This is a genomic window from Rhizobium sp. 01T444, assembly GCF_056398305.1.
Map to the genome: position 1 here is coordinate 113,077 of NZ_JBFTPD010000002.1, position 57,671 is coordinate 170,747.

General features: G+C 61.1%; 51 protein-coding genes (2 of these 51 only partly in view). 28 read left to right on the forward strand and 23 right to left on the reverse strand.

What is annotated here, in order from left to right; all coding sequences use genetic code 11:
- The 9 genes from AC1DTN_RS03305 to AC1DTN_RS03345 form a co-directional block, all read left to right on the forward strand.
- On the forward strand, positions 1–929 hold the 3' portion of the coding sequence (locus tag AC1DTN_RS03305; protein ID WP_113319528.1) for an NAD-dependent succinate-semialdehyde dehydrogenase. It extends 517 nt beyond the left edge of the window; the window shows 929 of its 1,446 coding nt (coding positions 518–1,446); its start codon lies beyond the left edge, outside the window; the stop codon is at positions 927–929.
- Entirely contained in the window at positions 929–1,939 is a 1,011-nt protein-coding gene (locus tag AC1DTN_RS03310; protein ID WP_477919967.1) for a LysR family transcriptional regulator, read from the forward strand. The genes AC1DTN_RS03305 and AC1DTN_RS03310 overlap by 1 nt, the downstream gene beginning before the upstream one ends.
- A 36-nt stretch (positions 1,940–1,975) precedes the next feature.
- Positions 1,976–3,601 (forward strand): ABC transporter substrate-binding protein, encoded by a 1,626-nt coding sequence (locus tag AC1DTN_RS03315; protein ID WP_439016370.1) that lies wholly within the window; start codon positions 1,976–1,978, stop codon positions 3,599–3,601.
- Positions 3,602–3,654: 53 nt separating this feature from the next.
- On the forward strand, positions 3,655–4,614 hold the full coding sequence (locus tag AC1DTN_RS03320; RefSeq protein ID WP_439016369.1) for an ABC transporter permease: 960 nt from the start codon (positions 3,655–3,657) through the stop codon (positions 4,612–4,614).
- Between the two features lie 7 nt (positions 4,615–4,621).
- Positions 4,622–5,467 carry an ABC transporter permease gene (locus AC1DTN_RS03325; protein ID WP_439016368.1) on the forward strand — a complete coding sequence of 282 codons (846 nt, stop codon included), beginning with the start codon at positions 4,622–4,624 and terminating at the stop codon, positions 5,465–5,467.
- Entirely contained in the window at positions 5,464–7,053 is a 1,590-nt protein-coding gene (locus AC1DTN_RS03330) for a dipeptide ABC transporter ATP-binding protein (protein ID WP_442206913.1), read from the forward strand. Before AC1DTN_RS03325 ends, AC1DTN_RS03330 begins: the two co-directional genes overlap by 4 nt.
- A gap of 96 nt (positions 7,054–7,149) precedes the next feature.
- On the forward strand, positions 7,150–8,568 hold the full coding sequence (locus AC1DTN_RS03335; RefSeq protein WP_442206912.1) for an aldehyde dehydrogenase family protein: 1,419 nt from the start codon (positions 7,150–7,152) through the stop codon (positions 8,566–8,568).
- 11 nt (positions 8,569–8,579) lie between these two features.
- The gene (locus tag AC1DTN_RS03340; RefSeq protein ID WP_442206911.1) at positions 8,580–9,797 is read left to right on the forward strand and encodes a mandelate racemase/muconate lactonizing enzyme family protein; all 1,218 of its coding nucleotides are present in this window, start codon (positions 8,580–8,582) and stop codon (positions 9,795–9,797) included.
- Between the two features lie 8 nt (positions 9,798–9,805).
- A complete protein-coding gene (locus tag AC1DTN_RS03345) occupies positions 9,806–11,419 on the forward strand; it encodes a GMC family oxidoreductase (RefSeq protein WP_477919971.1) in 1,614 nt (537 codons plus the stop codon).
- Between the two features lie 3 nt (positions 11,420–11,422).
- Here AC1DTN_RS03345 and AC1DTN_RS03350 read toward each other — a convergent pair whose 3' ends face one another.
- Together AC1DTN_RS03350 and AC1DTN_RS03355 are read right to left on the reverse strand one after the other, a co-directional pair.
- Positions 11,423–11,893: a cupin domain-containing protein gene (locus tag AC1DTN_RS03350; protein ID WP_025668423.1), complete on the reverse strand. Its 471-nt coding sequence runs from the start codon at positions 11,891–11,893 to the stop codon at positions 11,423–11,425.
- A gap of 74 nt (positions 11,894–11,967) precedes the next feature.
- Positions 11,968–13,326, reverse strand: coding sequence for a M24 family metallopeptidase (locus AC1DTN_RS03355; RefSeq protein ID WP_113319535.1), 1,359 nt, complete (start codon positions 13,324–13,326; stop codon positions 11,968–11,970).
- 148 nt (positions 13,327–13,474) lie between these two features.
- Between AC1DTN_RS03355 and AC1DTN_RS03360 the strand changes: the two genes are divergently transcribed.
- Complete coding sequence (locus AC1DTN_RS03360; RefSeq protein WP_113319536.1) at positions 13,475–14,476, forward strand: LacI family DNA-binding transcriptional regulator; 1,002 nt, start codon at positions 13,475–13,477, stop codon at positions 14,474–14,476.
- 40 nt (positions 14,477–14,516) lie between these two features.
- On the opposite strand, the gene AC1DTN_RS03365 is transcribed toward AC1DTN_RS03360, so the two are convergent.
- From AC1DTN_RS03365 to AC1DTN_RS03385, 5 genes are read right to left on the reverse strand one after another with little or no spacing between them, the layout of a single operon-like run.
- Positions 14,517–15,308 carry a transporter substrate-binding domain-containing protein gene (locus tag AC1DTN_RS03365; protein WP_442206909.1) on the reverse strand — a complete coding sequence of 264 codons (792 nt, stop codon included), beginning with the start codon at positions 15,306–15,308 and terminating at the stop codon, positions 14,517–14,519.
- A 22-nt stretch (positions 15,309–15,330) separates the two neighbouring features.
- The gene (locus tag AC1DTN_RS03370; protein ID WP_113319538.1) at positions 15,331–16,248 is read right to left on the reverse strand and encodes an isoaspartyl peptidase/L-asparaginase; all 918 of its coding nucleotides are present in this window, start codon (positions 16,246–16,248) and stop codon (positions 15,331–15,333) included.
- An 8-nt stretch (positions 16,249–16,256) separates the two neighbouring features.
- Positions 16,257–16,991, reverse strand: coding sequence for an amino acid ABC transporter ATP-binding protein (locus tag AC1DTN_RS03375; protein ID WP_442206908.1), 735 nt, complete (start codon positions 16,989–16,991; stop codon positions 16,257–16,259).
- 1 nt (position 16,992) lies between these two features.
- On the reverse strand, positions 16,993–17,664 hold the full coding sequence (locus AC1DTN_RS03380) for an amino acid ABC transporter permease (RefSeq protein WP_113319540.1): 672 nt from the start codon (positions 17,662–17,664) through the stop codon (positions 16,993–16,995).
- Positions 17,664–18,335 (reverse strand): amino acid ABC transporter permease, encoded by a 672-nt coding sequence (locus AC1DTN_RS03385; protein ID WP_113319579.1) that lies wholly within the window; start codon positions 18,333–18,335, stop codon positions 17,664–17,666. The genes AC1DTN_RS03380 and AC1DTN_RS03385 overlap by 1 nt, the downstream gene beginning before the upstream one ends.
- A gap of 230 nt (positions 18,336–18,565) precedes the next feature.
- Between AC1DTN_RS03385 and AC1DTN_RS03390 the strand changes: the two genes are divergently transcribed.
- From AC1DTN_RS03390 to AC1DTN_RS03415, 6 genes are read left to right on the forward strand one after another with little or no spacing between them, the layout of a single operon-like run.
- Entirely contained in the window at positions 18,566–19,096 is a 531-nt protein-coding gene (locus AC1DTN_RS03390) for a carboxymuconolactone decarboxylase family protein (RefSeq protein ID WP_037104406.1), read from the forward strand.
- 28 nt (positions 19,097–19,124) lie between these two features.
- Positions 19,125–20,711 (forward strand): ABC transporter substrate-binding protein, encoded by a 1,587-nt coding sequence (locus AC1DTN_RS03395; RefSeq protein ID WP_477919974.1) that lies wholly within the window; start codon positions 19,125–19,127, stop codon positions 20,709–20,711.
- Positions 20,712–21,794: an ABC transporter permease gene (locus AC1DTN_RS03400; protein WP_113319542.1), complete on the forward strand. Its 1,083-nt coding sequence runs from the start codon at positions 20,712–20,714 to the stop codon at positions 21,792–21,794.
- Positions 21,791–22,648 carry an ABC transporter permease gene (locus AC1DTN_RS03405; protein ID WP_477919975.1) on the forward strand — a complete coding sequence of 286 codons (858 nt, stop codon included), beginning with the start codon at positions 21,791–21,793 and terminating at the stop codon, positions 22,646–22,648. The genes AC1DTN_RS03400 and AC1DTN_RS03405 overlap by 4 nt, the downstream gene beginning before the upstream one ends.
- Positions 22,641–23,465: an ATP-binding cassette domain-containing protein gene (locus tag AC1DTN_RS03410; protein WP_113319544.1), complete on the forward strand. Its 825-nt coding sequence runs from the start codon at positions 22,641–22,643 to the stop codon at positions 23,463–23,465. Before AC1DTN_RS03405 ends, AC1DTN_RS03410 begins: the two co-directional genes overlap by 8 nt.
- Positions 23,462–24,190 carry an ABC transporter ATP-binding protein gene (locus AC1DTN_RS03415; protein WP_113319545.1) on the forward strand — a complete coding sequence of 243 codons (729 nt, stop codon included), beginning with the start codon at positions 23,462–23,464 and terminating at the stop codon, positions 24,188–24,190. Before AC1DTN_RS03410 ends, AC1DTN_RS03415 begins: the two co-directional genes overlap by 4 nt.
- On the opposite strand, the gene AC1DTN_RS03420 is transcribed toward AC1DTN_RS03415, so the two are convergent.
- The 8 genes from AC1DTN_RS03420 to AC1DTN_RS03455 form a co-directional block, all read right to left on the reverse strand.
- A complete protein-coding gene (locus tag AC1DTN_RS03420) occupies positions 24,191–26,293 on the reverse strand; it encodes a beta-galactosidase (protein WP_477919978.1) in 2,103 nt (700 codons plus the stop codon). It lies immediately after the preceding gene.
- 108 nt (positions 26,294–26,401) lie between these two features.
- On the reverse strand, positions 26,402–27,277 hold the full coding sequence (locus AC1DTN_RS03425; protein WP_113319547.1) for a 2-hydroxy-3-oxopropionate reductase: 876 nt from the start codon (positions 27,275–27,277) through the stop codon (positions 26,402–26,404).
- A 7-nt stretch (positions 27,278–27,284) separates the two neighbouring features.
- Positions 27,285–28,064 carry a 2-oxo-tetronate isomerase gene (gene otnI, locus AC1DTN_RS03430; RefSeq protein ID WP_113319548.1) on the reverse strand — a complete coding sequence of 260 codons (780 nt, stop codon included), beginning with the start codon at positions 28,062–28,064 and terminating at the stop codon, positions 27,285–27,287.
- 10 nt (positions 28,065–28,074) lie between these two features.
- The gene (locus AC1DTN_RS03435) at positions 28,075–29,784 is read right to left on the reverse strand and encodes an ABC transporter ATP-binding protein (protein WP_113319549.1); all 1,710 of its coding nucleotides are present in this window, start codon (positions 29,782–29,784) and stop codon (positions 28,075–28,077) included.
- A gap of 10 nt (positions 29,785–29,794) precedes the next feature.
- Positions 29,795–30,982, reverse strand: coding sequence for an ABC transporter permease (locus AC1DTN_RS03440; RefSeq protein WP_477919980.1), 1,188 nt, complete (start codon positions 30,980–30,982; stop codon positions 29,795–29,797).
- Positions 30,983–30,992: 10 nt separating this feature from the next.
- Complete coding sequence (locus tag AC1DTN_RS03445) at positions 30,993–31,979, reverse strand: ABC transporter permease (protein ID WP_007815090.1); 987 nt, start codon at positions 31,977–31,979, stop codon at positions 30,993–30,995.
- Positions 31,980–32,086: 107 nt separating this feature from the next.
- Positions 32,087–34,195: a family 10 glycosylhydrolase gene (locus AC1DTN_RS03450; protein ID WP_477919981.1), complete on the reverse strand. Its 2,109-nt coding sequence runs from the start codon at positions 34,193–34,195 to the stop codon at positions 32,087–32,089.
- 86 nt (positions 34,196–34,281) lie between these two features.
- On the reverse strand, positions 34,282–36,207 hold the full coding sequence (locus AC1DTN_RS03455) for an ABC transporter substrate-binding protein (protein WP_310385926.1): 1,926 nt from the start codon (positions 36,205–36,207) through the stop codon (positions 34,282–34,284).
- 186 nt (positions 36,208–36,393) lie between these two features.
- On the opposite strand from AC1DTN_RS03455, the gene AC1DTN_RS03460 reads away from it, so the two are divergent.
- Positions 36,394–37,449: a LacI family DNA-binding transcriptional regulator gene (locus AC1DTN_RS03460; RefSeq protein WP_310385924.1), complete on the forward strand. Its 1,056-nt coding sequence runs from the start codon at positions 36,394–36,396 to the stop codon at positions 37,447–37,449.
- Positions 37,450–37,487: 38 nt separating this feature from the next.
- On the opposite strand, the gene AC1DTN_RS03465 is transcribed toward AC1DTN_RS03460, so the two are convergent.
- Positions 37,488–38,255: a TIM barrel protein gene (locus tag AC1DTN_RS03465; protein WP_477919982.1), complete on the reverse strand. Its 768-nt coding sequence runs from the start codon at positions 38,253–38,255 to the stop codon at positions 37,488–37,490.
- Positions 38,256–38,418: 163 nt separating this feature from the next.
- Between AC1DTN_RS03465 and AC1DTN_RS03470 the strand changes: the two genes are divergently transcribed.
- Positions 38,419–39,207, forward strand: a complete 789-nt coding sequence (locus tag AC1DTN_RS03470) for an SDR family NAD(P)-dependent oxidoreductase (RefSeq protein WP_310385920.1) — start codon at positions 38,419–38,421, stop codon at positions 39,205–39,207.
- Positions 39,208–39,414: 207 nt separating this feature from the next.
- Positions 39,415–39,876, forward strand: coding sequence for an RrF2 family transcriptional regulator (locus AC1DTN_RS03475; RefSeq protein WP_113319555.1), 462 nt, complete (start codon positions 39,415–39,417; stop codon positions 39,874–39,876).
- A gap of 65 nt (positions 39,877–39,941) precedes the next feature.
- Here the strand turns inward: AC1DTN_RS03475 and AC1DTN_RS03480 are convergent, their stop codons facing one another.
- Complete coding sequence (locus AC1DTN_RS03480; RefSeq protein ID WP_113319556.1) at positions 39,942–41,066, reverse strand: acyl-CoA dehydrogenase family protein; 1,125 nt, start codon at positions 41,064–41,066, stop codon at positions 39,942–39,944.
- Positions 41,067–41,228: 162 nt separating this feature from the next.
- On the opposite strand from AC1DTN_RS03480, the gene AC1DTN_RS03485 reads away from it, so the two are divergent.
- Complete coding sequence (locus tag AC1DTN_RS03485) at positions 41,229–42,005, forward strand: metallophosphoesterase (protein WP_477919984.1); 777 nt, start codon at positions 41,229–41,231, stop codon at positions 42,003–42,005.
- 7 nt (positions 42,006–42,012) lie between these two features.
- Here the strand turns inward: AC1DTN_RS03485 and AC1DTN_RS03490 are convergent, their stop codons facing one another.
- Together AC1DTN_RS03490 and AC1DTN_RS03495 are read right to left on the reverse strand one after the other, a co-directional pair.
- A complete protein-coding gene (locus AC1DTN_RS03490) occupies positions 42,013–45,192 on the reverse strand; it encodes an efflux RND transporter permease subunit (RefSeq protein ID WP_477919985.1) in 3,180 nt (1,059 codons plus the stop codon).
- On the reverse strand, positions 45,189–46,364 hold the full coding sequence (locus AC1DTN_RS03495; protein ID WP_477919986.1) for an efflux RND transporter periplasmic adaptor subunit: 1,176 nt from the start codon (positions 46,362–46,364) through the stop codon (positions 45,189–45,191). Before AC1DTN_RS03495 ends, AC1DTN_RS03490 begins: the two co-directional genes overlap by 4 nt.
- A gap of 497 nt (positions 46,365–46,861) precedes the next feature.
- Here AC1DTN_RS03495 and AC1DTN_RS03500 point away from each other — a divergent pair, with 497 nt between their 5' ends.
- The 3 genes from AC1DTN_RS03500 to AC1DTN_RS03510 are packed head-to-tail and all read left to right on the forward strand — an operon-like array spanning position 46,862 to position 50,089.
- A complete protein-coding gene (locus AC1DTN_RS03500; protein WP_037070867.1) occupies positions 46,862–47,326 on the forward strand; it encodes a MarR family winged helix-turn-helix transcriptional regulator in 465 nt (154 codons plus the stop codon).
- Positions 47,319–48,542, forward strand: a complete 1,224-nt coding sequence (locus AC1DTN_RS03505) for an HlyD family secretion protein (RefSeq protein WP_477919987.1) — start codon at positions 47,319–47,321, stop codon at positions 48,540–48,542. Before AC1DTN_RS03500 ends, AC1DTN_RS03505 begins: the two co-directional genes overlap by 8 nt.
- Positions 48,543–48,547: 5 nt before the next feature.
- On the forward strand, positions 48,548–50,089 hold the full coding sequence (locus AC1DTN_RS03510) for a DHA2 family efflux MFS transporter permease subunit (protein WP_477919989.1): 1,542 nt from the start codon (positions 48,548–48,550) through the stop codon (positions 50,087–50,089).
- 16 nt (positions 50,090–50,105) lie between these two features.
- Here AC1DTN_RS03510 and AC1DTN_RS03515 read toward each other — a convergent pair whose 3' ends face one another.
- The 3 genes from AC1DTN_RS03515 to AC1DTN_RS03525 form a co-directional block, all read right to left on the reverse strand.
- Positions 50,106–50,720 (reverse strand): DNA-3-methyladenine glycosylase, encoded by a 615-nt coding sequence (locus AC1DTN_RS03515; protein WP_113319562.1) that lies wholly within the window; start codon positions 50,718–50,720, stop codon positions 50,106–50,108.
- An 80-nt stretch (positions 50,721–50,800) separates the two neighbouring features.
- Positions 50,801–51,115 carry a hypothetical protein gene (locus tag AC1DTN_RS03520; protein WP_113319563.1) on the reverse strand — a complete coding sequence of 105 codons (315 nt, stop codon included), beginning with the start codon at positions 51,113–51,115 and terminating at the stop codon, positions 50,801–50,803.
- Positions 51,116–51,134: 19 nt separating this feature from the next.
- Positions 51,135–52,049, reverse strand: coding sequence for a LysR family transcriptional regulator (locus tag AC1DTN_RS03525; protein WP_477919990.1), 915 nt, complete (start codon positions 52,047–52,049; stop codon positions 51,135–51,137).
- A gap of 119 nt (positions 52,050–52,168) precedes the next feature.
- Here AC1DTN_RS03525 and AC1DTN_RS03530 point away from each other — a divergent pair, with 119 nt between their 5' ends.
- Positions 52,169–52,909: an SDR family oxidoreductase gene (locus AC1DTN_RS03530; protein ID WP_477919991.1), complete on the forward strand. Its 741-nt coding sequence runs from the start codon at positions 52,169–52,171 to the stop codon at positions 52,907–52,909.
- A gap of 53 nt (positions 52,910–52,962) precedes the next feature.
- Positions 52,963–53,865: an SDR family oxidoreductase gene (locus tag AC1DTN_RS03535; protein WP_113319566.1), complete on the forward strand. Its 903-nt coding sequence runs from the start codon at positions 52,963–52,965 to the stop codon at positions 53,863–53,865.
- Positions 53,866–54,106: 241 nt separating this feature from the next.
- On the opposite strand, the gene AC1DTN_RS03540 is transcribed toward AC1DTN_RS03535, so the two are convergent.
- Positions 54,107–55,018, reverse strand: a complete 912-nt coding sequence (locus AC1DTN_RS03540; protein ID WP_113319567.1) for a LysR family transcriptional regulator — start codon at positions 55,016–55,018, stop codon at positions 54,107–54,109.
- A 165-nt stretch (positions 55,019–55,183) separates the two neighbouring features.
- Here AC1DTN_RS03540 and AC1DTN_RS03545 point away from each other — a divergent pair, with 165 nt between their 5' ends.
- From AC1DTN_RS03545 to AC1DTN_RS03555, 3 genes are all read left to right on the forward strand, one after another.
- A complete protein-coding gene (locus AC1DTN_RS03545; RefSeq protein WP_113319568.1) occupies positions 55,184–55,996 on the forward strand; it encodes an alpha/beta hydrolase in 813 nt (270 codons plus the stop codon).
- Between the two features lie 47 nt (positions 55,997–56,043).
- Positions 56,044–57,234, forward strand: a complete 1,191-nt coding sequence (locus AC1DTN_RS03550) for an efflux RND transporter periplasmic adaptor subunit (protein WP_439016335.1) — start codon at positions 56,044–56,046, stop codon at positions 57,232–57,234.
- Positions 57,235–57,355: 121 nt separating this feature from the next.
- Positions 57,356–57,671: the 5' portion of an efflux RND transporter permease subunit gene (locus AC1DTN_RS03555; RefSeq protein ID WP_439016334.1), read on the forward strand. The gene runs 2,882 nt beyond the window's last position; only the first 316 of its 3,198 coding nucleotides appear in the window; the start codon lies at positions 57,356–57,358; its stop codon lies beyond the right edge, outside the window.

Here is a 57,671-nt window from a genome sequence, read left to right on the forward strand (position 1 = left end):
TCATCAAGCCGGCGGAAGATACGCCGCTTTCGGCTCTGGCGCTTGCCCGTCTCGGCGAACAGGCCGGCGTTCCCGCTGGTGTGGTCAGCGTGGTGACGACGAAGTCGCCGGCCGATGTCGTCGTCGTCTGGATGAAGAGCCCCGTCGTGCGCAAGTTCTCGTTCACGGGATCGACGGCGACCGGCAAGCTGCTCATGCGCCAGAGCGCCGATACGGTGAAGCGCATCAGCCTTGAACTCGGCGGGAATGCGCCGCTGATCGTCTTCGACGATGCCGATATCGATCAGGCGGTGCGCGGCACGATCGCCTCCAAATTCCGCAATACGGGACAGACCTGCGTCTGCGCGAACCGTATCCTCGTCGAGGACGGCATTTATGACCGCTACGCCGAGGCGCTTGCCAAGGCCGTCGCGGCCATGAAGGTCGCGCCCGGCGTCGAGGATGGCGTGGCTCAGGGTCCGCTCATCAATGCGCCGGCGCTGATGAAGGTCGAGCGGCATGTGACCGACGCCGTCGAAAAGGGCGCCAAGGTGCTGACAGGCGGCAAGCAGCACGAGCGCGGCGGCCTGTTCTACGCGCCGACCGTGCTCACCGGCATGACGAAGGATATGGCGCTTGCGACCGAAGAGACCTTCGGCCCGGTCGCTGGTCTCTTCCGCTTCAAGGGTGAGGAAGAGGCGATCGCCCTCGCCAATGATACGGAAACCGGCCTCTCGGCCTATTTCTTCACCCAGAATCTCGGCCGCGCATGGCGTGTCGCCGAAGCGCTGGAAGCGGGCATGGTTGGCATCAACGAGGGTGTGATCTCGACGGAAGTTGCGCCATTCGGCGGCGTCAAGCAGTCTGGCCTTGGCCGTGAAGGTGCCAGCGAAGGGCTCGATGAATATCTCGAGAGCAAATACGTCCTGTTCGGCGGGCTTGCGGGATAATGACGGAGGATCGCTCTCCACAGACGAAGAAGGAGCCGGCGGTCGATCGCCGCCGGTTGCCGCTGAACGCGCTCCGGGCCTTCGAGGCTGTTGCGCATCACGGCAGCTTCACGGCGGCGGCCGCAGCGCTCAATATTTCGCAGAGCGCGCTTTCGCGGCATGTCATCGGTCTGGAAGAGAGCATCGGGCGCAAGCTTTTCGAACGCGGGCACAAGGCCACAACGCTGACGGATGACGGACGCTCGCTCGCGGCCGGTATCGGCAAGGGTTTCGACCGTATAGAGCAGGCGCTGAAGGAAGTCTGCGCGCCGGAGGAACAGCGCCAGCGCAAGCTGCGCATCAACCTGCCGCCGAGCTTTGCGATGAAGCTTACCGTGCCGCTGTTGACGGATTTCCGGCGCAGTTTCCCGGAAGTGCTTCTGGAGGTTTCGACGCCCTACGGGGTGCCGGACAGCGAATTCGACGTGGCGGTCGTCTATACGCGGCCGGCCGTCGATGAATGGGTCACCGACCTGCTCTGGGAGGAGCGGCCGACGATCCTGTGCCATCCTGATCTGGTGCCGGCCGATCTGATGCAGGGAGCGGTTTCGGACCTTGCGGCCTTCATTGGAGCAAACGAGATCATCCACATCAAGATCRTCGACATGGAGCCCTACCTCACCTGGCAGCGCTTCCTTGTGCAGAACGGTCTCGGCGGGGTTTCCGTGGCGCGCGGCGTGACATTCGACAGCGCCAGCCTCGGGGTTCAGTACGCCTTGTCTGGGCAGGGCCTGGTACTGGCGGACCCGGCGCTGTTTCGGGAGGAAATAGAAAGCGGCCGCTTGGTTGCGCCGGTCACCGCACACTATTACGAAGGCTTCGGCTATTACCTGAAGACCGATGCGGAAGGGCTGGTGGATCCTCTGATTGCAGGGTTTCGATCCTGGATCATCAGCCGCTTTAGCAATCGTATGGTGAACGACGGTGAAAAGCCCGCCCTGCGCATCGTGTCTGGCACAGAGGGTGTCTGATAGCGACCATACTGCCATTCAAGGAGGAGGCAGATCATGACTGAATTGAAAACTAACAGCGGCAACCCGCTGCATCCCTCCGTGCCGGAACTGTGCGAACAGGTCCGTGCCGGCAAGATCGATCGCCGCGGTTTCCTGCGTGCCGTCGCCTGGCTCGGTGTGACGGCGGCCTCCGCCAGCGCCTTCCTCGGTGACAGCAAGCCGGCTCTTGCGCAGGAAACGCCTACTGATGGCGGTACGCTGCGTTTCGGCTGCCAGATCCAGGAACTGACCGATCCAATGATGACGAGCTGGATCGAGGCTTCGAACCTCTATCGCAACAGCCTCGAATTCCTGACCTTTGTCGATGCCGACAACGTCACCCATCCCTATCTCGCCAAGAGCTGGACGCCGTCTGCCGATCTCAAGACCTGGGATTTCGAGCTGGACGAGCGCGCCAAGTGGTCGAATGGCGATGCCTTCACGCCCGAAGACGTGATCTTCAATATTCAGCGCTGGATCGCTCCGGACTCGCAGTCTTCCAACAAGACCGCTTTCTCGGCCGTCGAGAAGGTGGAAAAGACCGGCGACCATGCGGTCCGCATCACGCTGTCGCGCGCGGTTTCCTCGCTGCCCGAACAGCTCTACTCCTACACCTGCCCGATGTTGCACCGCGATTTCGTCAAGGGCGGCGCCAACTGGCCGGCCAATCCTGTTGGTACCGGTCCCTTCAAGCTGGAAAGTTATGAAGTCGGCCGTCAGGCCGTGTTCTCCAAGCGCGCGGATTACTGGGGCACGCCTGTTCATCTCGATGGCATCCAGTACATCGACCTCGGCACCGATATCACCACGCATCTCGCAGCGCTTTCGAGCGGTCAGATCGATATCATCTACCGCGCGACGATCGCCGAATACGATCTCATGAAGTCGCTGCCGAACATCCAGATCCTGACCGGCAAGGCGGCACATACGCTCGTCATGCGCATGCAGTCCGATCAGAAGCCGTTCGACGATGTTCGCGTCCGCAAGGCCGTGCAGCTTGCCGCCGACAACAAGCAGATGCTCGACGTCGCCTATCGTGGCGAGGGCGAAGTGGGCGCCAACTTCCACGTCTCGCCGGTTCAGCCCGATTACTTCGCGCTGCCGGCGGTTACCCGCGATGTCGAGAAGGCCAAGGCCCTGCTTGCAGAAGCTGGCCACAAGGACGGCCTGGATATTGAGCTGACGCTTGGTAACACGCAGGGCACCTGGGAGCAGGACACTGCGCAGGTGCTGCAGCAGAACCTTGCCGAAGCCGGCATCCGGCTCAAGCTCAATGTTCTGCCGGCCTCGCAATATTGGCCGATCTGGGACAAGGTTCCCTTCGGTCTGACATACTGGGCGCACCGTCCGCTCGGTGCGATGACGCTCGATCTTGCCTATCGCTCCGGTGGTGCCTGGAACGAGAGCCATTTCGCCAGCAAGGAATTCGACGCCGCGCTCGACAAGGCTCTCGCCGTCGTCGATCCGGCCAAGCGTCCCGAAGCCATGAAGGATGTCGAGCAGATCCTGCAGGATTCCGGGGTCATCATTCAACCCTACTGGCCGAACCGCTTCAGCGCCGCAGCCACCACCGTCCACGGTTTCGTGCTCCATCCGGCGGATTACTTCCGCATGGACGGCGTCTGGCTCGCCAAGGCTTGATCTTCGGCGGGGCCGCTCATCGCGGCGGCCCCGACCCGGCAAAGAGGTGGTTCGTGACCGTTTTCCGTTTCATTCTTCGTAAACTGGCAAGCGCACTCGCGGTGATGTTCACCGTGTCGCTGCTCGTTTACCTGGCACTGGAGGTCAATGTCGGCGATGTCGCCGTCAAGGTCCTCGGCCAGTTCTCGACGCCAGCTCAGCGCGCCCAGTGGCTGACTGCCAACGGTTACGATGCCCCCTTCATCATTCGCTACGGCCGCTGGCTCTGGTCCTTCGTGACCGGCGACTGGGGCATGTCCACCTATTACCGTGCGCCGGTTGCGCAGCTTATCCCGGACCGACTTGCGGCTTCCGGCATTCTTGCCGGCGGTGCGCTGCTGGTGATCGTGCCCGTCGGCCTGTTTGCGGGCATCGTTGCCGGCATGCGTCAGGGTTCGGTTCTCGATCGTATCGTCTCTTTCATTGCGATCGCCACGACCTCGATCCCGGATTTCGCCTCCGCCGTCTTCTTCTCGGCCGTCTTCGTCTTCTGGCTGCACTGGCTGCCAGGTGCCAGCACCATGCTATCAGGTTTCTCGCTGCAGCAGATCATTCTGCCCGTGCTGGTGCTCGCCTTCTATTCCACCGGTTACCTGGCGCGCGTCACCCGCGCCTCGATGATCGAAGTCATGGGCACGCATTACGTCCGCACGGCGCGACTGAAGGGCGCCAGCACGGCGCGTATCGTCTGGCGCCATGCGCTGCGTAATGCGCTGATCACGCCGGTTACCGTCATCATGCTGCAGTTTCCCTGGCTGCTCTCGGGCGTCATCGTCGTGGAGGTTTTCTATGCCTATAAGGGCTTCGGCACGCTTCTCTATGACGCCGCGCTCAATAGCGATATCCGCCTGGTCGAAGCCTGCGCGATGGTGAGCGTCGTCGTCGTCGTCGCGACGCAGATCCTCTCCGACCTCGCCTATGGCTGGCTCAATCCGCGTGTCTCGCTGCTCGATGCAGCCAAGGGACGGAAGTGAGGGCGGCATGCGGAAAGCTGTAACACCCTATCTCACCAATCCGGTCGTGCTGATCGGCGGATTCCTGACGATTGGCTGGCTGCTGGTGGCGATCTTTGCGCCAATCCTTGCGCCCTTCGATCCGATCCGCACGCTGTTGCCACTGGCAAAGCCCGGTACTGCCGCTCCGACAGGCGGCGTATTCTGGCTCGGCACCGACAAGCTCGGCCGCGATATCCTCTCACGCCTGATCTATGGCGCACGCACTGTCGTGGTGTTCTCGACGCTTGCGACCGTGACTGCCTATGTGGTCGGCGTGGCGCTCGGTCTTATCGCCGGCTACTGGCGCGGCTGGATCGATGCGGTCCTGTCCTACATCGCCAATGTGGTGCTCTCCTTCCCGGTTCTGGTGCTTTATATCGTCATCATCGTCGTTGTCGGCTCCTCGCCATTCAACATCGTGCTTGCGGTCACCTTCGGTAGTGCGCCGGCGATCTTCCGCATCGTGCGCGGCATTACCATCGATGTGTCGAGCCGCGACTTCGTGGCGTCTGCGGTGACACAGGGCGAAAGCACCTGGCGCATCATGCTCTTCGATATTCTGCCCAATGCCAGCGGCCCGCTCGCAGTCGATTTCTGCTTGCGCCTCGGCTACACGGCGATCACCATCGGCACGCTCGGCTTCCTCGGCCTCGGCCTGCCGCCACCAACGCCGGACTGGGGTACGATGGTCAATGAAGGCCGCGCCATGGCGATCGCCTTCCCGCATCTCGTCATCTTTCCATGCCTTGCGATCTCGTCGCTGATGCTGGGCTTGAGCCTGCTGGCAGACGGATTGCGAGAAGTCTCGGAAGCGCAGGGGAGGCGTGCATGAGCAGCAACGAAAGCCAACCGATCCTTCGGGTCGAAAATCTGAGTGTCGCGCTGCCGAAGGGCGCCGACAGGCCCTATGCCGTCAAGGCGGCGTGCTTCGATCTCAGGCCGCGTGAAATTCTCTGCGTTGTCGGGGAATCCGGGTCCGGCAAGTCGGTTCTGTCGGCCGCATTGATGGGGGCCGTACCGGAGGGGCTGAAGATTGCGGGCGGCAAAGTGATGCTCGGCGATACCGATCTCGTCGGCCTCTCCGAGAGGGCTTTCCGCGCCGTCAGGGGCAGTGATATCGCCATGATCTTCCAGGAGCCGATCGCCTCGCTCAATCCGGCGATGACGGTTTCGGCGCAGATTGAGGAAGTCTTCGAGCTGCATTCGGATTTCGATGCCGCCGAGCGCAAAAAGCGTGCCCGCGCGCTGATCGAATCCATGCATCTGCCGAACCCTGATCGTATCCTTAAGGCCTATCCGCATGAGCTCTCCGGCGGCCAGTGCCAGCGTGTCGTCATCGCCATGGCGCTTGCCATGAACCCGCGTGTGCTGATTGCGGACGAGCCAACGACTGCGCTCGACGTCACGACGCAGGCGCAGGTGCTGAAGCTCGTGCGCGAGCTTCGCAATATGCACGACCATGGCATTCTCTTCATTACGCATGACTTCGGTGTCGTTGCCGATATTGCCGACCGCGTGGCCGTCATGCGCTACGGCGAGATCGTCGAGATCGGCGAGGCAAGACAGGTGCTGACAGCGCCGAACCATCCCTACACCAAAGAGCTCATCGCCGCCGTGCCGAGCCTGAAGCCGCACGATCGTCCGGCTCCTCCGCAGGGTGAAGCGCCGGTGCTTGCCGTGCACGACTTGCAGCATTCCTACGGCAGCGTCCAGGTTTTGAAACATGTGGAGCTCAGCCTGTCGCCGGGCCGCGTGGTCTCCATCGTCGGTGAATCCGGCTGCGGCAAGTCTACCCTTGCCAAGGCGATGATCCGCCTGATCGAGCCGAAGAGCGGCCGGGTGGAAGTGGCGGGCGCCGATCTTCTCGGCCTTGCGCCGGCGCCGTTGCGCGCCCGGCGGCGGTCGATCCAGATGATTTTCCAGGATCCATTCGGCTCGCTCAATCCGCGCCGTCGCGTCGGGCCGATGATTGCACGCTCCGCCCAGCTCGCCGGCATGGAAGCAGGGGAGGCGCGGCGTCGGGCGGAAGAGCTGCTCGATCTCGTCGGTCTGCAGAAGAGTGCCTATTGGCGCAAGCCATCGGCCTTTTCCGGCGGGCAGCGCCAGCGCATCGGCATTGCCCGGGCGCTTGCCATGCGGCCGGATGTGCTGATCGCGGACGAGAGTGTTTCGGCGCTCGACGTCTCCGTGCAGGCACAGGTCCTGAAATTGCTTCGCGAGCTGCAGGAGAAGCTGCAGCTCGCCATCGTCTTCATCACCCACGACCTGCGCGTTGCTGCCCAGATCAGCGACGAGATCGTGGTGATGCAGAAGGGTGAAATCGTCGAGCGCGGCAGTGCGGCCCAGGTGCTGCAGGCGCCGACGCATCCCTATACGAGAACACTTCTAGAAGCGGCGCCGGGCCGCAGCACGTTCTAGCCGCCGCTTCCGGGCGACGGCACACCGTTTCGTTTCAACGCATGGTCGGCAGAGGCCGGCATGCGCGTGGTTAGCTATTGTCCTGAGGATACCGTCATGACGGAATATCGCAATTTCATCGCCGGAGAATTCCGGTCTTCCGGCACGCTGGTGCCGGTGCTCAATCCGGCAACGGAAGCTCAATTCGCCAAGGTACCTTCGGCGACTGCAGCCGAGGCTATCGAGGCCGTCGAGGCCGCGGCGAAGGCACAGAAGGAATGGCGGGCGCTGCCGGCGATTGCGCGCGGCGACGGGCTGCGGAAGCTCGCTGCCGTCATCGAACAGCGGGCGGGAAAGATCGGCGCGGCATTGGCGCTTGAATCCGGCAAGAGCCTTGCCGATGCGACGGGCGAGGCGATCTATGGCGCCGAGCTGATGCGCTACCACGCCGAATGGGCGCGGCGCATCGAGGGCGAGATCATTCCGAGCGACAATACCAATGAGACGCTGCTTCTGAAGCGCGAGGCGATCGGTGTTGTTGCCTGCCTGATACCCTTTAACTTCCCGATCTATACGCTGGTGCGGAAGATTGCGCCGGCGCTGATTGCCGGCAATGCCGTCGTCGTGCGCCCGAGCAATTCGACGCCAACCTCGGGTTTCGAGATTGCCAAAGCCGTGGCTGAGGCGGGACTGCCCGCGGGGCTTATCAACATTCTCACCATGTCGCACGAGGTTGCGGCCACACTTTGCACCCATCCCAAGGTGGGAATGATCACCCTGACCGGCAGCCTGCAGGCGGGCCGGGTCGTGCTTGACTATTGCAAGGCGAACATCGCCAAGCCGTCGCTGGAACTCGGCGGCAAGACGCCCGTTATCATCGAGCCGGATGCCGATCTCGATGCTGTTGCCGCCCAGCTCGTCGCCGCCAAGACCAATCATTGCGGTCAGCTCTGCACCGCGCCGGAGCGTGTTTATGTTCATCGCTCCATCCATGATGCGCTGCTTGCCAAGCTGAAGGCCGGTTTTGCTGTACGCGCCTTCGGCGACCGCTCAGTCGATGCGTCTCGCGTCGGGCCGCTCGCCACCAAGTCTGCGCAGACGAATGTGCACAAGGCCGTCCTGAAGGCCGTGGAGCAGGGCGCGCGCATCGAGGCGGGTGGTATCCTGCCTGAAAGCGCCGGCTTCTTCTATCCGCCGACGCTGCTGTCCAATTGCCGTCAGGACATGGAGATCATTGTCGAGGAAATATTCGGGCCGGTTCTGCCAGTCGTCGCCTATGACACGACCGAGGAGGCGCTGGCGCTTGCCAATGATCATCAGTTCGGTCTGAGCTCGGTGCTCTTCACCAACAATCACCGCACGATCATGCGCTTTTCCGACGCGATCGAGGCTGGTGAATTCTACGTCAACCGTTTTCCGGCAGATCCCTATCAGGGCTATCACGCCGGCTGGAAGCGCTCCGGTCTCGGCGGCGATGACGGCAAACACGGCATGCTCGAATTCACGCAGACACGCCTCGTCATACTCAAGCACTGAGGATAATGGCCATGCAGATCGCATCGCTTTCCACCCATGTCGTCGCCGTCCCGCCGCCACATATCGGCGGCATGTACTGGATCTTCGTGCGGCTGACGACGGCCGACGGTATCGAGGGTGTCGGGGAAATCTACTCGACTGCCTTCCATCCGAGGGCATTGGTGCCTCTGATCGAGGATGTCTTCCAGCGATACCTGCTCGGTCACGATCCGCATGATATCGAGCGCTTCTGGCGGCTTGCCTATTCGAGCGGTTTTACCCAGCGGCCGGATCCGACGATGATGGGCATCGTCTCCGGCCTGGAGATCGCCTGCTGGGACATTATCGGCAAGGCCGCCGGCAAGCCGGTGCACAAGCTGATCGGCGGGCGCGTGCACGAGAAGCTGCGCGCCTATACCTATCTCTATCCGAAGAATGCCGCCGGCGAATATGACTATAACGATCCGGATCTTGCCGCCGAATGCGCGGTGAAGATGGTCGAGATGGGCTTTACCGCCGTCAAGTTCGATCCGGCCGGTCCCTATACCGCCTATTCCGGCCATCAGGTTTCGCTCGGCGTCATGGACCGCTGCGAGGAGTTCTGCGCCAAGATTCGCGAGGCCGTCGGCAGCAGTGCCGATCTGCTCTTCGGCACGCATGGGCAGATGGTGCCGTCCTCGGCGATCCGGTTGGCGCAGCGGCTGGAGAAATATGATCCGCTCTGGTTCGAGGAGCCGGTGCCTCCCGGCCAGGAAGAGGCGATGGCGGAGGTTGCTCGCAAGACCTCGATCCCCATTTCGACGGGTGAGCGGCTGACAACGAAATACGAGTTCCAGCGCGTGCTGGAAACGGGTGCGGCCTCCATCCTGCAGATGAACGTGGCGCGCGCCGGCGGCATTCTGGAATCCAAGAAGATCGCGGGCATGGCTGAAGCCTATTACGCGCAGATCGCGCCGCATCTCTACAATGGTCCTATCGGTGCTGCCGCCAGTATTCAGCTTGCCGCTTCCTCGCCGAATTTCCTGATCCATGAGGCGATCGTCGATTTCTCGGGCTTCTACGCGGAGATCCTGAAGACACCGCTGCGCTTCGAGGACGGCTACCTGATCCCCTCAGACGAGCCGGGGCTGGGCGTGGAGCTCAATCTCGATGTCGTCGCGAAACACTCGCCCTACGAAGGGCAGCGACTCCATCTGCAAATGGATGACAAGCCCGCCGACGTGAAGGCATTTGCGCCGGCCCGCGGCTGAGAACGAAGATGACGACATACGATTACATCATCGTCGGCGCCGGCTCGGCCGGCTGCATTCTAGCCGCACGTCTCAGTGAGAGCGGCAGGCACAATGTGCTGCTGATCGAAGCCGGCGGCAATGACAGTTCGCCGTGGTTTCGTGTCCCGGTTGGCTATGCGCGCTCCTACTACGATCCGAAGGTCAACTGGATGTACTGGAGCGAGCCGGAGGYCGCGCTCAACGGCCGTCGCATTTATGCGCCACGCGGCAAGGTGCAGGGCGGTTCCGGCTCCATCAATGCGATGATCTTCGTGCGCGGCGCGGCTGATGATTTCGACGACTGGAAGGCTGCCGGCAACCTCGGGTGGGGTTATGAAGACGTGCTGCCTTTCTTCCGCAAGTTGGAGACGCATGCGGGCGGCGAGAGCAAATATCATGGCGGCGGCGGGCCGATCCATGTGACGCCGATGCGCGGCCAATCGCATGCGATTACCGACCGTTTCCTTGAGGCGTGCGCCGAACTGCAGATGCCGCTGAACGCGGATTTCAATGGCGAAAGCATCGAAGGCGCCGGCATCTACGACATCAATACGCGGAACGGCGTTCGCTCCTCATCATCGCTCGCCTATCTCAAACCGGCGCTCGGACGGCCCAATCTTGCTATCCTGCGCAACAGCCGGGTAAGGCGCATCATCGTCGATGCGGAAGCCCGCGCGACCGGCGTCGAAGTGATCGGCCCCGGCGGCATAACAAACTACTCGGCCCGACAGGAAGTCATCCTCTCGGCAGGTGCGGTCGATACACCGAAGCTGTTGCAGCTCTCCGGCATCGGCGACGGCGCGCATCTGCAATCCCTGGGCATTCCGCTGTTGCGGCACCTGCCGGCCGTCGGCAAGAACCTGCAGGATCATCTCTGTGCCAGCTTCTACTATCGCTCCACCGTGCCGACGCTGAACGACGAGCTCGGAACGTTGTTCGGTCAGGCGCGGCAGGCACTGCGCTATATCCTGACGCGGCGCGGGCCGCTCGCGCTCAGCGTTAACCAGGCCGGCGCCTTCCTGCGTGGCAGCCCGGATGAAGAGCGACCGAATATCCAGCTTTATTTCAATCCGCTCTCCTATCGTATTCCAACGGATCCGAAGGCAGGTCTGAAGCCGGAGCCCTATTCGGGTTTYCTKCTCGCCTTCAATTCCTGCMGGCCGACGAGCCGCGGCACGGTYGGCATCGTCTCGCCCGAGATRACGGAAGCGCCRCAGATCARGCCGAAYTATCTCGGCACTGTGCATGACGARGAAGAGGTCATTCAGGGCAGCCGGCTGGTGCGCCGGATCATGGAAGCGCCGGCCCTGCGGGCGATCACTGAAGTGGAGATGCCGCCTTCGGTGGAGGCCCAGACGGATGAGGAACTGCTTACCTATTTCCGCGGCTATTCCGGTTCGATCTACCACCTCTGCGGATCGGCTTCGATGGGGCCGGATGCCACGACATCCGTGGTTGACGCCTCCCTGAGGGTGCACGGCATCACCGGGCTGCGGATCGTCGATGCCTCGGTCTTCCCGAACATCACGGCCGGCAATATCAACGCACCGACGATGATGGTGGCGGAAAAAGGTGCAGCGATGATCCTCGCCGCTGCCTGAGAGCTAGTGGCGGTGGATCGGGTCGATCCACGGCACGTCCTCGGGCTTTTCGACCGGTTCGATGTCGAGGTTGACGACCACCGGTTCCTGGCCCGAGCGCACGACCACGCATTCCAGCGTCTCGTCACGGTTGGCATTGATTTCCTGATGAGGAACGAAAGGCGGCACGTAGATGAAATCGCCGGGGCCGGCTTCTGCAGTGAATTCGAGGTTTTCGCCCCAGCGCATGCGGGCTTTGCCTTTCACCACATAGATGATGCTTTCGAGATCGCCGTGATGATGGGCGCCGGTCTTGGCATTGGCATGGATCGTCACTGTGCCGGCCCAGATCTTTTCGGCCCCGGCGCGCGCATTGTTGATAGCGGTCGCGCGGTTCATGCCCGGCGTCTGCGCCGTATTCGGATCGAGCGCATTGCCGGGAATAACCTTCACGCCATGTTCGCGCCAGTCGATATGCTTGTGATCGTCGCTCATGCCGCTCCTCCTGCTTTCAAGCTGAATTTAGGTAAGGTCGGATCGACAGCCAAGGGCCGTCGATCCTTTACGCGCTATTCGCGGATCAGCACATGGTTCGCTTTCAGCCAGAAGGGTGGCAGGTAGAGCGGCGTGTCCGACAGGGGCAGGATACTGTCTTTCAGGGCGACGCCGAGCTTATCCGCCGTGAAGGCGCGGCGAGCAGCAATACGGGCGTGCATCTCAGGGTACTTCGTGCGGATCGCCTCTCTCAGCTTTGCATCTGCAAAGGCGATCGTATCCTCGCAGTTCAACGCCCAGCCGGCTGGCATGGGCACGGGGATGACGTCGACCTGGAACGGCATGCCTGAGCGCAGGCGTTCGGTGGAGCCTGGGCGGACCGGCGAATGCAGCCATTCCTCGTGGCTGCCGAGATGGCCGGGATTGAGCGCCGAGTTCAGGCCGGCAGATTTCAGTTTCCCGGTCACTGCTGTGAAGAGATCGCCACCGGTCGTGCCGATATCGGCCGTCTCGTACCAGGTGATCAGAGCTTCGAAATAGGCCTTGGCGGGTTTCAGAAAGGCGTCATCATGGTCGGTCAGCAGGCCGGCGCGGGAGGAGAGGGCGCCCCAGTAACCAAGGGCAGTCGTCACGCCGTCACCCTTCTTTACACGCCGTGCCGTCGGGCTGCGCAGGCCGACGATGGCCTCGCCGGAACTGACAGAGGCGAACATCGTGTGAAGGTTCAGCGGGTCGCCTTCATAGCCCAGTCTTCCGAGTGCCTCGAACTCGCTGTCGCCTTCGCGAACACCTGAGACGACGCGCCAGAGCGCGCGTGAGCAGCGGGCCGAAGCCCATTCGAATGCGGCGAGCTGGTCGACATCGACGACGGCACGCAAGCCGGTCTCCGGATGCATGAGAACGGTGGTCGCATCGGTGATCTTGCCGGCCAAGCGGCGCAGCGCAGAGACAATGAAGTCGGGCACGAAAAAGCAGTTTGCGTGATCCTCATCCTCCTCCGCCGAAAGATACTTCCAGCCGACGAGGCCGATGCTGTTACCCTTGCCGATGCCGGCGTCGCGCAGACGGTCTGCCAGGCGCGGGTTCTGGCTGCGGTCCTGGCCCATGAGGCTGAAGGTCTGGGCTCGCAGCACCTCGATGCCAGGCAGACGGGCGAGCACCGTGTAGCTCTCGGATTCGTTGCCCGTGATGATCACCCGCTTTCCCTTCGGACCGAGCAACAGCAGGGCCTCTTCGAAGCGTGGCTCGAAGCCGGAGAGGAACATGATGTTGCCGAAGTGCTCGCGGTCGGCATAGACCACCAGCCAATCGGTGCCAGCAGCTTTTAGCGCGGCGTCGGCGCGGGTGGCGTAGGTCTCCGCCGGGATCTGTGGCTGCTCGGCGCTGACAGGGCCAAAAGCGGGCAGGGTTATGGGTGAAAGGGTGATTGCCATACAGTTCCTCCATTCAAGCTGGCATTGAAGCGAAAAGGGCTGGTGGCACCGGTTTCAGTGCCGCGAAAGTGGATGATTGCAAGTTTCCGATAGCGAAGATGCGCTTCTGTGCGCTATCACGCCATGACAGGTTGGAAAGCGCTCGAATATGACTCAGAACAATGGCCGCGATGCCGCCCCGACGATTGCCGATGTTGCAAAGCTCGCCGGGGTGTCGCGTGCGGTTGCGAGCCGCGCGCTCTCCAACGAGCCGCGGCCGGTTTCTGCCGACAAGCGCGAGCGGGTGGTCGAGGCTGCCGCCCAGCTCGGCTACAAGCCGAACCTTCTGGCGCAAAGCCTGACGACCAAGACGGTCAACCTCGTCGCCGTCGTCGTCAACCATATCCACGACCTTTCGGATCTCGATCTTTTCGACCGGCTGCTCGATCAGATCCAGTCGATCGGCAAGCAGGTCATCATGATCCGCATCGGTTCTGTCGCCCGCGTCGAGGAATTCCTGCGCAACGGCGTCGCCTATCATGTCGATGCGGCACTGGTCTTTTCGGATTTTGCGGATGCGCCCACGGTCCGRCGCATGTTCCGCTCCGATCTCGTCGTCATGCTGAACGGTCTTCATGACGATCTTTCGCCCGTCGTTATTCCCGATGAAGGCAGCGGCATTGCCGAAGCCGTCGCTGATGCCGCCAAGAAGGGCGTGAAGCGGGCAGGTCTCGTCACCGGCCGTTCGTCGTCGCCGATGGAGCACGCGCGCATCGGCTTCTACAGACAGGCCTTCGCGGAGAATGGCATAGAGCTGGTGCGCACGGTGCAAGGCGACTATTCCTATGAGAGCGGCCACGCGGCGGCTGCGGAGCTGACCGGCGCGGGTTGCCCGGATGCAATTTTCTGCACGTCCGATGCGATGGCCATGGGCATTCTCGATGTCTGCCGTGCCGATTTTCCCGGCAACCGGCCGACACGTTTCCGGCTCTATGGTTTCGACAATCTCTCGCTCACCGATTTCGACGCCTATCCGATTTCCTCGATCGGTTACAACAAAGGCGTCTATGTCGAGCACGTCGTCGATTTCATCGCAAATCCCGGCGATTTTCACCCCGGCCAGCCGCCGGTCATCGTGCCAACGACCTATTTTCCGCGGTTAACCTCCTGATAGCAAACAGGCCGCCCGAAGGCGGCCTGTGAGGATTGTCTTACCACTGCGGGTTCAGAGCCGGCGGGTTGGCTTCGGCACCCCACCACTTCTTGTAATTGGCTTCATAGGCGCCCGACTGGATGTAGTCTGAGACGAACATATCGAGCCAGCGAACGAATTCCGGATCGCCCTTGGCAACAGCCATGCCGATCGGGTCGTTGGAATAGAGGCCGGCAAGGGTGACCAGCGTCGGGTTCTTGGTGGCGAGATAGTCGAGCAGCGAGGAGTCTTCGATTGCCGCATCGACACGCTTCTGCTGAAGCTGCAGGACGCCATCGGGCGCGAACTGGTCGACATAGACGAGCTGCGCATCCGGAACGGCGGACTTGAGGAAGGTTTCACCCGTGGTGCCACGGCCGACGACGACCTTCTTGCCAGCGAGATCCTTCAGCTCCTTGATGCCGGAGTCCTTCTGGACGATGACGCGCAGGCCGGCGCGGTTATAGGGGATCGAGAAATTGACGACCTTGGCGCGCTCGAGCGTAGCCGAGGTGTTGGCGATCGCGACGTCGATCTGGCCGGAGACCAGCATGGAGATGCGGGCGTCGCCCGAGACGTCGGTGAATTCGACCGGTACGCCGAGCTTTTCGGCCAGGCGAGTGGCAACGTCGACGTCATAGCCGACCGGGTTGTTCTGCGCGTCGCGGAAGCCGATCGGCTCACCGCCGAGCGATACGCCGATGCGAACGACGCCGCGCGAGCGGATGTCGTCGATCATGCCGGCAAAGGATGAAAGCGCAGAGCTGGCAACGACGGCCAGCGCGGCAATGGCTGTGAGAATGCGTTTCATGGTTCCATTTCCCTCTTCTTGATTATGCCAGTTTCGCTGCCCGGAGTTCCGGTTCGGGCATCGAGTCCTCCCAGAGCCAGTAGCGGATTTCGCCCTCGCATCTGAAATTCACGACCTCATGGTTCCCCTTGGCATCGACGGCGTGGATGACCACGCCGGCCAGGAAACCAGAGGAAAGTTCGTTGAGCTCCTCGACGGCCAGCTTGACGGCGTCGGAAAGCGAATAGCCGAATTTGAGCGCGAGCACGACGGTGCGCGCAGTCGAGCAGCGCATGGTCATTTCGCCGGTATGGGTGCAGGCGGCCGCGCCGTAACGGCTGTCGGCATAGAAGCCGGCGCCGGGAATGGGGCTATCGCCGAGGCGGCCGGGATATTTCCAGGCCCAGCCGGAGGTGGACGTCGCAGCGTGGATGCCGCGTGCCGGATCGGCCGACAGGAAGACGGTCGTGTCACGCACACGCTCGGGATCGGTGATGGCGCGGCTCAGCGGCGCCAGCGGGATATTGGGGAATTTCGCCAATTCGTCCGGCGAAAGTTCCTTTTCCAGCCGCTCCCACCAGACGCGCTTGCTGTCTTCGAACAGCACATCGTCTTCGGAGAAACCGATTTCACTGGCAAAGCGGCGCGCGCCGTCGCCAGTCAGCATCACATGCGGCAGGCGTTTCATCACCTCATGGGCGAGGCGGGCGACGGGCAATGTGTTCGGCACGGCGCCGACGGTGCCGACGTCACGCGTGTTGCCATCCATGACGGCGGCGTCGAGTTCCATGTTGCCGAGCATGTTCGGCCAGCCGCCGTAACCGACGCTGCGCACCTGGACTTCGCTTTCCACCTTGCTGATGCCGGCGACCATGGCGTCGAGGCTGATGGCGCCTTCGCGCAGCATCTGCACCGTCGTCGGGAAACCGGGCCAGGCTTCTTTATTGGCCAAGAGCAGCATGAATACCTCTAATCTTTGCGCATTTTGGACAGGAATTGGGCGATACGGGAGTTGGCCATACCGCCCTCGGCGGCGAAGAAATCCGCCGTCGGCAGGTCGACGAGCAACTTGCCCTTGTCGAGGAAGACGATGCGGTTGGAAATCTGCCGGGCGAATTCGATTTCGTGGGTGACGAAGAGCATGGTCGTGCCCTCGGTCGCCAGCTTGGCGAGGATCGCAAGGACTTCCGATGTCATTTCCGGGTCGAGCGCGCTGGTGACTTCATCGAGCAGCAGATAGCGCGGCTGCATGGCAAGCGCCCGGCAGATGCCGACGCGCTGGCGCTGGCCGCCGGAGAGCTGGGCCGGATAGGCTTCGGCCCGATCGCCTAGGCCGACGGACTGCAGCAGGGCGCGGGCGGTGGCTTCTGCTTCTGCACGAGGCTTCTTCAGCACTTCGATCGGCGCCAGCGTGATGTTTCCGAGCACCGTCATATGCGGATAGAGGTTGAAGAGCTGGAAGACGGTGCCAGAGCGCTTGCGGGCCTCGGCCAATTCCTTCGGCTTGCTGACGTCGAAATCATCGACGGTGATGCTGCCGCCGTTCAATTTTTCCAGGCCGTTGATGCAGCGGATCAGCGTCGACTTGCCSGAGCCGGAAGAGCCGAGGATGGAGACGACCTCGCCGGGATTGATGGTGAGATTGACGCCATCGAGAACGGTTGTAGGACCGAAGGCCTTCTGGACATTTTCTACTTTGAGCATATCAGAGCCCTCTCCAGGCGGCATGCGCCCTGAGGCGGTTTTCGAAGCGGGCGCCGAGCCATGCGAGCAGCTTGGCGCAGACGTAATAGAGCAGGCCGACCACTGTCCAGACGATGAAGGGCTTCAGCGTGCGCAGGTTGAGGATGTTGCCAATCTTGGTGAGATCGACGACGCCGATGACCGAGATCAGCGAAGTGACCTGCAGCTGGTTGACGAGAAGCGCCGTCAGCGGGCCGATGGCAAAGGCCATGGCTTGCGGCGCAACGACATGGCGCAGCACCTGCCAGCGGGTGAGGCCGAAGACGCGGGCCGCCTCGATCTGGTCGCGACCGATGGATTCGATGGCCGAGACCGCGATGACATAGACGAAGGCAGCCGAATTGGCCGACAGCGTGATCATCGCAGCCGTTGTCGGCGTGATGCGGAAATGGAACAGGCCGGGCAGGCCGAAGAAAACAAGGAAGAGTTGCACCAGAACAGGTGAATTCTTCAGGAGTTCGGCAAAAAAGGTGATCACCGGCGTCAGCACCGGTACACGATAGAAGCGGCAGATCGCCCAGAGTGTGCCGATCGACAGGCCGATCAGTGACGTCGAGAAGAACAGGCCGATGCTGACGCCGAGGCCCTGCAGCAGCAGCCAGATATCGAAGGGTGTAAAATCGGAGAAGCGCATCAGGCTACGGCCTCCATCATGTCGCGGTTCAGGCGGCGGTGGAGGAGGGCAATGCCGAGCGAGACCAGATAGGTCAACATGGCATAGACGACGAGCAGCACAACATAGACTTCGAAGGGCCGATAGGTCTGCGAAACGACGATCTGCGCCGAGCCGGTGAGTTCGTTCAGCGTGATGGTCGAGAGGATCGAGGACGTCAGGATCATGTTGATCAGTACGGAACCGAGCGGGCGAACGGAGGTTCTGAGCGCGATCGGTAACACGATCTTGGTGAAGATCACGCGGCGCGAGAGGCCGCTGACCTCCGCCGCTTCGATGATGCCTTGGTCGATCGCCAGAATGCCGGCGCGGATGACATCGGAGGCATAGGCGCCGCCGGCAATCGACAACGCAACGACGCCCGTGGTGAAGGCATCGATATAGATGCCGATCTCCGGCAGGCCGTAATAGAAGAAGAACAGCTGCACGATGAAGGGGACGTTGCGGAAGATATCGACGTAGACGAAGGAAATTCTGCGCAGAAGAACCGAGGAGGAGGTGCGCGCAATGGCAACGAAAGCGCCCATGATGACGCTGCCGACCAGCGCCAGGGCGCAGGCCTCCGCCGTCAGCAGCGCGCCTTGCGCGAGAAAGCCCAGATGGGGCAAGAGGATCGAAAGGTCGAACCGCACGATCACTCCCTTATGCACGATTGAAACCGGTTTCATCGTGTCGTTTGTGTGCGCTGATGTCAATAACGCCTGGTACGAAATGCTGATATATCTGTGACGAAAAGTTCGTTTTTACCGGTAACGTTCGGCGGAATATTTTTCGTCAAAAGGCGGAAAAGCTGGATGAATATGGACTGCACAATATCTCGCCACCTCGTTAGCCTTTATCGCACAAAGAAAGAGCAATCCGCATGAGCCAGCTTCCCCATATCGATTACGACACCGCTTCCGAAGAGATTCGCGCGGCGCATGACGAAGAAGTGCGGGTTCGCGGCAACATGACCAACATGAAGCGGACGTTGCTGCATTCGCCGCAGGCACACCGCATCTATGCCGAATGGTTCACGCTCAGGGCCGAGCTCAATCCTGCCATCAGCGACCGCGAGATCTGGATCTTCTCGCATTCGATCTCCAAGGCGCTGAAGTCCGACATTGCCATCACCTTCTTTCGCCGGGCTCTGATCAAGAACGGGTTCAATCCCGATGCCCTGGAGTTGAGCGATACCGAACAGCTGCTTAAACGTTTTGGCGCGGCAATCGTCGCCGATTCCAATGCCATTCCTGCCGATGTCTGGGCCGAGTTGAAGGCACGCTACGACACCAAGGTGCTCGTCGATCTCGTGGCCTTTGCCGGCATCATGATTGCTACTGCCGTCTACATCAATGTTGTCGAGGTCGATTTCGACCCCGAGCTTGAGGCTTTCGCCGAAGGCACCAACTGACTTTTTCATCACCCGAGGGGAGTTTTCCATGTCCATCATTACCAGCCGCGCCAAGCTGCTCGGCACTGTTTTCAGCCTGGCACTGGCATTCAGCGCGCCGGTTGTTCACGCCGAAACGCCTGCAAATGTGCTCGTCGTGGCCCAGTCCATCGACGATGCCGTCAGCTTCGACCCGGCCGAAGGCTTCGAGTTGACGACTGTCCAGTCCTTCAACAACATCTACCRGCGCCTCGTCCGGTCCAACCGCGATGACGGCACGAAGATCGAGGCTGCACTTGCCGCTACCTGGGAAGCCGGCAGCGATGGCAAGAGCCTGACATTCGCGCTTTCCGATGCCAAGTTCGCGTCCGGCAATCCGGTTCGCCCTGAGGACGTGATCTTCTCGCTGACGCGCGCCGTGAAACTCAACAAATCTCCCGCCTTCATCCTCAACGAACTCGGCTGGAAGGCCGACAATGTCGATGCCGCGATCACCAAGGTTGACGACAAGCATGTCAAGCTCACCTGGACGGCGGATGTCGGCTCCGGCTTCGCGCTGTCGATCCTCACGGCGCCGATCGCCTCCATCGTCGATGAGCAGACAGTTTCGCCGCAGGCCAAGGACAATGATTTCGGCAATGCTTGGCTGAAGACCAATTCGGCCGGCAGCGGCGCTTACACGATCACCACCTACACGCCGCATGAGGCGCTGGTGCTGCAAGCCAATGCCAATTCTTCCGATAAGCCGACGCTCGAAAGCGTCATCATCCGCAACGTGCCAGACGTCGGCGCACGTCGCCTGCTCGTCGAGCAGGGCGATGCCGATATCGGCCGCGGCCTGTCTGCCGACCAGATCGAAGCGCTGAAGGACAAGAGCGGCATCAAGGTGCTCTCCGTTCCCTCCGCCCGTCAGGACTATATCCTGCTGAACAGCAAGGCGAACCCGACGCTCGGCAACCCGGCTTTCTGGGAAGCGGCACGTTACCTCGTCGATTATGACGGCATCACCAAGAACCTGCTGCGCGGCCAGAGCAGCGTTCACCAGGCCTTCCTGCCGAACGGCTTCCCTGGCGCGCTCAGCGACACGCCTTTCAAGCTCGATGTCGAGAAGGCAAAGAAGATCCTTGCCGATGGCGGCATCAAGACGCCGTTCAAGATCGAATTCATCGTCTTCAACGACCAGCCGTTCCTGTCGATCGCCCAGTCGCTGCAGTCCACCTTCGCTCAGGCCGGCATCACGCTCGATATCCAGCCGGGTGTTGCGAGCGACATCTATGCCCGCGGCCGCGCCGGCAAGTTCGAGATGACGCTGCGTTACTGGATCCCGGATTATTTCGACGCGCACTCCAACGCCAGCGCCTTTGCGATCAACAAGGACAACTCGGCCAATACGGTTGCCAAGCAGGCCGGCTGGGTGATCCCGGAACTGACCGACGAGACGCTCGCCGCCGTAAAGGAACAGGACGCCGCCAAGCGCGCTGCGCTCTATCAGGATCTGCAGAAGAAGATCCAGGCAAGCTCGCCCTTCGTTTTCATGCTTCAAGGCAATGACCAGGTCGTGCTAAGCGACAAGGTGAAGAACTATGCCCAGGGCCTGAACGCAGACCAGGTCTATTACGACAAGGTAGCAAAATAAGTGCCGCAAACGGCAACGACAGATAATGCCGACATGACCAACTCCCGCCAGCGCAACAGCTGGCGGGAGTTGTCGTTCGTCTGGTCGCTTTCGAAATGGCTGTGGTCCTTTGCGCTGACGCTCTTCGGGCTGGCACTGGTGACYTTCGCAATGACGCGGTTATCGCCGATCGATCCGGCGCTGCAGCTCGTCGGCGATCATGCCAGCCAATCGACCTATGAACAGGCGCGGCTTGAGCTTGGGCTCGACCAGCCGCTGCCGGTGCAGTTTTTCCGCTATGTCGAGACGGCGCTGTCTGGCAATTTCGGCCAGTCGATCTCGACCGGCCAGCCGGTGGCGAAGGACATTGCCCGCACCTTTCCGGCGACGATCGAGCTTGCGACGGCGGCGATCATTCTTGGTGCCGTCATCGGTCTTGCGCTCGGTATAACCGCCGCCATGCGGCAGGGGACATGGGTGGACGGGCTTGCCCGTTTCGTGTCTCTCTTCGGCTATTCCGTGCCGATCTTCTGGCTTGGCCTGTTGATGCTGCTGCTGTTTTATGCCCGACTGCACTGGGCGCCGGGGCCGGGCAGGGCGGATGTCATCTTTCAATATACGGTCAAATCCGTCACCGGCTTTGCGCTTGTTGATACCTGGATCTCGGGCAAGGCGGGTGCCTTTCGCGACGCGCTGGCGCACCTGGCACTGCCGGCGATCGTGCTGGCCCTCCATGCGCTCGCCGCTATTTCGCGGCTGACGCGGGCCGCGATCCTTACCGAACTCGGGCAGGAATATGTGACGACGGCGCGCGCCAAGGGCGCGAGCCTCGGCCGCATCGTCTTCATCCATATCCTGCCGAATATTTCCGGGACGCTGCTGACAGTGATTGCTCTTTCCTATGCAAGCTTGCTGGAAGGCGCAGTGCTGACCGAGACCGTCTTTGCCTGGCCTGGCATCGGCCGGTATCTGACCACGGCGATGTTTGCCGGTGACATGCCGGCGATCCTCGGTGCGACGCTGGTCGTCGGGGCCTCCTTCGTGCTTCTCAACGCGCTGACCGATCTCGGCGTGGCGCGGCTGGATGCGGGGAGGAAGCGATGAGCGCGATCGTCCAAGAGCCGCTCGGCGGCCCATCCTTCCTACGGCGCATGCTGCGCTCGCCCTCGGCGGCGGTGGGCGGTGCCGTCGTGCTCTTCATTCTGGCACTTGCGCTGCTGGCACCGCTGATTGCGCCCTATGATCCGAACCTGCAGGAAACCGCCAATCGCCTGATGCCGCCTGATGCTGCGCACTGGTTCGGCACCGATGGTTTCGGCCGGGATATTCTGTCGCGCATCATCTATGGCGCGCGGCCGACGCTGCTGCTGGTGCTCGTGGTCGTGCTGTTGATGGCGCCGCTCGGCATTCTCGTCGGCATCCTCTCGGGTTTCTTCGGCGGGATGGCCGAGCGCGTGCTGATGCGGATCACCGATATCGTCATGTCCTTTCCGCGGTTGCTACTGGCCTTCGCCTTTGTCGCGATCATGGGGCCGGGCTTGATCAATGGTKCGCTGGCGCTGGCGCTGACAAGCTGGCCCGCCTATGCGCGGCAGGCCCGCGTCGAGACGGCGGCGCTGCGGCGCAGCGATTATCTGGCAGCGGCCGAAATGGTTGGTATCCACGGCGTAAGGCTACTCTGGGGGCACATCCTGCCGCTGGTGCTGCCTTCGGCGATCATTCGTCTGGCGCTTGATCTCTCGGGCATTATCCTTGCTGCCGCAGGCCTCGGCTTCCTCGGTCTCGGGGTGCGTCCGCCGACAGCGGAATGGGGTTCGATGGTATCGGAGGGAACGCAGGTAATCTTCGATCAATGGTGGGTGGCCGCGGTCCCCGGCTTTGCCATCCTGATCACCTCCTTCGCCTTCAACCTGCTGGCCGATGGCCTGCGCGATATCCTGGATCCGCGCCATGACTGAGCCGCTGCTTTCCATCGAGGATCTGTCGATCGCCTTTCCATCCGAGGCAGGGCCAGTGCGTGTCGTCGATGGCATTTCCTTCTCCGTCGGTCGCGAGGTCGTGGCGCTGGTCGGTGAATCCGGCTCCGGCAAGTCGATGACGGGCCGGGCGATCATGGGTCTATTGCCGCGTCGGGCCGAGGTGAGGGCAAAGCGTCTCGCCTTCGACAGGGAGGAGCTGACGACGCTGTCCGCGTCCGGCTGGAACAGGTTGCGCGGTAGTGGTCTCGGGCTGATTTTGCAGGATCCGAAATATTCGCTGAATCCGGCCCATAAGGTCGGCAGGCAGGTCGAAGAGGCGCTGCTTCTGCACACGAAACTATCGGCTGCCGAGCGGCGCGAGCGGGCGCTCGATATGCTGGGCAAGGTCGGTCTTCCGGATCCGAAGCGGATCTATTCCAGCTATCCCGCTTCCCTCTCGGGCGGCATGGGGCAGCGGGTGATGATCGCGGCCATGTTGATCAACCGGCCGAAACTGCTGATTGCCGACGAGCCGACCTCGGCTCTGGATCGCGGTCTGCAGGACCAGATCCTGACGCTGCTGCGGTCGCTGACGGAGGAACTCGGCATGGGACTTCTGCTCATCAGCCATGATCTGCAGCAGGTCTCGCGTTATGCCGACCGCGTCATGGTCATGCGGCATGGCAAGATCGAGGAGCAGATGGCGTCCGCCGATCTTGCCAATGCGAAATCGGATTATACGCGGGCGCTCTGGGCGGCGCGGCCTTCGGCTGCGACTTACGGGACGCGGCTGCCGGTTTATGGAGACGAGGCATGAGCGCGCTCTCCGTTTCCGATCTTTTCGTGACCTTCCAGAGCAGCGGCAAGGGTTTTACCGCCGTGCGTGGTGTCAGCTTCGACGTTGCGCCGGGCGAGACGTTCGGGCTGATCGGTCCCTCCGGCTGCGGCAAAACGACGGCGCTGCGTGCTGTTGCCGGGCTGAACACCAATTGGCAGGGCTCCATCACTGTCTTCGATGAGGCGCTGCAGCCGGGGCATAAGATTACCGGCGCGTTGCGATCCAATATCCAGATGGTGTTTCAGGATCCTTATTCGTCACTGCATCCGCGCCATCGCGTTTCCCGCATTCTCGGCGAGCCGCTAGTCTTGCGGGGCGTCCGCAATGTCGAGGATGAGGTTCGCATCGCGCTCGATCAGGTCGGCCTGCCGGCCGCCGCAGCTGGACGATATCCGCACCAGCTTTCCGGCGGACAGCGGCAGCGCGTGGCGATTGCGCGTGCGCTGCTCTTGAAGCCGAAGCTGCTGCTGCTCGACGAGCCGACCTCGGCGCTGGATGTCTCGGTCCAGGCCGAAATCCTCAACCTGCTGAACGACCTGAAGTCTTCGCATGGTATGACCTTCGTGCTCGTCAGCCACGATCCCGGTGTCGTTGCGCATATGTGCGACCGGGCCGTGCTGATGCAGTCCGGTCGCATCGAAAGCGAACTCGACCGCGCCGCGCTTTCGCAAGGCGGCTGGGTCGAACAGCTTGCCCTCCACTAGTCAGGCGATTGGCAGGATCAATACGTCGCGAGCCGGCACCTCTATGCGGCCAGCATCATAGGCATGGTTCACCGGCCAGGCGGGCTTGCTGCCCGACAGTTTTCCATCTGCGAGAGTGACTGTTGTCGTCTGTACCTTACGCGTCGGATTGACCAGCCAGAGGAAGCTTCCCTTCTCGCCCTTGTGGATTCGGGCGAAGACCGCATCATTGGAAAGCGTCGCATGACGCGCCCTGCCGCTCCATTTCACCAGTTCGGCGAAGAAGGTGGCGTTGGCCTTGCCATCGGTGCGATAGAAGGCGGCGGCGGGATTGGTGCCGATCAGCAGGGTACGGCCCTCGCCAAAGCGGTTTTCGACGATGGCAAGACGTCCGCCGTCGAAGGTGCCGCGGCCGGTGCCGCCGGTCAGGCGGTAGGATTGCAGGAGACCGCCGCCATCGACGGCGGTTTCGTCGAACTTGAAGTGGATGCGGTTGCCGATATCAGGCATGAACTCCACTTCTTCTTCACGGGCGCCGAAGACTTCATCGAGGCCCATATTCGGCTGTACTTGACCGACATGGCCGCGGTCACCGAAATAGCCGGGGCAGGCTTCGGCAATCAGCGTGCCGCCCTTTTCCACCCAGGCCTTGAGGCGCGATGCCTGCTCGGCGGTGAACATGATCGGGTAGGGGAAATAGAGGAAGTCGTAGGCGTCGATATCATCGATATGCACCCAGTCCGGCTGCAAGCCCTGACCGAGGAAGGCGCGATAGGCGCCCCACATGGCTTCCGGATAAGGCTTTTCCTTTCGGTCGTAATTCAGCAGGTAATCCCATTCCTGTGTTTCTGGGACCACGAGAATGCCGATCTCACCACGAACAGGCTTTGCGTCCCAGAGTGCCTTCTGCGCCGGATCATTCGCCCATTTCGCCATCGCGCTTTGCATATCGGAACGCGGCGTGCGGCTGCCGTCCATGCCATAGGCACCGAAGGCGCCAAAGAGTGGGCCATCGAGCAGCGGGCGCCAGCGCAGGTTCAGGACGCCGCGAGCGCCGCCGGCAAAGGAGGTCATGCTCCAGATGCGGATATCCTCGGGCTCAGCGACACGACCGTCTTCCTTGTCGCGGCCGATCACCTGCGGCTGCAGCCAGAGCGGGCCGCCCTGACGCTCGGCATGCCAGAAAGGCTTGCCGCGGGCAGCGGCGCGGTTGATATCGACGCCGTACCAGGTCTTCCACGGCTCCGTGCCCTTGCGGGCCTGGATCCAGGTGAAGCCGTAGATTTCCACCTTGGAGGCGGCGAGCCAGTCGTCGCAGCCATTGGCAGCCATGTTTGGTATCGCGCCGGAAATGCCGTGGGCGGCAATGACGTTCTTCTGGTCGACGGCGCGGATCGTATCGATGCGCCACTGCATCTGGCCATAGAAGTTGTCGCGCTTGAACTGCAGCCAGTCGATGCATTCAGGGTAGGGCGCCATATGGACCGGCGGCTCGATATCGTCCCATTCGGCATAGCTATAGCGATGCCATGCCTTGGCGAGCACGTTCAGGCTGCCGTATTTCTTCTCCAGCCATTTGCGGAACGCGGCCTTGGCATAGCTGCTGTAATCGACATCGGCGGAATAGTTGACCTCGTTCCAGACGTCGTAACCGTAAATCGCCGGATGGTCCTTGTAGCGGGTGGCGAGTGCCGTCAGGAACTTGCCGGCGGCTTCCTTCACTTCCGGGCAGTTCAGTGTCAGCGCACCGGCGCCACCGCCATTGTTGGAAAAGCCTCCGGTTGCGGCCGAAACGCCCATATAGGAGCCGAGCCTGGTGCCGTCGGCATTGACCTGCAGCGCATCGGCATATTTGCGCACCGCCCAGTCAGGCACGGCATGAATGAGCTCGGCGATAACCGTCTTGATGCCGTTCTTGGCGGCGAGGTCGAGCTGGCGGTCATATTCCTCCCAGTCGTAGACGCCGGGGGCCACTTCGATCGCGCTCCACATGAACCAGTGGCGGAAGATGTTGAGGCCATCTTCGCCGGCGGTCGTGTAGTCGCGTTCCCAATCGTCGCGCGGCGGATTGGACTTGCGGAAATAGACGGCGCCGTAGGGGAATTGAATATCGTTTCTAAGCATTGTCCTGTCCTTCTCTATCAATGTCCGGACATGGCTTCGCCGTCCGGAGAAACGGCTCCGGCAGGAGGCAATCGAAGATATCGTCCGGGTGTTCTAGGTGGTCCTGATCTAGCGCGGCCCTCCGGCGAGGAGGTCGAGCGTGCGGATAAGGGCGGAATGGTCGCGTTCACCATCGCCATTGGCGATCGCGGCATTCATGAGCTGCTGGGTGGCGGCCGTGTTCGGCAGCGAAAGGTCGAGCGCGCGAGCCGCATCGACGGCGAGCGTCATGTCCTTGCGGTGCAGGCGGATGCGGAAGCCCGGTTCGAAAGTCTCCTTGACCATGCGTTCGCCGTGTACTTCGAGAATGCGCGAGGCGGCAAAGCCACCCATTAGGGCCGCGCGCACCTTGGCCGGATCGGCGCCGGCGCGTTTGGCAAAAAGCAGCGCTTCGGAGACGGCCTCGATGGTGAGGCCTACGATGATCTGGTTGGCGACCTTGGCCGTCTGGCCGTCACCGACGCCGCCGACCAGCGTGATGTTCTTCCCCATCTTTTCAAACAGCGGCCTGGCGCGCTCAAAGGCTGCTTCCTTGCCGCCGATCATGATCGTCAGCGAGGCGGCTTTGGCGCCGACTTCACCGCCGGAAACGGGAGCGTCGACATAATCGCAGTCGAGCGCTTCGATGCGCCTCGCGAACTCCTTGGTGGCGACGGGCGAGATCGAGCTCATATCGATGACCAGCTTGCCGGCCGAAAGGCCCGCGGCCACCCCGTTCTCGCCGAAGAGGACCGCTTCGACATCAGGCGTATCCGGCAACATCAGGATGATGATGTCGGAGGCTTCCGCGACGGCCTTGGCGCTGGCAGTTGCCTTGCCGCCCTTGGTGACGAGATGCTGCGAGGCTTCCTTCACGCGGCTCAGATGCAGCGTATGGCCGGCATCGATCAGGTGTTCCGCCATCGGGCGGCCCATGACGCCCAGTCCGATAAAACCGATATTCATGTCACGCTCACTTCCGATAGGGTTTCATCCAGGTCAGGCCCTCGCTGGTGCCGGCCTTCGGCTTGTATTCGCAGCCGACCCAGCCGTCATAGCCGAGGCGGTCGAGTTCGGAGAGGATGAAGCCGTAATTGATCTCGCCGGTGCCGGGTTCGTTGCGGCCGGGATTGTCGGCGATCTGCACATGGGCAATCCTGTCCTTCAGCCGGGTGAAGGTTGGGATGAGATCGCCCTGCGTGATCTGCATGTGGTAGAAATCGTACTGGATGTAGAGATTGTCGGAGCCGACCTTGTCGAGGATGCGCTCGGCATGATCGGTCGTCGACAGGAAGAAGCCGGGAATATCGCGCAGGTTGATCGGCTCGATCAACAGCTTCACACCCGCATCGGCCGTGCGCCGCGCTGCATATTTCAGGTTCTCCACCAGCACTTTTTCGAGCGTTTCGAGATCGGCCCCCTTTGGCACGAGGCCGGAGATGACGTTGACCTGCGGGCATTCGAGCGCCTTGGCGTAGTCGAGGGCGAGTGAGATGCCGCTGCGGAATTCCTCGACACGATCCGGCAGGCAGGCAATGCCGCGTTCGCCACCGGCCCAGTCACCCGAGGGAACGTTGAAGAGGGCCTGCTTCAGGCCGTTTGCCTTGAGCGCATCGGCGACCTTTTCCTTCGGCTCGGCATAGGGGCCGAGATATTCGAGCGCGCCGAAACCATCCTTTGCGGCGGCGGCGAAACGATCCAGAAAGGCAAGATCCTGATAGAGGAAGGAAAGATTGGCGGAAAATTTCGGCACTGGAACATCCTCAGGCATTGGCGGGAGCGACGAACCGATGCCGGTGCAGCATGCGCTTGTCGCGTGGGTCGGGATTGGGAACGGCTGAAATGAGGCTCTTCGTATAGGCTTCCTGCGGCGCGGTGCAGATCTGCTCGGCCTCGCCGAGTTCGACGATCTTGCCGCGATGCATGACGGCCACGCGGTCGCAGAAATAGCGTACCACGGAAATATCGTGCGAAATGAAGATGAAGCTGAGGTTCAGCCGCTGGCGGATATCGAGCAGCAGGTCGAGGATCTGGCTGCGGATGGAAACGTCGAGTGCCGAGGTCGCTTCATCGGCGATGATGATGCGAGGATCGAGCGCTAGCGCCCGGGCAATGCCGATGCGCTGGCGCTGACCGCCCGAAAAGGCGTGGGGATAACGCTCCATGCCCATCGGATCGAGGCCGACGAGGCGCATCAGTTCGGCGACGCGGTCCTCCAGCGCTTTGCCCTTGGCGAGGCCGTTGACGATGAGTGGATCGGCGATGACTTCCTTGACGGTCATGCGCGGGTTCAGTGAGGCGAAAGGATCCTGGAAGACGAGGCGGACTTCGCGATGGAAGTTGCGCAGCTCCTTCTTGCCGAGCTTGGTGACATCGGTTTCGCTGCCATCCTTGCCGCGATAGAGGACGGTGCCGGTCGTCGGCTCGACGGTGCGCAGGATCAGGCGGCCGAGCGTCGTCTTGCCGGAACCACTTTCGCCGACGATGCCGAGGTTTTCACCGCGATAGAGGTCGAAATTGGCGTCATCGACGGCACGCAGCGTATTGGCATTGCCATGCCAACCGAAAGTCTTGCCGAGATTGCGTACCGACATGATCGGCTGCGGCGCTTCCGCTGAGAGGGCGATGGCCGGCAATCGACCTTCGACGTGATGCGTCAGCTTCACCGTCGAGGCCAGCAGTTGGCGCGTATAGGGATGGGTAGCGGCGTGATAGATGGCGTCGACCGGGCCGCGCTCGACAATATGGCCGAAGCGCATGACGGCGACTTCATCCGCCACTTCGGCCACAATGCCCATATCGTGGGTGATGAGCAGCATCGCCATGCCGCGATCGACCTGTAGGCGCTTGATCAGGTCGAGGATTTCGGCCTGTGTCGTCACGTCGAGAGCGGTGGTCGGCTCGTCGGCGATCAGGATATCGGGATTGCCGGCAAGCGCCATGGCGATCATGGCGCGCTGGCGCATGCCGCCTGAGAATTCGAACGTATAGCGGTCGGCCATCTTGTCGGGATTGGGGATTTCCACCTGCCGCAACAGCTCGACCATGCGCGCACGCGCCGCCTTCTTGTCGAGATTGCTGTGCAGACGGATCGCCTCGATGATCTGCGAGCCGATCGTGTGGACCGGTGATAGCGAGCTCATCGGCTCCTGGAAGATGAGGCCGATGCGTCGGCCACGAATCTCCCGCATGGCGCGGCTGCTAGGGGCAAGGGTGGCGATGTCGGTGATCTCGCTGCCGTTGCGCAGCAGAATGCGGCCGCCGACGATCGTGCCGGGCTTGTCGACAATCTGCAGCAGAGAGCGGGCGGTGACGCTCTTGCCCGAGCCGCTTTCGCCGACGAGGCAAAGCGTCTGGCCGCGCTTGAGCTGGAAGCTGACATCTTCGACAGCATGCAGGATATGCGTGCGCAGGCGGAAATCGATCGAGAGATTTTCTACCGAGAGGACGACATCTTTTGGAAGATCGGTCATGGCTTCCTCCTCAATTGTCATAGGGATCGGCTGCATCGCGCAGGCCGTCGCCGAAGAAGTTGAAGGACAGGACGGCAATGACGACCGCGAGAGACGGCCACATCAGCAGCCATGGCGCGGTTGCGACCGTGCGAATGTTCTGGGCATCCTGCAGCAGCACCCCCCAGCTGACGACCGGCGGCTTGAGACCGATGCCGAGGAAGGAAAGCGAGGTCTCGGCAACGATCATTGTCGGCACGGCAAGGGTGACGACGGCGAGGATGTGGCTTGTCAGCGAGGGCAGGATATGGCGGAAGATCAACCGCGCCTCGCTCGAACCGTCGAGCTTTGCGGCCGTGACGAAATCTTCGCTGCGCAGCGCCAGGAAGCGCCCCCGCACTTCGCGGGCAAGGCTGGTCCAGCCGAGTAGCGAGAYGATGATGGTGATGACGAAATAGACGTTGACCGGTGACCATGTCAGCGGGATTGCCGCCGCAAGGCCGAGCCAGAGCGGAATGGTGGGCATTGCACTGACGACTTCGATGACACGCTGGATCAGCGTATCGACCCAACCGCCGTAGAAGCCAGAGATGGAGCCGAGCACCACGCCTAGTACCAACGACATGGCAACGCCAACGAGGCCGATCGACATGGAAATGCGGGTGCCGTAGATCAGCCGGGTGAGAACGTCGCGGCCGAGGCGGTCGGCGCCGAGCAGGTACATGGGATCATTGGGGTTGATCGGACCGATGAAATGCGTGGTCATCGGGATCAGACCCCAGAGCTTGTAGGCCGGACCTCTGACGAAGAAGCCGATCGGAACGACCTTGGTGTCGTCGACAACGAAAGTGCGTCGCAACGCCACCTTGTCGATCTCAACCCTGTAGCCCTTCACATGGAAATTGAATTCCGAGCTACCATCAGGCCTGGTGACGAAGAAGCTGAGGCCCTGTGGCGGTGCGTAGGTATATTGCGGCTTTGATGTCGCGGGGAGCGACGGTGCCAGGAATTCGGCAAAGAGTCCGACGAGATAGAGAAAGAGAATGATCGCGCCGGCGACCATCGCCACTTTCTGGCGGATCAACTTGCTGGCAATCAGCCGCCAAGGACCGACGGCAGCGGTCGATACGGTCTTGCCCTCTTTCAGCGGGCTGATCGAGGGGCCGTCGGCGACGACGCTCAGGGGGCCGGTATGGGTTGCGAATGTTTCGTGTGTCATCGGCGCCTCCTCAATTGAACCGGATGCGCGGATCGAGCAGCGCGAGCAGCAGGTCCGACAGGAGCATGCCGACGAGGGTCAGCGCTGACAGCAGCAGGATGAAGCTGCCGGCGAGATACATGTCCTGCGAGACCAGCGCGCGGAAGAGCAGCGGACCTGCGGTCGGCAGGTTCAGCACGATCGCGGTGATCGTCACGCCAGAGACGAGATGTGGCAATACCCAGCCGATCGCCGAGACGAAGGGGTTGAGCGCGATACGGACCGGATATTTGAGAATGACCTTGTATTCCGGCAGGCCCTTGGCGCGGGCGGTGATGACATAGGGCTTGTGCAGCTCGTCCGTCAGGTTGGCGCGCAGGACGCGGATGAGGGCGGCCGTGCCCGAGGCGCCGATGATGATGATCGGTATCCAGAGATGGGCGAGGAAATCGCCGACCTTGGCAAGGCTCCAGGGCGCTTCGGCAAATTCGGGCGAATTGAGACCGCCGACGCTCTGGCCGAGATAACGATAGGCGACATACATCAGCGTCAGCGCCAGGATGAAGTTCGGCACTGCCAATCCAATGAAACCGAAGAAGGTGAAGACGTGGTCGCTGATCGAATGGCGGCGTACGGCTGAATAGATGCCGATCGGCAGGGCGACGATCCAGACGAAGAGGAGGCTGAGCAGCGAGATGACCAGTGTCGAGCCCATGCGTGCCCAGATGAGGCCAGAGACGGGCTGGTTCCATTCGAAGGACCAGCCGAAATCGCCACGGCTGACAATGCCCCACATCCATTTGAGATACTGGATGTAGAAGGGGTCGTCGAAGCCGTAGATCTCTTTCAGCCGCTCGATCTGCGCAGGATCGACGGCCTGGCCACTGTCGCTCATCGTCGCGATCATCGAGGTCAGGTAGTCACCCGGCGGCAGCTGGATGATCAGGAACGAGATCAGCGACATGCCGAACAGTGTCGGGATCATGTAGAGCACGCGCTTGAAGATGTAACCAAGCATCGGAATGTTTCTCCTCCCGTTGAGAGCGCCCGGTCAGGCGCTTCCTTCGGATCTCCATCCGCCTTCGGCCCCTGCAGGCCGAAAGCGCTCCTCCTTGTCTCAACACCTCATTTCCAGGTGAGGTGCAGCACCTCCAGCCGTTCGATGCCTGGCACCTCCACCTGTGCGCGGCCATCCTTAACGCTGAAGTTTGCGGCGCGATCGGTAACGATGAGCCATGCCTTCGCCACCGATTTGCCAGGGGGAATTTCCACTGAAACCGTCTGCGTCGCCAGAGGGTAATTTTCGCGTATCGGCCCCTTCATCATCATCGGGTTGGTGAGGTTGAAGAGGCTGAGCGCGACGCCTTCGGCATTCTCGCGCAACGCCATGTCGATGACGCCAGGGCCTTCGACGGTGACACGCGAGGTTTTGCCGAGCGCCCAACGCACCGCATTGCCGATCAGCTTTCCGTGGTCGACGGCGAAGACTTCCCAGAAGATCTCGCCGATATTCCAGGGGATATAGACCGTGCGGCCACCCTTGCCGGTTTCGCGGGCGATGACGCCGGCGCCTTCTGGAGCCTTGCGCGGATAGACCTCTTCCATCGGCAGATCCGGGAAGTCGGGAACATAGAGGAAGGGCGTCGTCGCATTGCCGGTGGGGTCGGCATGGATGAGGCGCGTACCGCCCATGATGCGCTCGGCACCGTCATAGCCTTGATTGACCGGATGATCCCCCGAGAGCGCCACATAGGTGTTCTTGACGATGCCGCGCGGGCCGGAAACGAATTTTGCGCCCAGTACATCGGAGAGGCCGAACTCGCTGCGCCGCTTGCCGAACTCGTCGCGCAGCGAGGTTTCGTAGGATGCGATGACGCTGCCGCCGCGCTCCACATAGGCGCGGATCGCTTCGTTCTGCGCATCCGAGAGGCAGGAGGCGTTGGCGAGGATGATCAGCTTGAAGCGGTCAAGGTTCTCCTTCGTCAGAACCTGATCCGAGAGAAGCTCGAAGGGCAGACGGGCTTCGACGAGGGCGTGATAGAAGCCGAGATCGTGTTTCTCGGCGCTGTGGCGCTCTTCCGGCGCCCAATGGCGGAGCGTCGTCGAAGGGTCGATGACGGCGATTTCGGCCGTCGGATACATGCTTTCAAGGACTGGCTCGACAGCTGCCTGCAGGGCGAAAGCATCGGCGACCGGTTCCACCCAGCGCTTGTCGGGCACGACGCCGTTGAACTTGGTGAACCAGGCATAGAGGCCGTGGGCGGTGCCGTCATTGATCCAGAGCTGCATTTCCTCGCCCGAAGTGACAGCATCCTTCCAGCGATATTCCTCCTCCGGGCCGATCGAGGTGATGAGCACAACCGGGCGGTCAGGGAAGGTGGCGCGAATGCGCTTGCCGTTGCGGCCGGCAGACCAGCCGAGTTCGAGACCCTTGCGGCCCTGATGATCGACGACGAGGAAGGGGCAATGTTTGGCGATGACCGAGAGGTCGAATTCCATTAGCGATGCGCCGCCCATGTTGGGGATGAAGCTCGCATGCGGGCGGATCGCTTTGACCGCATCATCCCACTGGGCGATCATGTCGGTCAGCACGCGGCGGCGCCACTGCAACCAGCTCTGCCAGGCAGGATCATCGGCATCTGCCTTCTTCGGCAGGGCGTGGCCGAACATGTCTTTGAAGCGGCGGGCGCTGTCTTCGCTGTAATCGACGCCGTGGCCCTGCCAGCGATTGGCGAAGACTGCATCGATATCGTATTTGCGGACGATCTCCTTCACCACCTCGGGCATGAAGACGGTGTTGTAGTCACCATAGGCATTGGTGACCCAGACATCGGGATAGGCCCAATGCCGGCGCGGCGTGCCGTCGGCATTGATCATCACCCATTCGGGATGCGCTTTTGCCGCATCGTCATGGATTGCGTGCGGGTCGACGCGGGCCATGACATGCATGTCGAGCTTGCGGGCGGCATCAACGAGCGCGCCGAAAATATCCTTGTCGCCCAGATACTTGCTGACATAGTGATAGGGTACTTCACTTGGGTAGTAGGCGATGTAGCCGCCGGCGCTAAGGCATACGGCGTTGGATTTCGTGCGCTTGAAGACATCGACCCAGAAGGCCGGATCGTATTTTTCCGGGTCGTCTTCCACGAAGGTTAGCTGCGTCCAGCGCGTTGCGGTTTTGAACCAGTCCGGCGTGCGCAGCGTGTCGGTATTCTGTCTTCTGGCGTCGAGCATCGTCTCATCCAATCATTGGCAAAAGAAGGCCATGGCGCCGACCGGTAGAGCCGGCGCCCGGAATGCATCATTGCTGTCGCAGGCCATCAGACCTTGTAGAACTGCTCCGGCATGGTGGGAGCGGGCGTCGGCCAGCCGAAGGAGTTCGGCATGGTTTTGGTAATGTTCTTCATGCTGTTCTTTACGATGCCGTAGCCATCCGGCGGCTGGGATATGCCGAAGACATAGAAGTTGTCGGCGGCACCCTGCAGGATCTGCTTCATGATCTCCTGCTGTCCGGCGGCATCTGAGGTTGATTTCAGCTTGTCGTAGAGCTCAAGCTGCTTTTTAGTTTCTTCCGGTGGCTCCTCGGCACTGGCGTTGTTGCGGTCGAGATACCAAAGCTGCCAGGCCGGGGCATACATTGCATTCGAATCCGTCGGTACGTAGTAGCGCGGGTCGAGCATGGCGGCGACACCACCATTCGCACCGAACTGGTGAGCCGTCGCGTCGAAATCACGGCCCTGACGGACACGGGTTTCCCAGAGCGAACGGTCCATGGTGCGCATCTGCGCATCGATGCCGACCGCCTGGAACATGGGGATGACGAGCTGGAAGAGATCGAGGAAGACGGCGCGTGCCTGGTCGATCTCGAAGATCACCGTCAGGCGACGGCCTTTCTCGTCCAAACGGAAGTTCTGGTCGTCACGCTTCGGGATGAGCGTGTCGAGCAGGGCATTCGCCTTGTCGACATCGTAGCTCGTGAACTGCGTGGCAAGCTGCTCATTGTAGAGCGGGTCGCCCTGCTTGATCGAAGGCTGGGCAGGTGCGCCCTGGCCGACGAGCACGGCGTCGATCAGCGACTGGCGATCGAGCGCCATGGAGAGTGCCGCGCGAAAATCCTTGTTGCGGAAGAGCTTTCGCTTGGTCTCGTCATTGTGGTTCAGGTTGAAGATGAAGTTCATCACATTGGCTTCGGTGGAAGTCAGCGTGTAGAAATCATACTTGCCCTGCTCGCGCGCATCGTAGAGCACGGACTTGTTGTTCGGTGTGGCGATATACTGGTCCATCAGGTCGATTTCGCCCTGCATGACCTTGAGCAGCAGCACCTGCGGATCGGCGACCATCTGGTAGACGATGCGGTCCATATAGGGGAGCTGGTTACCCTCCGTATCCACCTTCCAGTAGAAGGGGTTGCGTTCGGCAATAGCGCGTTCGGTGTTCTCGCCGGGTGCAGTCGTAAACATCCAGGCATGCAGGCAGGGCTTCTTCGAGGAGTTCAGGAAGAAGGCATTGTCGTCCTGGAAGCCGGAGGCGGACTGAAAGGCGGCGATCCAGCTTTCGAAGCCGCGCTGTTTGGCAAGCTCGTCAGCCTTCGGGTTATAATCGATATGGAACTGCTCGAGATAATGTTTGGGGCAGCGCGTCGTGTGGTCACTATTGGCCCAGGCGACCTGCAACGGGAACATACCGTTAGGTTTCGCGAAGATAACTTTAAACGTTTGTTCGTCGACAATTTCGAGCTTCGCCGGCTTACCAGCAGTTTTCCAGTGGCCTTGTCCGTTAACGGCGACGCGCTTGTCGGTCAGGATCGTGTCGTACCAGAATTTCACATCAGCCGTGGTGTAAGGCTGGCCGTCTGACCACTTCATGCCCTTGCGCAGGCGGATGGTATATTCTGTGGAATCCGCATTGCCGTCGAAGGCGTCGGCGACGTTCAGCGTCACTCCGGACCAGTCGGGCGTATAGCGCAGCAGCGGTTCATAGGCCTGATAGCGGAACAGCATCGACAGTGAGCCGCCGCCGACGAGGGCCATATTCCAGTCGCCACCGTGTTTGCCGACGCTTTCGACCGGCTTGATGACAAGCGGATTTTCCGGCAGCCGGTCCTTGAGGGCCGGCAACGCACCGCTTGAAACTTTGTCTTTCAGAATGTCCGCTTCCTTGAAGTCGGCGGCGAATGCCGGCAGAGCCGGCAAGATCAGAACGGCCGAAGTCCCGGCCAGAAACGCACGACGTTTCAGCTTGATCATAGGGTTCTCCTCCAAAAATCCTCAGCCCTTATTGTTGTATTTTGCTTTCGGGCTGGGATAACGAGAAGAATACATTTGGATATTGTTAGGTAAAGCGTTATGTTTTGTTAGTGCAGGAATTTGCAATTCCGGTAGGGAACGTGTAGCGAAGCGCTCCGAATGCCGGATGGAACATCGAGGTGGAGAGTGGGAAGCAGGGGGCGAGTTACCTTACAGACGATCGCGCGGGAGGTCGGCCTCTCGAAATATGCGGTGTCGCGCTCGCTAGCCGGCAAGAGCGGTGTCAGTGAGGAGACGCGTGCGCTGATCCGCGCGGCGGCCGAACGGCTGGGCTATACGCGCCCTGTCGGGCAGTCACAGACTAATGATATCGCCGTGGTCTTCCACGATCTCGATGCCGTCAACAGCGAACTTTACATGCAGGTTCAGAATGGTGTGCAGCGCGAGGCGCATAGGCTGGGCATGGCGCTGCGCATCCGCTGGACCCACAGCCCTAGCCAGCTGGAAGAACTGGCGCATTCGTGCGCCGGACTGCTGCTCGTCGGCCCGCATGACGGAGAAGCGATCGTGGCGGCGACGGCGACCGGTATCCCTGTCGTGCGTTTCGGCTGGGTCGACCCGCTGGAGCAGGCCGATCAGGTCACCGGGACCGATCATGAGGCGGGGCAGGCGGTATTGCAGTATCTCATCGAACTCGGCCATCGGTCGATCGTTTACGTCAACGGCACGCCCGGTTTCCGCGGCCGACGCGAGCGCTTCTATGGCGCGCGGGAGATCGCCGAGCGCTGCGAGGACGTCTCACTGCATGTGCTGCGATTTGATGAGCAGATCGGCTTCGGAGAAGCCTTTCGCGATCTCAAGGCAAGCGGGATCCACCCGACGGCCTTCTTCTGTGCGCATGACGGTCTAGCGCTGACTGTGGTTTCCGAGTTGCTGGGGCAGGGCTACCGCATTCCCGACGACGTTTCGGTCGTCGGTTTCGGCGATTTTTCGCCCGCCACGCAGATATCGCCGGCACTGACGACCGTGCGGATGGAAGGGCAGGAATGCGGGGCCGTAGGCCTTCGGCTTTTGCTGGAGCGCATCGAAAATCCTCGCCTGCCGGGCATGCCGGCTCGGCGCATCATGGTTGCCTCGCGCATTATCGAGCGCCGCTCTGCAGGTCCGTGCAAGGTGCCGGCGACGATCGGTCCGGCCAAGCGGGAATCGGAACCGGCTGAGTTCAGCGCTCTTGTGAAGTGATCAGATCGGCTCTGCCGGGTCGCTGTTGATGGCGACCGTCAGCCCAGGGTGGCAATCGCTGCCTTAACTGTATCCGCACCCGGTTTCGTCGGCTTGTATTCCAGACCGACAGCGCCGGTATAACCGTTTGCGAAGACCCAGTTCAGGCGATGGGACAGATCGATCGTGCCGGTGCCGGGTTCGTTGCGGCCGGGATGATCGGCGACATGGACGTGGAATACGCTGTCGATGCGGCCGGCCAGGACATCCTCGGTACGCTCGTCCATGACGGCGGAGTGATAGATGTCGTAGACGATGCCGATTTCGGAGCGGGCGATATCGTCAACGATATCCAGCCCCTCGCGGGTGGAATCGAGGAAATAGCCGATATGATCGATGCGGATATTGAGCGGCTCGACACCGAGGCGCACGCCGCTGTCCTTCAATATGTCGGAACCGGCACGCAGGGTTTCGGTCAGCGCCTTGCGCTGTTTGTCCCGCGTGAAGCCCTTGAGGTCATCGCCGGCCTGAGCGATCAGGACAGGGGCGCCGAGGCGCTTTGCAACGGCAACGGAGTCGGCGAGACCCTTCAGCCAGGTCTCGCGATTGGTGGCATCGGTGAGTGCGATCATCGGCTCGGCGACGAGGCTCGTTACCTTGAGGCCTGTTTCCTGTAATGCGGCTTCGATCGCGTCGAGATCCTTGTCCGTCCAGCGCCAAAACTCGATGGCCTTGAGGCCGGCGGCATGGGCACGGCGGATGCGATCGGTGAAATGATCGCCTTCCTCGGCAAACAGCCATTCAATGCAAGCTGAATAAAGACGCATGAAAATTCCTCCACTATGCCCGCAGGCATGCGACAGAACGCGACCTGCGGCAAGAGGGATCAGTTAGCAGCACCAATGATTTTCCGCCATGGCTTGACGGGCAGAGCCAATGCCGGAAGAGTTGGCGGAGCGGCCGGACCGCCGGCCGGATTGGGAGGATTTCATGGATCTTGGATTGAAGGGGAAGACCGCCGTCATCACGGGTGGTTCCGTCGGTATCGGGCTGGCGATCGCCGAAGGGCTGGCGGCCGAGGGTGCTAACCTCATTTTGTCTGCGCGTGGACGCGAGCGGTTGGATGCTGAAGCCGTGCGCATTGCCGAAAAATATGGTGTCAGCGCCATTGCGGTCGAAAGCGATGTGGCGACTGTCGAAGGCACTGAGGCGATCATCGCGGCGGCAGCCGAACGTGGTGGAGCGGATATTCTCATCAACAATGCCGGCACCGGCTCCAACGAGACGGTCATGGAGGCGCCCGACGAGAAGTGGCAGGCGTATTTTGATCTGCATGTGATGGCCGCCGTGCGCCTTGCCCGCGGAATTGCGCCGCAAATGAAGAAGCGCGGCGGCGGAGTGATCCTTCACAATGCCTCGATCTGTGCCGTGCAGCCGCTGTGGTACGAGCCGATCTACAATGTCACCAAGGCGGCGCTCATGATGTTTTCCAAGACGCTCTCCACAGAGCTCGTCAAGGACAAGATTCGCGTCAACTGCATCAACGCCGGCCTCATCCTGACGCCCGACTGGATCAAGACCGCCAAGCAGCTGACAGCGGAGACCGGTGGTGACTGGGAGGGCTACCTGCAGAGCGTGGCGGATGAGCATGCCTCGTCCAAACGTTTCGGCACGCCGGAGGAGCTTGCAAACTTCTTCGTCTTCCTCTGCTCCGACCGAGCGAGCTACAGTATTGGCTCCACCTATTTCGTCGATGGCGGCATGCTGAAAACGGTCTAGACGAGACTTCCGGTCTCGCATCGGTTGGCGGTGCGAGACAACCTTCTGGAGGCCTGCAAGGTTCAGGAAACTCTGAATAGCGGTTTTACGGCAACATATTGCTGATGTAGCCTATAAAAACTGGTTATTTTGTTGTCTCTTCATGGTTTTGACTCTATTTGCCTGCTATTACAGAAGCATAATGCCGCAAAGTGCAGGGCGACCCAGATGTTGACGAAAAAAGGAAAATACGGATTGAAGGCGCTGGTCGATCTGGCGCGGCTGGCGCCGGGCGAGACCGCCTTCATCAACGACATCGCGTCGCGCAACAATATTCCGAAGAAGTTTCTCGATACGATCCTGCTCGAACTGCGCAATGTCGGCATCCTGCGGTCGAAGAAGGGGCCGGGCGGCGGGTATTCGCTGTCGCGGCCTGCGTCGGAGATCCGCATTGGTCATGTCATCCGTACGCTGGATGGGCCGCTTGCGCCGATCCGCTGCGCCAGCCGCACGGCTTACGAGGCCTGCGATGACTGCGCAGATCCCGAGACCTGTCAGGTGCGGCGCTCGATGACCGAAGTCCGGGACGCGATCGCTGCCATTCTCGACAACATGACGCTCGAACAGTTCGTTGTCGGCGGCGGCATCGAAACGGTCGAGGAAAAGGTCCCGGTTTCCGCCGCGAGCTGATCCGCGCTCCCTTTATTTCCCCGCAATTCCGTATGCAAACTGCGGCACAGTTTTCGGGAGTTGCTTCAGCTTTCCCTGATTTTCAGAATATGCGCGCCTGCTGCCTTCAACAGCGGCTCGCGCTGGATTGCCATGTCGTGGATGCGGGCGTTGCGCCAGTGACGGTCGAGGTTGAGCGCTATGCTGCCGGTCGCGCCCCGGGCCAGTTCGAAGAGAGCATTTGCCGTGTCCAGCGCCACGTCGGTTGCCGTGAGGCAGGCGGATGAGGCGGAGAAATAGGCTTCCGCCATGGCTGCTTCGGCGGGGCTTACCTGGGCGATATCCAGTTTGCGGCCTGCCTGTTCCAGCGCGCCGGTCGCGATTTCGATGCGGATGGCGCGCTCGCCGATTTTGCCAAAGAGGGCAGAGGGCTCCTTCGCCATGACGAGCAGGTCGGCAAAGGCTGCACGGGCGATACCGAGGCTGACGGCTGCCTGCAGCAGAAGGCCCAGGGACTTTTCCGTCGTGTGATCGCCGGATGGAGCGGCGGTGACGGTGTCTACATTCACATGCAGCTTGCCGGTAATCAGCGTTGCCGTGCCGTTGATGCGAAGCCCGAAAGCATCCCAGTCGTCTATCGCCTGCAGTTCGTCGCTGTCACGCTGCAGATGCAACGTCACCCTGCGGCCGCCGGGATCGATCGCTGCTGCGGCGATCCAGTCGGAGAAAAGGATGGCGGCTGCCTGTTCCGACCGGCCTGTCAGGCGAAAGCCGGAGCCCTCGGCAACGAGGCTTGCCTGATCGGTAAAACGGGTCGCAGCGAAACGGTCGCCGTCCAATGCGCGGGTGAAAAGGGCGATCTTCAGCTCTTCCGAGGGCTGGTTGCGCAGCCCTTCCAGCACGCGGAAGTGAGATGTCAGCACGTTGCCGATCGAGGCATCGCTTTCGGCGACGATGGCGACGATCTCGGCGAGCAGGGCGTTGGAAATATCGAGCCCGGCATATTCAGGGGGAACGGTGATTGCTGTGAGGCCGGATTGCGAGAGCGCGTCGAGCTCGGCGTTTGGCATGAGGCGGTTGATGTCGCGCTCGCTTGCCTGCCGGCGAAATCCGGCCGCAAGCTCGCGAGCCGCGGAGATGGCCTCCTCCTCAGTCTCGATGCGGTGCGCCGGAGGACGCACATTGTCGTGCAGTTGCGATACGGTGCCCATCTGCCACTCTTTCCTGGTGCTAAAAAAGTGCGTGATTGCATCGACTTGCGTAAGGCCGCTTTTTCCACAAAAGCCCGGCCGGCGGAATTTTCTTACCAGCTTGATCGCCTTGCCGTATGCTCTACTTATGGTTAAGGGACGGCGAACTGATCAGGAATGATGATGAGTGATTCTCTTGCACGAAGCCGCGAGGGTTCGAAGGCTGGACGTCAGCCGCGCCCGCGCGTGAGCATGGATATAGCCGACATCCCCACTTATGCCATCGGCGACGTGCATGGTCGTCTCGATCTGCTGCAGAAAGCAGAAGAGGCGATCGTCCGGGATGCAGAGCATATACCGGGCACCAAACTCATCGTCATGCTTGGCGACTATATCGACCGCGGTCCACAATCGGCGCATGTCATCAGCCATATCATGGACCCGGCGCCCGAGGGTTTCGAGCGCATCTGCCTTGCCGGCAACCATGAGATCGTCATGCTCGACTATATCGACGGCTGGGCATCCTATGACGACTGGATGACCATGGGTGCCGCCGAGCTTCTGCGATCCTACGGTCTCGATCCCGATCACCTGCCGCTCGTTTTCCGTTCCGGTGCGCAGCTCGACGCCTTCATCCGCCAGTCGCTGCCGCATACCCATATCGATTTCATCCGCTCATTGCCGATCATGCTCGATACGCCCAATGTCGCCTTCGTGCATGCGGGCATCGACCCGCGCGTGCCGCTCGAAGAGCAGGCCGATGACGATCTGGCTTTCATCCGCCAGCGTTTCCTGGAAAGCCCGCTGCCACTGCCGAAGCTCATCGTCCATGGTCACACGCCCGGCGATCAGCCGGATGTGCAGCTAATGCGGCTGAACCTCGACACCCGCGCCTTCAGGAGCGGCAGGCTCTCCGTCGCCCGCTTCTGGCAGGGCCAGGTTTACCTCTTCTCCACCTGAAACCGGTTCAGGCAGCATTCTCCTCCGCATCGACCTGAGCCGGCGCTTCCGCCGGCTTTTTGCGCCAGCGGCGCAGCACGACATAAAAGACCGGCGTCAGGAACAGGCCGAAGATCGTCACACCCAACATGCCCGAGAACACAGCCGTGCCGAGCGACTGGCGCATTTCAGCACCTGGGCCGGTGGCGATGGCAAGCGGTAGAACGCCGAAGATGAAGGCGAACGCCGTCATCAGGATCGGGCGCAGGCGAAGATGGCTTGCCTCGATTGCTGCATCCACGACGCTTTTCCCTTCTTCTTCCGCCTGTCGTGCAAACTCGACGATCAGAATGGCGTTCTTGGCCGCAAGGCCGATCAGGACGATCAGGCCGATCTGGGTGAGGACGTTGTTGTCCATTCCCCTGAGCCATACGCCGATCAACGCGGCGAGCACTGCGAGCGGAACGATGAGGATGATCGCCAGAGGCAGGACCCAGCTTTCATATTGTGCCGCCAACGCAAGGAAGACGAAGATCACTGACAGGGCGAAGATATAGATGGCGGTATTGCCAGTGTGGGTTTCCTGATAAGCAAGCTCGGTCCATTCAAAGGTCGTTCCTGGCGGCAGGATCTGCCCCGCCAGCGCTTCCATCTTCTTGATGGCGTCGCCGGTCGATGTGCCCGGCGTCGGATTGCCCTGAAGCGGCACCGAGACATACATGTTGTAGCGCTGGACAAGTGCCGGACCGCTGGAATCCTGGATGTCCATCAGAGTGCCAAGCGGAACCAGCGCGCCGGTTGCCGATCGAACCTTCAGGGCGAGGATATCGTCCCTGTCCATTCGATATTGCCGGTCGGCCTGGGCACGAACCTGGTAGACGCGGCCGAACGCATTGAAGTCGTTCACATAGGCAACGCCGAGGTTGATGGACAGCGCGTTGAAGATATTGGGGATCGGCACGTTCAGGAAACGTGCCTTGTCGCGATCGATCGCAAGGAAATATTGCGGGCTTGCATCCGAGAATGTCGTAAAGACGCCGGTAAGCCCCTCGGTCGTTGCGGCAGCACCCATCATCTGGCGGGCCAGACCAAGGACGCGCGTCATATCAGCGTTTTCAAGATCCGAAATCTGCATCTTGAAGCCGCCGGAATTGCCGACGCCGCGCACGGATGGCGGTGGGATGGCAATAATAAAGGCTTCCTGGATGCTTTGCAGCTTGCCGTAGAGTTCGCCGATGATCTTGTTGGCGGTTTCGCCACCTTCTTCACGTTCGGCAAAGGATTTGAACGGGACGAAGACGACGCCGGCATTCGAGGCATTGGTGAAAGTTGCCCCGCTGAAACCGGCAAATTGCACGGCATTGCCGACGCCCGGCACCGTGCGGGCAATGTCACCCACTTGTTTGACGACGGCGTCGGTACGCGCAAGCGAAGCGCCGTCCGGAAGCTGGATGACGATGATTGCGTAACCCTGGTCCATGGTCGGGATGAACCCCGACGGAACTTTCTGTCCCATGTACCAGGTCGCGCCCAGCAGGCCGGCGAAGACAATAAGCGAAGCTGTCAATCCTACCCAACTGCTGACCAGATGCCGAACGATCCAGGAATAGCCGGAACTCATCCGATCAAATCCGCGGTTGAAGCCGTTGGCAAGCCCGCTTCCCAACTGGGAGAAGATATTCTTGCGCTTGGTCTCGTGATCGTGGGTTTTCAGCAATATGCCTGCGAGCGCAGGCGACAGCGTCAGCGAATTCAATGCGGAAATTGCCGTGGTGACTGAAATCGTCACCGCGAATTGTTTGTAGAATTGTCCGGAAATGCCGGGAATGAAGGCCGTCGGCACGAACACTGCGATCAGCACCAGCGAGATGGCGACGACGGCGGTCCCGACTTCGTCCATCGTGACGTGCGCCGCCTGTTTCGGGGTCATGCCGCGCGCCAGGTTTCGCTCGACATTTTCCACCACCACGATCGCGTCGTCGACGACGATGCCGATCGCAAGGACGAGGCCGAACAGCGTCAGCATATTGAGCGAGAAGCCGAAGGCGAGCAGGACCGCGAAAGTGCCGATCAGCGATACGGGGATGGCGATGATCGGAATGAGGGCGGTTCGCCAGGATTGCAGGAAGACGAGGACGACGATTGCCACGAGGATCGCCGCTTCGGCGATGGTCCTGTAGACTTCATTGATCGAATCCGAGATGAATTCGGTCGTATCGTAGACGATGCGGTACTCCAGACCCTGTGGGAAGTTCTGGGAAAGATCCTTCATGATCCCTTGGATCTGATGGGCCGTATCCAGTGCATTGGTTCCCGGTCGGGCGAAGATGCCGAGAGCAACTGCGGGGTCATTGTTGAGATAGCTGTTGGTGACGTAGTCCTGTGCGCCGAGTTCGATGCGGGCGACATCCTGCAAGGCCACAAGCCGGCCGGTGGCCGTCGATTTCACAATGACATAGCGGAACTGGCGCACATCCGAGAAACGTCCGTCCGTTCGCACCGTATATTCGAACGCATTCTTGCCGGTGACCGGTGGCGCGCCGATCTTGCCGCCCGATACCTGGACGTTCTGGTCTCTCAATGCGGCAACGACGTCATCGGATGTCATTCCGTAGGCGGAGAGCTTTTCCGGATCCAGCCAGATTCGCATCGAATATTGGCGCTCGCCGAAGAGTTGCACATCGCCGACGCCATCGAGGCGTACGAGAACGTCGCGTATGCGGTTGCGGGCGTAGTTCGAGACGTAGAGCTGGTCATAGCGGTGCGACGGCGACAGGAGATGCACCACCATCATCAGGTCAGGCGAGCTCTTGTCGGTGGTCACGCCAAGCCGCTGAACTTCTTCGGGAAGACGGGGCAGGGCGATGGAAACGCGGTTCTGGACAAGAACCTGGACCTTGTCGAGATCGGTGCCGAGCTTGAAAGTGATCGTCAGCGACATGGCGCCATCGGCGCTGGAGTAAGAAGACATGTAGAGCATGTCTTCGACGCCGTTGATCTGCTGCTCGAGCGGGGTTGAAACCGTATCGGCGATCGTCTGCGGGTCGGCGCCCGGATAGGAGGTGCGCACGACGATGGTCGGCGGCGCGATCTCCGGATATTGAGAGACCGGCAATTGCGTATAGGCGATGCTGCCGACCACGAGAAGAACGATCGAAATGACGGCCGCAAAGATTGGCCGGTCTACGAAGAAATGGGCAAATCTCATTGGCCGCTCTCCGCACCGGCGGTTTCCGGCGGCGCGTCCGTCCGCTCCTTCGGCAGTTCGGTCATCTGAGGTGTTACCTTTGCGCCGGGTCGGGCGCGTATCAGGCCATTGACGATGAGCGTCTCGGTGCCGTCGAGGCCTTCGCGAATGACGCGGTAGCCATAGAGCCGCGGACCGGGCCTCACGGGCTTGGTCGATACTGTGCCGTCGGTACCGACGACATAGACGACACGCTCATTCTGGTCTGCGCCGATTGCCTCGTCAGGAACGAGAATGGCCTGATAGGTGTTGGAGGCTTCGACCTGGATGCGACCGAAGAGGCCGGGCTGAAGGACGAGATCGGGGTTGGGGAAGCGGGCACGCAGACGAATGGTGCCGCTCTCGTTGTCGATTCGGTTCTCAGCGAAATCCAGTTTTCCCTTGAATGGCTTGGCATTGGGATCCGAGATCGTGACTGCCACATCCAGTCCGCCTCCGCCCTGCTGGAGATCCTTGCCGAGCTTGCGTGCGGTGTCGGCGAAATTCAGCAGGCGGCGCTCGTCGACGTCGAAATAGAAATCGATCGGGTCGAGGGAAACGATCGTCGTCAGCACCGTCTGGTCGGTCTGAACAAGGTTGCCGGCGGAGATCAGGCGGCGGTCGATGCGGCCGCTGAGCGGCGCGGTGATCTCGGTATATTCCATGTCGAGAGAAGCGCGATCGGCAGCGGCCTGTGCGCCGCGGACATTGGCCTGGGCCGAATCGAATTCGCGGCGGCGATCGTCCAGCGTCTGCGCCGACTGGCTGCCGCTCGAAGCAAGCGACTGGGCGCGCTTATATTGCGCATCGGCAAAGACGAGAGCCGATTTCGACGCTTCGAGCGCAGCATTGGCCTGATTGAGTGCGGTTACGAACGGCCTCTGATCGATGACGAAGAGCCGGTCGCCCTGTTTCACCAGAGCGCCGTCGGTGAAGTCGATTTCCTGCAGGTAACCACCGACACGCGAGCGGACTGAGACCTCATCGACAGGTTCGAAACGGCCGATGAACTCATCACTATCGACCACATCGCGCACGACGGGTTTGGCGACGGTGACGGGCGGGGGAGCAGGCGCCTGCTGTGCCTCAGCAATGAGCGGCAGGAAGGCGGCAAAGCAGCCGAGCGCCAATATCTGTCGAAGCGAATAAGCCATTCCGGTCCCCCTTGCGGGCGGCCGAACGCGGCCGCCTGAACCTATGCCTGAGATAAGCTGTTTATGTCTGCTGGAACGAAAACATGAGCCTTCGTCCTAAGTCCGAATTCTACTCATGCTTGGCTGCCGGGAAGATGACAGGTGCAGGCCAGCACCTCGAAATCAACCGGAGGAAGAAAATCCTGCTTCTCCCTAACTCTATGAAGGCAGACTATAAACGGGAGAATCCAAAAATTGCAAATGCCAATTGATTGCATTGATTTGGAGTTCCGCAAACCCCCGGCATTTCCGCCGATGCCTCGCTTTGTCAAATTGCTGAGACGAGTTTCGGCCGCTGCTTGAACCTTTCGAAAGACCGGATCGAAGGCTCTGCTAGGTGCGGGCTGCGGCATTTTGGCCGCAAGTGCGGAATCTTGAGGTTGTATCCTTGTGCACTGCATATGCTCAATATATCTACCAATATCATAAGGATGCTTATTACTAGCCGGCGAAGGTATATGACCAACAATCCAACACTCGGTTTTCTTCTGCACGACGTGGCCCGTCTGCTTCGCAAACGGTTCGAGCAGCGCGCAAAGGACCTTGGGCTGACGCGGTCTCAGTGGCAGACGCTTGCCTATCTCGCCAATAATGAGGGCATCCATCAGAGCGGGCTTGCCGAGATCCTCGAAATCGAGCCGATCACACTGGTCCGCATCCTCGACAAGCTCGCCGAGCGCGGCCTGATCGAGCGCCGCCAGCACCCGACCGACAGGCGCATCTGGCTGCTCTACATGCGTGAAGCAGCCCATCCGATTCTCGCCGAAATGCGAAAGATCGGTGACGTCACCCGCGGCGAGGCGCTGGAAAGCATAACACCCGAACAGCGCGACCAGCTTTTCCACATCCTATCCGTAATGAAGACGAATCTGGTGCAGGCGTGCCGGAGTCCGGTCGCCGAGAATGAGACGAAACATGGCTGATCAATCCCCCCTGCGCGTCGTGTCCGACGCGAACGCCAAGAACCCTGTCGAAGAAAAAGAAATTCCCCAACAACCGGAAACGGTGGCTGAGGCGCCTTCATCCAATTCAGCGCCCGCGGCTGCCGCGGTGGCTGCGCCTGGCGGCAACAAGGTCCGCCGCCGGCGCAGCTTCACCCGCCCCGTTCTCTTTGCCCTGCTGCCGGTGGCGCTCGTCGTCGGCGGCTATTACTACGTCAATGGCGGTCAGATCATGTCGACCGACAATGCCTATATCCAGGCGGATATGGTGGGCATCACGACTGACGTTTCCGGTCTCGTCGAGCAGATCAACGTGCATGAGAACGAGCAGGTCAAGGCGGGGCAGGTGCTCTTCAGCCTGCGCTCGGATTCCTTCAAGATCGCGCTCGATGGCGCCAAGGCGCAGCTCGGGGCGCAGCGCAACCAGATCATGAACCTGAAGGCCAGCTACCAGCAGTCGCTTGCCGAGATCACACAGGCCGAAGCCGATCTGCCCTATTACCAGGATCAGTTCGACCGGCAGCAAAATCTCGTCAACAACGGCAGCGCGACACAGTCGGCCTATGACGAAGCCAAGCACAATCTCGAGGCGGCACAGCAGAAGGTTTCCGTAGCCAAGGCGGAGGCCGCAACGACGCTTGCTCAACTCGGCGGCAATGCCGACCAGCCGGTCGAGGAAAATCCGCTCTACTTGCAGGCCAAATCGCAGGTCGACAACGCTCAGCGCGAGCTCGATCACAGCGTTGTCAAGGCACCTTTCGACGGCATCGTGACCAACGTCAACGCGCTGCAGGTCGGCTCCTACCTCCAGGCTTCGCAGCAGGCCTTCTCGCTGGTTTCGACCTCGCATCTATGGATCGCCGCAAGCCCGAAGGAAACTGAACTCACCTACGTCAAGCCCGGCCAGTCGGTCGATATCTACGTCGACACCTATCCGGGCGTGCTTTGGAAGGGCAAGGTCGAGAGCATCAGCCCGGCATCGGGTTCTTCCTTCTCGCTGCTGCCGGCACAGAATACGACCGGCAACTGGGTAAAGGTCGTACAGCGCATTCCGATGCGCGTCAGCATCGACGACTCTCAGGGCAAGCCGCCGCTTCGCGTCGGCATGAGCACGGTGGTCGATGTCGATACCGGCCATGCGCGCGGCCTGCCTGATTTCGTCAACAACCTTCTGGGCCACGGCAACAGCCACGAGTAACGGCCATGAGCACTGCTCCTACATCACCGGCAACCCCGGTTGCCAATCGCGGCGCGRTCACGGCCTGTGTCATCCTAGCCGTCATCATGCAAGCGCTGGATACGACGATTGCCAACGTGGCGCTGCCCTATATCCAGGGCAGCGTTTCGGCCTCCGCCGACCAGATCAACTGGGTCTTGACCTCCTATATCGTTGCGGCCGCGATCATGACGCCGCCGTCTGGCTTTCTTGCTGCCAAGTTCGGTCGCAAGCGCGTGCTGCTGACGGCGATCGTCGGTTTCGTCGTCGCCTCCGTGCTTTGCGGTCTGGCGCAGTCGCTGCCGCAGATCGTTGCCTTCCGCCTGCTGCAGGGCCTGTTCGGCGCCTCGCTGGTTCCGCTTTCCCAGGGCATCCTCCTCGACATCTATTCCGTCGAGGAGCGCGGCTCGGCCATGGCCCTCTTCGGCGTCTCGGTCATGGTCGGGCCGGTTCTGGGCCCTGTCATCGGCGGCTGGCTGACGGACAATATCAGCTGGCGCTGGGTCTTTTACATCAACATTCCGATCGGCGCGCTCGCCTTTGCCGGCATCGTCATATTCGTCTCGGAAACGAAGAGGGATGCACTCGCCAAGCTCGACTGGTTCGGCTTCGGGATGATGAGCCTGTTCATTGCGGCGCTACAGCTTTTCCTCGACCGCGGCGAGCAGCTCGACTGGTTCTCCTCCGGCGAGATCATGGTCGAGGCGATCGTCTGCGCCGCGGCCTTCTATCTGCTCCTGGTACATACCCTGACGGCGGAGAAATCCTTCGTCAATCCGCGGCTGTTCCTCGACCAGAATTTTACCGTCAGCATGATCTTCATCTTCGTGATCGGCATCACCTATCTCGCCTCACTGGCGCTGATGACGCCATATCTGCAGACGCTGATGGGTTATCCGGTCACTACGGCGGGTATCGTCATGGGACCGCGCGGCCTTGGCACCATGCTCTGCATGTTCATCGTCGGTCGGTTGATCGGCAAGGTGGATACGCGCTGGCTGCTGCTGCTCGGTCTCGGGCTGACGGCCTGGGCGATGTACGACATGACCGGCTGGACGCCCGACGTCTCGCAATGGACGATCATCTCGGTCGGCTTCATCCAGGGCGCCGGTCTCGGCTTCCTCTTCGTGCCGCTGACGACGATCGCTTTTGCGACACTGCCGGCGCAGATGCGTGGCGACGGAACCGGCCTCTATAACCTGTCGCGAAACATCGGCTCCTCTGTCGGCATCTCCATCGTCTCGGCGCTGATCGTCGAGAACACGCAGAGCAACCATGAGTCGATCGCGGCCTATGTGACGCCGTTCAACCATGCTTTCAATGCGACGGCGGCGCAGGGCCTCAGTCCGCTGACGGCGGTCGGCCGCGCGGCGCTCAACGATGTCATCACGCTGCAGTCGACCATTATCGCTTATATGGATGACTTCAAGCTGCTGATGCTGATGTCGCTCGCCGTCATGCCGCTGGTCCTGTTGTTGCGCAAGCCGAAGGCCGCGCCGGCCATGGACCATAGCGCCGTCATGGAATGACATTGAAGGCTCCCATTTAGCGGAACGGCTTGCTCAGATATCGCGATCCCTGAATGCCGAAGCGCCATGGTGCTTCGGCATTTTTCGTAATGCCAATCCGCTTGCCCGAGACGATGGGCACAGGCGCGGAAGGCGAGATCGCATAGGGTGGCTGGTCGAGCGTCCGGTCGTTGATGGAGATATCGATATCGAGTGCTTGGCAGAGCTTGCCGGGGCCGCTGCAAAGCTGTGTCAACGCATCAGTGCCTCGCCGATCAATCATCGCAGCCAGACCGATTTCCGGCTCCAGCGCGCGAATCAATACCGCCGAGCCCGGTGTGCAGACGAAGTTCAGGCACCAGTACATGCCATAGATGCGGTAGATATAGACATTGCCCGGATGGCCATACATGGCGCCATTGCGCTTCGTTGGACCACGGAAACTGTGGGAGGCCGCGTCATCCGGGTAATAAGCTTCCGTCTCGGTGATCCGCCCACCTGTATCGTTGACCGTGAGGTGGCAGCCGAGAAGATCGCGAGCGACCTCGATCGCATCGCGTTCGAAGAAGTGGCGCAGGCTCTCCCCGGCAAGCGGGCCGGCGCCGATCGCGCCATCAGTCGTTTCGATCGTCATGGAAATTGCCGATAGCATTCCCTTCGCCGATCTGCCACCCGGAACAATCGTTCGCCGGCTGGCTCGCGCGGCATCGACAACATCATCTCAAAGCAGATCTAGTGGCCGGCATTGGGGTCGCGTATCGAAATCGACGAACTGGTGACGGAAACCGGATCGCTCGCCGGGAAGGAATCTTCGAGGCCTTCCTGCAGCTCTTCTTCAAGGAGCGCAGCATCCTTGCTGCGGGCGCCGTCGCCGTGAACGGGCTCGAATGCGGAAGAAAGCAATGCTTTTGCCTTGGCTATGGCATTTTCGTGCGTGAGATCGGGGGCGTTGCGCAGCGTGACTGCAATCCTGTCTTCACCCTCGTTGCCGAACTCGACGACGAAGCCCTCATCCGTCTGGTAAACCATGGTGTCGCTGAGTGCCATGTTCGTTCCTCCGAGAGTGCTAATATGAGTGAACCGTGTTTTCGGAATTTTGTCGAGCAAAGACCTTCACCAGCCAGTCGATGAAGACGCGCACGCGCGGCGAGAGCTGGCGGTTGCGCGGATAGAGCAGCGAAACCGGCGTCTGCGTGAGCGGGAAATCAGCCAGCATTTGGACCAGGGTGCCGGCAGCAAGATCCTGTTCGGCGTGGTAACGCGGGATCTGGATCATGCCTAGCCCCATGCGAGCGGCGGAAATGTAGCTTTCGGCGGCGTTGACGGTCACAGTCGCGGGGATAGTGATGTTGCGCACGCTGCCGTCGACGATGAATTCCAGGGGCAGAGGGCCGGCGCTGCCGGTCGCACGGAAGCCGACCATGCGGTGTGTATCCAGCTTGTCGGGATGCCCGGGCTGACCGAAAGCGGCGATATAGGATGGCGAGGCGAGGGTGATCTCATCCAGCATGGCGACTCGCCGCGCAACCATCTCGCTGTCCTGCGGAGTGCCGACGCGTAGCACGCAGTCGATGCCCTCGCGCACCAGATCTACCAGGCGGTCGCCCTCGCTCATATAGAACTCGATATCGGGATAGGTTTCCAGAAAGGACGGCAGGCTCGGCAGCACGAAATGCCGGGCGAGCGTGCCGTGTACATCGACTCGCAGCAGGCCTTTCGGTTTGGTGCCGGCAAAGGCACCCTCCGCGTCTTCGATATCGGCGAGGATCGACAGGCAACGCTGGTAATACGCCTCGCCGTCGAGCGTCGGGCTGACATGGCGTGTGGTGCGCTGAAGCAGGCGCACGCCGAGGCGCGCTTCCAGCTGCTTGACCGCATCCGTCACCGTCGAGCGCGGCAGGCCGGTATCTTCGGCGGCAAGCGTGAAGCTGCGGCGCTCCACGACGCGGGAAAAGACCCGCATGGCATCGAATCTGTCCATTTTATTTGTTCGCATTTCCCGGATAGTGATGTCGAATAATGGTCGATTATCCGCAAAGTGAAAAGGGACATCTTCTTCTCATCGAAAGGCGCTGCGGCGCCGAACCAAAGGAGAAGAAAATGTCTGCCAATCAAAACAAGGTCGCTCTCGTTACCGGCGCTTCGCGGGGCATCGGTGCTTCGATTGCAGAACGTCTCGCAAAGGACGGCTTCACCGTCGTCATCAACTACGCTGGCAACGCGGCACTTGCCGAAGAACTGGCCCAGAAGATCGAGAAGGCCGGCGGCAAGGCCCTGACGGCACAGGCCGACGTTGCCGATGCGGACGCCGTGCGCCGCATGTTCGATGCTGCAGAGGCAGCCTTCGGCGGCGTCGACGTCCTCGTCAACAATGCCGGTATCATGCTGCTCTCCCGTCTTGCCGATGTGGACGATGCCACCTTCGACCGCCAGATCGGCGTAAACCTCAAGGGCGCGTTCAACACGTTCCGCGAAGCTGCCAAGCGACTGCGTGACGGTGGTCGGGTCATCAACTTCTCGAGCTCGGTCGTCGGCCTGAAGCCGGAAGCCTATAGCGTCTACGCCGCCACGAAGGCCGCTGTCGAGACGATGGGCGCGATCCTGTCCAAGGAAATGCGTGGCCGCCAGATTACCGTCAACTCGGTCGCTCCCGGCCCGACAGGCACCGACCTCTTCCTCAACGGCAAGTCCGACGAACTGATCGACCACCTTGCCAAGGCAAACCCGCTGGAACGTCTCGGCACGCCTGAGGATATTGCTGGTGTCGTTGCCTTCCTCGCCGGCCCTGATGGTGCCTGGGTCAACGGTCAGGTGCTGCGTGCCAATGGCGGCATGGTCTGACGCAAACTCGTGGCGGTGTCGCGCCGCCCCACTCTCACAGAAGGAATAGGATCATGAGCAAGCAAGTCATCGTCATCACCGGCGCTTCCAGCGGTTTCGGCGCTCTTACCGCCCGCGCTCTCGCCAAGGCCGGTCACACCGTCTATGCCTCGATGCGTGAAACCGAAGGCCGCAACCGGCCGCAAGTCGAGGCAGTGGAGGCCTTCTCCAAAGAAAACGGCGTCGAGTTGAAGGCTGTCGAACTGGATGTCGCCTCGGATGCCTCCGCCGAGGCCGGGATCGCCAAGGTGATCGCCGCCGAAGGCCATATCGATACGATCATCCACAATGCCGGTCATATGTCCTTCGGTCCGGCCGAAGCCTTTACGCCGGAGCAATATGCAGAGCTTTTCGATATCAACGTGCTGTCGACCCAGCGCGTGAACCGCGCGGTGCTGCCGCATCTGCGCAAGCAGGGCAAGGGACTGGTTGTCTGGGTTTCTTCCTCCAGCACCCGCGGCGGTACGCCTCCGTACCTTGCTCCCTATTTCGCCGCCAAGGCCGCCATGGACTCGCTTGCCGTTTCTTATGCCAGTGAGCTGACCCGGTGGGGCATCGAAACGGCAATCATCGTTCCCGGCGCCTTCACCAAGGGGACGAACCACTTCGCCCATTCCGGCTCGCCTGCCGATGCCGCCCGCGCCGCYGAATATAACGAAGGTCCCTATAAGGGCCTGCCGGAACAGGCGTTGAAGGGTCTTGCCTCGCTCGAACCCGCTGATGCAGATGCCGCTTCCGTTGCGACCGCCATCGTCGATGTCGTGAACATGCCCTTCGGCAAGCGGCCGTTCCGCACCCATATCGATCCGTCGGAAGACGGTGCGGAAATCGTCAACGGCGTTGCGGACCGCGTTCGTGCCGAGCTCTTCCGCCGCATCGGTATCGAGGATCTGCTGAAGCCCGTCACGAACGGATAAAGATCGTCGCAAACTTGTGAACGGCCTCTTGGTGAGCTGCCCCTTACTATCCGGCTAAGCGCACCTATATCAGAATGGACGGAGGCGGACGGCAATCGCTGCCAGCCTCCCGACCTCCACTCCGGGGCCTGCCGCGCCTTTCCTGCGGTGCGACAGGCCTTCAGTTTCAGACATCAGATCAAGGCCCGTGACGGTTATCCCTCCCATCGCGGGCCGCTTCTTTTCTACCAATGGCTCTATGTCAGCGGGCGTTGAGTTTGGCATCTGCCAGCAGTTTCACCAGCCAGTCGACGAAGACGCGAACCTTGTTGCTGAGATGCCGGTTCGGCGGATAGACGACGTAGAGCGGCAGCGACTCGCGCGTCCATTCCGGCAGAGTCTGAATCAGTTCCCCCTTTGCCAGTGGCTCACGAGCCATGAAGATCGGGATCTGGGCGAGGCCGAGGCCGGCAAGAGCTGCCGTCATATAGGTGCGGCTGTCGTTGACCGAGAGAATGTAGCGCGGATTAACCTCAATGATCTCGTTACCCTTCCGGAATTCGAAAGGCACCGTGCGATTGTTCTGGGCGCGAAAATAATTGACAGAATAATGTTCCGTTTCAAGCTCTTCCGGCCGCTGCGGCAGGCCGAATTTCTCGACGTAGAGGGGTGCGGCGCAGGTGACCATTTCGATCTCCGAAACGCGCCTCGCAATCAGCGACTGGTCGGCCGGCGTGCCGGCGCGCAGAGCACAGTCGACGTTTTCAGCGAGATAGTCGACGGTGCGGTCGCCGACGCCGAGGTCGATGCGGATATCGGGATAACGCTGATAGAAATCACAGAGCGCCGGCACCAGAATGGAATCGGCAAAGGCGCCCGCCATCTCGACGCGCAGCCTGCCCGTCGGCAGGCTCTGGGAGTTTGAAAGACTGCCGTCCAACTCCTCAAGTTCGGAAATGATCTGCGCGGCGCGTTCGTAATAAAGGGCGCCATCCGTCGTCACCATGACACGGCGGGTGGTGCGGTTGAGGAGCTTGGTGCGCAGATGCGCTTCCAGTCCTTGAATGAGATTGGTCACCGTCGCCTTGGGCATGGCGAGCATGTCGGCGGCGCGGGTGAAATTGCCCGTCTCCACTACGCGGATGAAGACGCGCATTGCCGAGAGTTGATCCATCGGTTCAATTCCGCAGTTTGCGTTGCAACATTGTTCGGGATTTGGAATAGTGTTATCGCGATATCGCTTCTTATTCCCGGTTTTGAATAACAATATCTTTTTATTGCAAAATGCAAGAGACGGGCGTCATCCGTCCATCTGCAAAGCAGCGAAGAGATAGAGATTATGGTGCCCGAAATTAAGGACATGGTGCTGGAAAAGGTGGCCGCTGGCCCCGTTTCTGCGCGCGTCTACATGGGCGCCGATTTCGGCAAGGGTCCGCCGATCGTTCTCTATCTGCATGGCGGCGCGTTTCTCGACAGCGACCCCAATGCCGATCGCCCGATTGCCGCCAGCCTCGCAAAGGCAGGCGCGATCGTCGTTTCCGCGGATTACAGTACGCTTTCGGGCAATGTCTTTCCGAAGGCGCTCGAAATTTCCTTTTCGATCTTTTCCTATCTCGCTCTCAAGAAGGCCGGCCTCGGCGACCGCAAGTCACTGCTGTTCGTCGCCGGCGAAGAGGCGGGCGGCAATGTGGCCGCCGGTGTGGCGTTGAAGGCCCGCGACCAGATGCCGGATGCGCTTGACGGCCAGATCCTACTTTCGCCGCTTCTCGATCCATTCATGGGTACGTCCTCCATCCGCAAGGCGGACAAAATTGGCATGCGCCAGCGCTGGACGGAAGGCTGGAGCCACTACCTGAGTGGTGGCGGTTGTCATCCCTATGCCGCGCCTTGCCTGTGCTCGCGTATATCAGGTGTTGCGCCGGCTCTGATTTTTACAGCGGAGGATGATCCGCTGCACGACGAAACTATCGGTTACGCCGCTCGCCTGAAGAAGGCAGGTGTTGGCGTGCGCCAGCATGTTCTTCCCGCCGGGACAGGTTGGCCATCCATTTACGGCGGAAAATCTGAGGGGACTTCCACGTGGCAGGGCAACGTCAGCCGCCACTTTGGAGATTTTCTTCAGGACGTGAGCGTTCAGCCACAATTGCATTGAAGACGAACTGATTTTTACGGCCATTCGGGGCCGCAAGGAGAGTACCAATGACGTCCAGAAGTAAGCGCTGGGCCCTAGTGGGCGCCGGTCTGGGTGTTGCTGCGTCCGTTTCGGCCGCTGCCATCTTTTTCGAACTGCCGATGAGCGCAACCGCCACGGCCGCCTCTGAACCTGCGCAGCCTCCCGCTGTGCCGGTGACGGTTGCCGTCGTCGCCAGCCGTGATGTGACGAACTGGGAGAATTTCTCCGGTCGTCTTGAGGCTATCGACCGTGTTCAGATCCGTCCCCGCGTTGGGGGTGCCATCCAGTCCGTGCATTTCCGCGAAGGTGCCCTGGTCAAGCAGGGCGATCTGCTTTTCGCCATCGATCCCGCCCCCTATCAGGCGGCCGTATCCCAGGCGCAAGGTCAGGTCGCTTCGGCCGAAGCCAAGGTCAGCCTGGCGCAGACGGAACTCGACCGCGGTCGCCGTCTCTCAGACAACCGGACGATTTCGCAGAGCGACCTCGACCAGCGTCAGAGCACACTGGCCGAAGCCCAGGCAAGCCTGCGTTCGGCACAGGCGGCTCTCCAGTCCGCGCAGCTCGATCTCGATTATACGCAGGTTAAGGCACCGGTTTCCGGCCGTATCGGCAAGATCGAGGTCACGGTCGGCAACATCGTTGCAGCCGGTTCGGCTTCGCCTGAACTGACGACGCTTGTCTCTGTCGATCCGATCTATGCAAGCTTCAATGCCAGCGAAGAGATGGTCACGAAGGCTCTTTCGGAGCTTCCGGCAACCGACGCCGCATTGCCGGCCGTTGAACAGATCCCGGTTGAAATCGGCACGCTTGCCGATGAGGGAACGCCGATCAAGGGCAAGCTTCAGCTGGTCGACAACGAAGTCGATGCTGCCAGCGGCACCATTGCCGTGCGGGCAGTCTTCGACAATCCCGGCGGCAAGCTGATCCCCGGTCAGTTCGTTCGGGTGCGCATGGGCCAGCCGAAGGCCGAGAACAAGATCGTCATCAGCGACCGCGCAGTCGGCACCGACCAGGACAAGAAGTTCGTCTTCGTTGTCGATGGTGAGAACAAGGTCAACTACCGGCAGATCAAGCTTGGTTCGCTGTTCGATGGCCAACGCGTGGTCGAAGACGGCCTCGAAGTCGGCGACAAGATCGTCGTCAACGGCCTTCAGCGTATCCGTCCGGGTGCAGTCGTAGCACCCCAGATGGAAGAGAAGGTCGCGACCGCTCAGTAAGATCTGAGCTTCCTTCCCTCGGGGAGGCGGCCGTTACCCTAGACAACATGACCTGCCGGTGCGCCTTCGAGCCGCCGGCGAGGGACTTTGCATCCATGTTCACCCCGGAGAGGGCGTTAAAATGAACATATCCAGATTCTTTATCGACCGCCCGGTCTTTGCCGGTGTTCTTTCGGTCCTCATCGTGGTCGCCGGCCTCATCGGCCTCCGGGCGCTGCCGATCTCCGAATATCCGGAGGTCGTGCCGCCGTCGATCGTCGTGCATGCCACCTATCCCGGCGCAAACCCGTCGGTCATCGCCGAAACGGTGGCCACACCGCTCGAAGAACAGATCAACGGCGTCGAGGGCATGCTCTACATGTCCAGCCAGGCAACGTCTGACGGCGCCTTGAACGTCACCGTCACCTTCAAGCTCGGCACTGATGCGGACAAGGCAC

What these genes read in the sequence shown, in the direction of transcription:
- AC1DTN_RS03315 (WP_439016370.1), top strand. Translation starts at nt 1,976, where the DNA reads ATGACTGAATTGAAAACTAACAGCGGCAACCCGCTGCATCCCTCCGTG.
- AC1DTN_RS03325 (WP_439016368.1), top strand. Translation starts at nt 4,622, where the DNA reads ATGCGGAAAGCTGTAACACCCTATCTCACCAATCCGGTCGTGCTGATC.
- AC1DTN_RS03330 (WP_442206913.1), top strand. Translation starts at nt 5,464, where the DNA reads ATGAGCAGCAACGAAAGCCAACCGATCCTTCGGGTCGAAAATCTGAGT.
- AC1DTN_RS03335 (WP_442206912.1), top strand. Translation starts at nt 7,150, where the DNA reads ATGACGGAATATCGCAATTTCATCGCCGGAGAATTCCGGTCTTCCGGC.
- AC1DTN_RS03340 (WP_442206911.1), top strand. Translation starts at nt 8,580, where the DNA reads ATGCAGATCGCATCGCTTTCCACCCATGTCGTCGCCGTCCCGCCGCCA.
- AC1DTN_RS03350 (WP_025668423.1), bottom strand. Translation starts at nt 11,893, where the DNA reads ATGAGCGACGATCACAAGCATATCGACTGGCGCGAACATGGCGTGAAG.
- AC1DTN_RS03355 (WP_113319535.1), bottom strand. Translation starts at nt 13,326, where the DNA reads ATGGCAATCACCCTTTCACCCATAACCCTGCCCGCTTTTGGCCCTGTC.
- AC1DTN_RS03365 (WP_442206909.1), bottom strand. Translation starts at nt 15,308, where the DNA reads ATGAAACGCATTCTCACAGCCATTGCCGCGCTGGCCGTCGTTGCCAGC.
- AC1DTN_RS03370 (WP_113319538.1), bottom strand. Translation starts at nt 16,248, where the DNA reads ATGCTGCTCTTGGCCAATAAAGAAGCCTGGCCCGGTTTCCCGACGACG.
- AC1DTN_RS03380 (WP_113319540.1), bottom strand. Translation starts at nt 17,664, where the DNA reads ATGCGCTTCTCCGATTTTACACCCTTCGATATCTGGCTGCTGCTGCAG.
- AC1DTN_RS03390 (WP_037104406.1), top strand. Translation starts at nt 18,566, where the DNA reads ATGAGCCAGCTTCCCCATATCGATTACGACACCGCTTCCGAAGAGATT.
- AC1DTN_RS03410 (WP_113319544.1), top strand. Translation starts at nt 22,641, where the DNA reads ATGACTGAGCCGCTGCTTTCCATCGAGGATCTGTCGATCGCCTTTCCA.
- AC1DTN_RS03415 (WP_113319545.1), top strand. Translation starts at nt 23,462, where the DNA reads ATGAGCGCGCTCTCCGTTTCCGATCTTTTCGTGACCTTCCAGAGCAGC.
- AC1DTN_RS03420 (WP_477919978.1), bottom strand. Translation starts at nt 26,293, where the DNA reads ATGCTTAGAAACGATATTCAATTCCCCTACGGCGCCGTCTATTTCCGC.
- AC1DTN_RS03425 (WP_113319547.1), bottom strand. Translation starts at nt 27,277, where the DNA reads ATGAATATCGGTTTTATCGGACTGGGCGTCATGGGCCGCCCGATGGCG.
- AC1DTN_RS03435 (WP_113319549.1), bottom strand. Translation starts at nt 29,784, where the DNA reads ATGACCGATCTTCCAAAAGATGTCGTCCTCTCGGTAGAAAATCTCTCG.
- AC1DTN_RS03445 (WP_007815090.1), bottom strand. Translation starts at nt 31,979, where the DNA reads ATGCTTGGTTACATCTTCAAGCGCGTGCTCTACATGATCCCGACACTG.
- AC1DTN_RS03450 (WP_477919981.1), bottom strand. Translation starts at nt 34,195, where the DNA reads ATGCTCGACGCCAGAAGACAGAATACCGACACGCTGCGCACGCCGGAC.
- AC1DTN_RS03455 (WP_310385926.1), bottom strand. Translation starts at nt 36,207, where the DNA reads ATGATCAAGCTGAAACGTCGTGCGTTTCTGGCCGGGACTTCGGCCGTT.
- AC1DTN_RS03465 (WP_477919982.1), bottom strand. Translation starts at nt 38,255, where the DNA reads ATGCGTCTTTATTCAGCTTGCATTGAATGGCTGTTTGCCGAGGAAGGC.
- AC1DTN_RS03470 (WP_310385920.1), top strand. Translation starts at nt 38,419, where the DNA reads ATGGATCTTGGATTGAAGGGGAAGACCGCCGTCATCACGGGTGGTTCC.
- AC1DTN_RS03475 (WP_113319555.1), top strand. Translation starts at nt 39,415, where the DNA reads ATGTTGACGAAAAAAGGAAAATACGGATTGAAGGCGCTGGTCGATCTG.
- AC1DTN_RS03480 (WP_113319556.1), bottom strand. Translation starts at nt 41,066, where the DNA reads ATGGGCACCGTATCGCAACTGCACGACAATGTGCGTCCTCCGGCGCAC.
- AC1DTN_RS03485 (WP_477919984.1), top strand. Translation starts at nt 41,229, where the DNA reads ATGAGTGATTCTCTTGCACGAAGCCGCGAGGGTTCGAAGGCTGGACGT.
- AC1DTN_RS03490 (WP_477919985.1), bottom strand. Translation starts at nt 45,192, where the DNA reads ATGAGATTTGCCCATTTCTTCGTAGACCGGCCAATCTTTGCGGCCGTC.
- AC1DTN_RS03495 (WP_477919986.1), bottom strand. Translation starts at nt 46,364, where the DNA reads ATGGCTTATTCGCTTCGACAGATATTGGCGCTCGGCTGCTTTGCCGCC.
- AC1DTN_RS03500 (WP_037070867.1), top strand. Translation starts at nt 46,862, where the DNA reads ATGACCAACAATCCAACACTCGGTTTTCTTCTGCACGACGTGGCCCGT.
- AC1DTN_RS03505 (WP_477919987.1), top strand. Translation starts at nt 47,319, where the DNA reads ATGGCTGATCAATCCCCCCTGCGCGTCGTGTCCGACGCGAACGCCAAG.
- AC1DTN_RS03515 (WP_113319562.1), bottom strand. Translation starts at nt 50,720, where the DNA reads ATGCTATCGGCAATTTCCATGACGATCGAAACGACTGATGGCGCGATC.
- AC1DTN_RS03520 (WP_113319563.1), bottom strand. Translation starts at nt 51,115, where the DNA reads ATGGCACTCAGCGACACCATGGTTTACCAGACGGATGAGGGCTTCGTC.
- AC1DTN_RS03525 (WP_477919990.1), bottom strand. Translation starts at nt 52,049, where the DNA reads ATGGACAGATTCGATGCCATGCGGGTCTTTTCCCGCGTCGTGGAGCGC.
- AC1DTN_RS03530 (WP_477919991.1), top strand. Translation starts at nt 52,169, where the DNA reads ATGTCTGCCAATCAAAACAAGGTCGCTCTCGTTACCGGCGCTTCGCGG.
- AC1DTN_RS03540 (WP_113319567.1), bottom strand. Translation starts at nt 55,018, where the DNA reads ATGGATCAACTCTCGGCAATGCGCGTCTTCATCCGCGTAGTGGAGACG.
- AC1DTN_RS03545 (WP_113319568.1), top strand. Translation starts at nt 55,184, where the DNA reads ATGGTGCCCGAAATTAAGGACATGGTGCTGGAAAAGGTGGCCGCTGGC.
- AC1DTN_RS03550 (WP_439016335.1), top strand. Translation starts at nt 56,044, where the DNA reads ATGACGTCCAGAAGTAAGCGCTGGGCCCTAGTGGGCGCCGGTCTGGGT.